The following is a 54,651-nucleotide window of genomic DNA, read 5'->3' on the forward strand; positions in this document are numbered from 1 at the left end:
AACACCCACGCCGCCAAGCAGTTCACCGGCCTGGACGGTTCGGACGTTCCGCTCGACGAGTCGATCGCCGCGTTCAACGCGATCTGCGACGGTGAGTACGACCACTTCCCGGAGCAGGCGTTCTTCATGTGCGGTGGCCTGGACGACCTCAAGGCCAAGGCCAAGGAGCTCGGCGTCTCCTGAGCCTCTGGCTCACCGAGGGGGGCGGGTGTGTCCCGCCCCCCTCCCCACGCCCCGTAGAATTGACCCAACACCCGGCATCGACCGCCGGGTGGTGACCCGAGGAGCCACCCTTGGCTGCTGAGCTGCATGTCGAGCTGGTCGCCGCGGACCGCAGTGTTTGGTCCGGCGAGGCCACCCTGGTCGTCGCGCGCACCACGTCCGGCGACATCGGCGTCATGCCCGGTCACCAGCCGCTTCTCGGTGTGCTGGAATCGGGCCCGGTGACGATCCGCACGAGCGAGGGCGGCACTGTCGTCGCCGCTGTGCACGGTGGATTCATCTCGTTCGCGGACGACAAGCTGTCGCTGCTGGCCGAGATCGCCGAGCTGGCGGACGAGATCGATGTCGAGCGCGCCGAGCGGGCGCTGGAGCTGGCGAAGTCGGAGGCGGACGCCGCTGCCCAGCGGCGTGCGGACGTACGACTGCGCGCGGTGGCGGTGCGCTAGCACCCCCACTGACAGATGTTTTTACTCAGCCGCGGCCCGAGCTGGAGCGATCCAGCCGTGTCGCGGCTGAGGCGATGCAGGTGCATGGCGGTTTTCGGTATCCGTTACTCGACGATGCGAGGAGGTCGGTGGAGATGGTCCTCGCGTTGTGGGTGGGGGGTCTGGTCGTCGTACTGGTCCTGTTGGGCCTGTTCGTCTTCGGTCTGCGACGGCGGCTGATCCAACGCTCCGGTGGCACCTTCGACTGCAGTCTGCGCTGGGACGTGTCCGAGGAGCCCGACCCCTCGGGCAAAGGCTGGGTGTACGGTGTCGCCCGCTACAGCGGAGACCGTCTCGACTGGTTCCGTGTCTTCTCCTACGCTCCTCGCCCCCGCCGGGGCCTGGAGCGTTCTGCGATCGAGGTGACCGCCCGCCGACTGCCGGAGGGCGAGGAGGAGCTGGCGCTCCTGTCCGACTCCGTCGTCCTCGGCTGCCTCCACCGCGGGACCCGCCTGGAGCTGGCGATGAGCGAGGACGCCCTGACCGGCTTCCTCGCCTGGCTGGAGGCCGCCCCGCCCGGCCAGCGGGTCAACGTGGCGTAGGGCCCGCGTCAGAGGCCCACGGAGTCCTGCGCGGACGCCTGCGATGCCCGCGCGCCCATGGCGCGCGGGCATCGTCGGTGCGGGGCGTCGAAGGCGCCGGCGCCTTGGCGCCGTGCCCTCCAGGGGCCCTGACCGCCCAGGGGCCCGGCCGCCCAGGGGCCCGGCCACCCGGAGGCCCGGCCGACCAGGGGCCTGACCGCCTCCGGGCCCTGCCGCCCTCGGGTCCGAGGGCCTCCGGGGACCGACCACTCCCGGGCGCCCGAGCACTCCGGGGCCCGCCGGCGCCCCGCGGCCCTGCCGCCCTCGGGCCCGACCGTGTCCGCGCGGTGCACAGCGAAAAGCCGGGGAGACAGGGGGCGGACCTGTCTCCCCGGCGCTTTTCCGGGGTGGTGCTGGTTTTACGGTTTGGGGATCAGCACCGGTACTACTGGAGACCGCTGTCGATCGCGCTCACCAGTTCACCGTTGGTGGTGTCACCGCTGAACTCCCAGAAGAACGCGCCACCCAGACCCTGGTTCTTCGCCCAGGTCATCTTCGAGCCGATGGTGGCCGGGGTGTCGTAGCTCCACCAGTCGGTGCCGCAGTGGGCGTACGCGGTGCCGGCGATGGTGCCGGTGGCGGGGCAGGAGTTCTTGAGGATCTTGTAGTCCTCGATGCCCGACTCGTACGTGCCGGAGGCCGCGCCGGTCGCCGTGCCGCCGGGGGCGGACTGGGTGACGCCGGTCCAGCCGCGGCCGTAGAAGCCGATGCCCAGGAGGAGCTTCTCGGCCGGGACGCCCTGCGCCTTCAGCTTGGCGATGGCGTCGGCGGAGGTGAAGCCCTGCTGCGGGATGCCGGCGTACGACGTGAGCGGGGAGTGCGGGGCCGTCGGGCCCTGCTTCGCCCACGCGCCGAAGAAGTCGTACGTCATCACGTTGTACCAGTCCATGGACTGGGCCGCGCCGGCGTAGTCGGTGGCGTCGATCTTGCCGCCGTCCGAGGCGTCCGCGGTGATGGCGGCGGTGACCAGGTTGTCCGAGCCGAACTTCGCCCGGGTGGCGTCGGAGAGCTTCTTCAGCGCGCCCGGACCACTGGTGTCACAGGTCAGACCACAGGCGTTGGGGTACTCCCAGTCGAGGTCGATGCCGTCGAAGACATCGGCCCAGCGGGGGTCCTCGACCAGGTCGTAGCAGGACTGGGCGAAGGCGGCGGGGTTCTGCGCGGCCTGGGGGAAGCCGCCGGACCAGGTCCAGCCGCCGAACGACCAGAGGACCTTGATGTGCGGGTACTTGGCCTTCAGCTTGCGCAGCTGGTTGAAGTTGCCGCGCAGCGGCTGGTCCCAGGTGTCGGCGACGCCGTCGACGGACTGCTCGGCGGTGTACGCCTTGTCGTAGTCGGCGTACGCGTCACCGATGGTGCACTTGCCGTTCTGCACGTTGCCGAAGGCGTAGTTGATGTGCGTGATCTTCGCCGCGGAGCCGGACGTCACCAGGTTCTTGACGTGGTAGTTGCGCCCGTAGACGCCCCAGTTGGTGAAGTAGCCCAGGTTGATCTTGTCGCCGGGGGGAGGCTCCTCGCCTCCGCCGCCGCCGGTGGTGCGGACGGAGACGGAGCCGGAGACCGGGCCGGTCTGGTCGGCGGTGTCCCGGGCCTGCACGGCGTAGGAGTAGTCGGTGCCCGCGGTCAGACCGGTGTCGGTGTACGTGGTGCCGGTGACCGTGGCGACCTTCGCTCCGCCGCGCAGCACGTCGTAGTTCTTGACGCCCTTGTCGTCCGTCGCGGCGGACCAGTTGAGCTTCACCGAGGTGTCGGTGACGCCGCTGGTGGTGGGGGTGCCGGGGGCCGAGGGGGCGGTGTCGCCGGGGACGCTGCCGCCGTCACAGGAGGCGCCGTTCAGCTTGCATCCGGAGGGGGAGCCGGAGCCGGTGCCGTTGAAGCCGAAGCTGATGCTGGAGCCGGGGGGCAAGGACCCGTTCCAGCTGAGGTTCTTCGCGGTCCAGTGCGTGCCCGAGCCGGTCACGGAGGCGTCCCAGGCGGAGCCGACCGAGGTTCCGGAGGGGAAGTCCCACTCGACCGTCCAGGACGAGAGCGCGGTGGTGCCGGTGTTCTTCACCGTCCACTGGCCCTCGAACCCGGTGCCCCAGTCCGACTTCTTGGTGTACGTGGCGGTGGCCGACGTGGCGGCCGAGGCTGGGGAGGCGAGCCCCACCATGGCCGCCAGCGGGACCGCGAGCGCGGTCAGGCCCGCGACGACCTTGGATCTGCCGGTCCGGGTGGGTGCCCATCTGAACCGGGAACGGCGTTGGGGGGATTCAGTACTCAACGGTGCTCCTCGGGTGAGGTCCAACAAACGGGGGTGATTCGTGGACTGCAACCCTGCGCCGCCCTGAGTACGCAATGCTCCGTACTCACCGCAGTGTGCGTTCGGTGACAGTAGGAAGGTCTGGACCAATCGTCAAGAGGTCTGGACCAAAGAGGGGGAGCTGAGGTCAGATCCCCAACTCCTGCGCCAACACCGCTGCCTGGACCCGGCTGCGCAGCTCCAGCTTCCCCAGCACCCTGCTGACGTGCGTCTTCACCGTGGCCTCTGCCATCGAAAGCCGCACCGCGATCTCCGCGTTCGACAGCCCCTCGCCCAGACAGGCCAGCACTTCCCGTTCGCGCCGGGTGAGCGATTCCAGCGCCGCCGGACCGGCCTTCGCCCCGCGGTGCGCCGACGTCGCGCCGGCGAACTCGGCGATCAGCCGGCGCGTCACGGCCGGGGCGATCAGCCCCTCGCCCCGCGCCACCGTGCGGACCGCCTCCAGCAGATCGCGGGCGTCGGTGTTCTTCAGCAGAAAGCCGGCGGCCCCCGCCCGCAGGGCCCCGAAGACGTACTCGTCCAGATCGAACGTGGTCAGCACCAGGACGTCCGCCAGCCCCTCCGCCACCACCTGCCGCGTCGCGGACACCCCGTCCAGCCGGGGCATCTGCACGTCCATCAGGACCAGGTCCGGGCGCAGCTCCCGGGCCATGCGCACCGCGGCCTCGCCGTCCGCCGCCTCCCCGACGACCTCGATGTCCGGGGCGCTGCCGAGAATCAGCACCAGCCCCGCGCGCACCGCCGACTGGTCCTCCGCGACCAGCACCCGGATCGTCATTCCCCTGCCGTCCTCTCCGCGACGGGCAGTTCGGCCCGCACCCGCCAGATCGTCGTGCCGTCTTTGCCGTCGCCGGGCTCTGCCCGGGCGCTGATCGTCCCGCCGAGCAGCGCCACCCGCTCCCTCATGCCCACGAGTCCAGCCCCAGAACCCGGCGCCGTGGGCCCCGGACGGCTTCCGAACACGCTGGTCACCTCCACCGTCAGCACCTCGTCCGCCAACGCCAGCCGCACGGTGACCGGGCCCGGTGCGGCGTGCTTGAGGGCGTTGGTCAAGGATTCCTGCACGATCCGGTAGGCGGCCAGCTCGACCGGCGTCGGCAGCGCCCCGGCCCCGGCCGGCCGGGTGTCCTCAAGCGTGCAGACCAACCCGCTGGACGCCCCGTTGACCTCTGTCTGCGCCACCAGCGCGTCCAGGGAGGCGAGCGTCGGCGCGGCCGCCGGGGCATCCTCCTCGCCGCCCTTCCGCAACAGCCCGATCAGCCGGCGCATCTCCGCGAGGCCCTCGACGCTGTTCTCCCGGATCACCTTCAGGGCGCGCCGCGAGGTCTCCGGGTCGTCGATGGACAGGGCCGCCGTGGAGTGGATCGCGACGGCGGAGAGGTGGTTGGCCACCATGTCGTGCAGCTCCCGGGCCATCCGGGCCCGCTCCGCCACCACCGCCTGCGTCCGGTCCATCTCGGCCAGCCGGGCGGTCTGCCGGGCGGCCAGCCGGGCGGCCTCCGCCGCGGTGCGGTGGTTGCGCACACTGACGCCGGTGAGCGCGGGGACGAAGGAGACCAGCCCGATGACGACGCCGATCAGCAGCGCCTCCGGCCTGCCGAGCCAGGCCGGCAGCCCGATCATGGCCGCCACCGTGATCAGGAGCGAGACCACCGGGATGCGGCGCGCAGAGGCCGGGGGCCCGTAGAGCACGGACGCGTACATGATGTCCGTGAACATGAGGACGGTCGCCAGGCTGCCCCGCGTGAACTGGTCGAGGACCAGCGCCAGCGTGCCGACGGCCAGAGCGGTCCGCGGGGCGCTGCGGCGCAGCAGCTCCATCGAGGCCATCACGGTCAGCGGGATCAGCGCGGCCCAGGGCGCACCGAAGGGGCGGCCCCCCTGGGTGGGCAGCCCGAGCCGCCACAGGAGCAGCCCCCCGAGCAGCCCGGAGGCGGCGAGGGCCGCGTCATGGCGGTGGGGGCGGAGCACGGCGGACATCCCTCCATCCAACACGCGGCGCGGGCGGCCGGCCTCCCTTCCCCGGCCGATACGCGGCTACATCGAAGGATGCAGTCCCGTTTCGTCACTGCCGACGACGCCGTCCTGGCCGACGGGCGGGAGGCTGGGGGAGAACGGGAGGAGAGAAGCTGTGATCGCCCTACTGATCGTGCTCTGCGAGGTCGCCTTCTGGGTGCTGCTGGCCGTGGGACTCGCCCTGCGCTACGTCGCGAGGAAGCCCCGGCTCGGTGCGGCCGTGCTGCTCTGCGAGCCACTGCTGGAGGTCGTGCTGCTGGTGGTGACGGCGATCGACCTGAAGAACGGCGCCGCACCCGACTGGAAGCACGGTCTGGCCGCCGTCTACATCGGCTTCACCGTGGGCCTGGGCCACTCCACCATCACGTGGGTGGACGCCCGTGTCGCCCACCGCTGGTTCGGCGGGCCGCCGCCGCAGAAGCCGCCGAAGTACGGCATGGCCCGCGCCCTCCACGAGTGGCGCACGGCCGCCCGCTGGATTCTCGCCGCCGTGATCGCGCTGGCGCTGCTCCAGGCGGCCGTCTGGTACGTCGGCACGGGCGGGGACACCGGCTCCCTGCGGATGTGGCAGCAGAAGATGGGCTGGGTGATCGGCGTCAACCTGGTCATCGCCGCGGGCTACACCGTCTTCCCGAAGCAGGCGCCGAGAGACGTGGGAGCGCGGGAGCCGGCCGACCGGCCCTGAGCCCCCGCGCGCCGGCCGCGCCCCGGTCGGCTCCGGAGTGCGGCCGGCGCCCCGTCAGCGTTCGCCGCCCGGTACCCACAGCACGTCGCCGAGCTCCTTGTTCGCGCTCCGCGCCAGGATGAACAGGAGGTCGGACAGCCGGTTGAGGTAGGTGGCGGTGAGGGCGTTCATCGACGCGCCGTGCACCTCCAGGGCCGCCCAGGTGGACCGCTCGGCCCGGCGGACCACGGTGCACGCCTGGTGGAGGAGGGCGGCGCCGGGCGTGCCGCCCGGGAGGATGAAGCTGCGGAGCTTCTCCAGCCCCTCCAGGAAGCTGTCGCAGTCCGCCTCCAGCTTGTCGACGTAGGACTGCTCCACCCGCAGCGGCGGATACTTCGGGCCCTCCACCACCGGGGTGCACAGATCGGCGCCCACGTCGAAGAGGTCGTTCTGGACGCGGACGAGCACCTTCACCACGTCCTCCGGCAGCTGCCCGAGCGCGATGGCGCTGCCGATCGCCGCGTTGGCCTCGTTGGCGTCCGCGTACGCCGAGATCCGCAGATCGGTCTTGGCGGTGCGGCTCATGTCGCCGAGGGCTGTGGTGCCCTGGTCGCCGGTCCGGGTGTAGATGCGCGTCAGATTGACCATGGGGTCAGCGTAGTTACGCCTCGGGGGCTCAACTGCGCGCGGCGCGGGACCGAATGACGCGCCTTGGTGTGATGTCCGTCATCCGAGACGTGACGCGCATCTCTTCACGGCCCCAGCGCGCCCGACGGGTACTAACCTCCGCCGGAGAGCATGTGAACCGCTGTGAACTGAAGCCGCACGGACGAACAGAAACCAAGGGGTGCGAACGTGGCCAGGAAGCTCGCCGTCATCGGGGCCGGACTCATGGGGGCCGGGATCGCGCAGGTCTCCGCCCAGGCGGGCTGGGACGTGGTGCTGCGGGACGTCACCGACGCCGCGCTGACCCGTGGCCGTGACGGCATCGCGGCCTCGTACGAGAAGTTCGTCTCCAAGGGCAAGCTGGAGGCGTCCGACGCCGAGGCGGCGCTCGCCCGCATCACCACGACCACCGACCTCGACGCCGTCGCCGACGCGGACGTCGTCGTGGAGGCCGTCTTCGAGAAGCTCGAAGTCAAGCACGAGATCTTCCGGACCCTGGACAAGCTCGTCGGCGAGCACACCGTCCTCGCCTCCAACACCTCCGCGATCCCGATCACCAAGATCGCGGCCGTGACGGAGCGTCCGGAGCGCGTCGTCGGCGTGCACTTCTTCTCGCCGGTGCCGATGATGCGGCTCGTCGAGCTGGTGCGCGGCTACAAGACGAGCGACGAAGCCCTCGCCACCGCGCGGGAGTTCGCCGAGTCCGTCGGCAAGACCTGCATCGTCGTCAACCGGGACGTCGCGGGCTTCGTCACCACCCGGCTGATCTCGGCGCTCGTCGTCGAGGCCGCCAAGCTGTACGAGTCGGGCGTCGCCTCTGCCGAGGACATCGACACCGCCTGCAAGCTGGGCTTCGGCCACGCCATGGGACCGCTCGCCACGGCCGACCTGACGGGCGTCGACATCCTGCTGCACGCCACCGGCAACATCTACACCGAATCCCAGGACGAGAAGTTCGCCGCCCCCGAGCTGATGCGCCGGATGGTCGACGCAGGTGACATCGGACGCAAGAGCGGGCAGGGCTTCTACACGTACTGACCGGGCTCGCGCCCGTATCGACCGGTCCCGCCTCCCCCGGCCCGCCGATCCCCCGCCGTCAGGGCCCGGGGGCGGGGGAGTTTACCCGGCGGGGGCCGGTCTCCGCCGAACCGGCGTCACTCCACCGAGTGAATTCGGTATCGATTCACTTACAGACGGCAACTTCCCTGTCGTCGCGGCAGTCAGTTGTGGCAGACAGAACAGACAGACGGATCTTGCTACGGAGTACCACCGGGGAGCGCATATGCACATCAGGGGCGACCACGCCGAGCTGGTCGTCGGGGGCCGCCTCGACGTCCGAAGCGCGGCGGACGCCCGTACGGTCCTCCACTCGGCCGTCGACGACGGAGCCGGCGACCTGGTGCTGGACCTGACCGAGCTGGACTCCTGGGACGCCACCGGACTCGGCGTCATCATGGGGGCCCACCGCCGCGCCGGGCGGGCGGGACGCCGCCTCGTGCTGCGCGGCGTGCCGCCGCAGATGCAGCGCCTCCTGGTGGCCACCCGGCTGCACCGCATCCTGGCCATCGAGGGCGGCATCGCCGCCGAATCGCTGCCGCGCGTCTGAGCGCACGGGAGCGAGCGGGCCGTGCCCGGCGGCAGAAGTCGCCCAATCCTCACCGGAACGTGATCTCCCGGACGGCACGGCACCCCGCCCGTTCGTAGATACTGGTCCAAGGCCTAGGGTTTCGGCCGTCCGCCGAATGACACCGACCCATGGCGGACACCGGACCGGAAGCGACAGCGGGGCGTGCGAGGCCGGCAGGGGCGACCGCGCACGACGCGTCTGGGGGACTTTGGCGATGGACCCGACACACCGGGGACCGGAAGAACACGAGCAGGGCCACGACGGCTCCGGCGGCGACCAGGGCCGGCGGCGCACCACCCGCGACTCCGGCGCCGCCGGCTTCGGCCAGCAGACGCCGCAGCAGGTCCGCGTCGTGCAACTGACCGTCGACGATCTGCTGCTGACGGTCAACCCCGTCGACGGGAGCGAGGTCGAGGCCTGCCCGCCGGGCTCGCAGCCCGCCGCCCCCGTCCGCCGCACCCCCGCGGAACGCGCCGACCACGAACGGGCGGGCACGCCCCCGGTCCCGGCCGGCCCGCCCGCACCGCGGCTCCCCCTGCTGGAACGCCAGGAGGAGCGCGAGCGGCTGACCCGTCTCCTGGCCCGCGGCCGCAGCGTACGGCTGACCGGGCAGCCCGGTTCCGGCCGGACCGCGCTGCTGGACGCCGTCGCCGCGGACTGCGCCGACCTGGCCCCCGACGGCGTCATACGCCTCAGCGGCCGCGGGCGCACCGCATCGGACCTGCTGCACGCCCTCTTCGGCACGGTCTACGAGGCCCCGCGACACCGTCCGGGCCGCGACGAACTGCTCGCCCTCGTCCGGGGCATCGGCGCCGTCGTCATCGTCGACGACCTGGAGCTCGGCGGAGCGGCCCTCGACGAGCTGCTCGACGCCGCCCCCGAGTGCGCCTTCCTGCTCGCCACCACCCCCGAGGCCGCCGCCCCCGGCGTGGACAGCCACCCGGAGGAGGTCCTCCTCGCCGGCCTCGGCCGCGGAGCCTCGCTCGAACTGCTGGAGAAAGTCGTCGAGCGCCCGCTCTCGGAGGAGGAGCGGAACTGGGCGGGGGACCTCTGGTTCGAGTCCGAGGGTCTGCCGCTCCGCTTCGTCCAGGCCGGATCGCTCCTCGGGCGGGGCGACCGGACGCCTGCGGACCCCGAAACCCCCGACGGATACGGCTACTTCGAGCCACCTGCGGACGACGCCTCCGAAGGGTCCCGGGCCGACGCCCCCGAGGCCCCGCTGCCGAGCCTCGGCGAGGGGGCGGCGCCCGCCGTGCTGCTCGCCTCACGGCTCAGCGAAGCCGCCCGCGACACCCTGCGCTTCGCCGTCGCCCTCGGCGGCGAAGTGCCCCACCAGGCCCACCTGCCGGCCCTCGTGGGAGACACCCACGCGGACGCCGCGCTCGGCGAGCTCGCCGGCTGCGGCCTGCTCTCCCCGGCCGGGTCGCGCTACCGCCTGGCCGCCGGCGTGCTCGCCCAGCTGGAGGCCGGCGGTTACGCGGACGACGCCGCCGCCCACGCCCGTACCGCCGCCCAGCACTACGCCTGGTGGACCGCGCACCCCTCGGTCACCCCGCAGCGGGCCGCCGCCGAGTCCGACGCCATCGTCGCGGCCCTGGGCCGGCTGGTCCCCGGCGACGAGGTGGGGCAGGCCAGCGCGGCCGTCCTGCTGGCCCGCAGTGCCGCTCCGGCCTTCGCCGCGGGCCTCGACTGGGGAGCCTGGGAGCGGACCCTGAGGATCGGCCAGGAGGCCGCCAGGATCGCCGGCGAGGTCGCGGAGGAGGCCTACTTCCACCACGAGTTGGGCGTCCTCGCGCTCTGCACCGGCCATCCGGACCGCGCCCGGGCCGAGCTGGAGACCTCGATCGGCATGCGCGGTGCGCTCGCCGACCGGTCCGGTGCGGTGGCCGGACGGCGCGCGCTCGCCCTGGTGGCGGACCGCTCGGGCGACTTCACCCTCCTCCGCGCCATGGCGCCGGACGACGAGGTCCCCGTCGTACGCCAGGAAGCCCCGGGCCCCGCCGCGCCGCCCGGCGGGAACCCGGCTTCGACGCCGTCCGTCTGGCGGGCCGTCGAGGAGAACCCGACTCTGGTCTCCGCCTCGCTGCCGCCGGGTTACCCGCCGCCGCACAAGAACGGCGGCCGCGCCCTCCTGGGCGGAGCGAGGCGCAACCTGGCCGCCGCGGGCGCGGGCGCGCTGCTGATCGCCGTGCTCGGGACCGTGGTCACGCTGGGCGTCACCGCGGACGGCGAGGAGCCGGGCAGCCGCAACGTCACCACGGAGCAGTCGGCCACCGAGGACGCCACGGACGAGGAGCTCCCCCCGCGGGAGACCGAGGACGGCCCCGCGCCCGGCGGCGGGACGACCGGCGGCGGAGCGCCCACCACGCCCACTCCCTCGGAAACGGCCGGCCCCAGCGAGTCGGGCACGCCCTCTCCGAGCGCCTCCACGAGCGATGACGCGTCGTCGGGCACGGACGAGCCGACGGACGACGAGAGCAGCACGTCGGGGGAGCCGTCCCCGACCGAGACCTCGCCCGACCCCTCGCCGACCGAGGACGAGAGCGAGAGCCCCAGCCCGACGCCGTCCGAGTCGCAGGGCGAGTCCCCGGACCCGGAGCCGACCCCGTCCCCCGACGACCCGTCCGCGCCGGACAACACGGCCTCCGCCGCCCGCCCGGTCGGGACCGACGCCGGGGAGAGCGACGAGGCCACCGTCCCGGCGGTCTGAGCAGGGGAGGCGGACCCGTCGGCGTTCCGGCGCGGGGGAGCCCGGGGAGGCCGCTTCCCGGATGCCGACGGCTTCCGCGCTCCGGGGCGCCGCCGCGCTCCGGCACCGCCGACCCGGGCGGGCGGAGCTTTCGGCCCTGTGGACCAGCTCCTTCAGGGCGTCGGCCCCTGGACGCGTGAGGCCGGGCGGTTCACGAGCCGCGCGAGCCGCCCGGCCGCTTCACGCCGCTGTTCAGAACAGCCGCAGCTTGTCGTCCTCGATCCCGCGCATCGCGTCGTAGTCCAGGACCACGCAGCCGATGCCGCGGTCGGTCGCCAGCACCCGGGCCTGCGGCTTGATCTCCTGCGCGGCGAAGACGCCACGGACCGGCGCGAGGTGCGGGTCGCGGTTCAGCAGCTCCAGATAGCGGGTCAGCTGCTCCACGCCGTCGATGTCGCCGCGCCGCTTCAGCTCCACGGCCACCGTCTGCCCGTCCGCGTCCCGGCACAGGATGTCCACCGGCCCGATCGCGGTCGGGTACTCCCGGCGGATGAGGGTGTGCCCGTCGCCGAGGATCTCGATCCGGTCGGCCAGCAGCTCCTGGAGGTGCGCCTCCACGCCGTCCTTGATGAGGCCCGGATCGACGCCCAGCTCGTACGACGAGTCATGGAGGACCTCCTCCATGGTGATGATCAGTTTTTCGCCCGCCTTGTTGACCACGGTCCAGACGTCCTGCTCACCGTCGACGCCCTCCTTCAGGGTGCACGGCGGGGACATCCAGTTGAGCGGTTTGTACGCCCGGTCGTCGGCGTGGATCGACACGCTGCCGTCCGCCTTCACCAGGATCAGACGGGGGGCGGAGGGCAGGTGGGCTGTGAGCCGGCCCGCGTAGTCCACGGAGCAACGGGCGATGACGAGACGCATGGTCGGCAACGCTACTCGACAACGGGGGGCGGACGCGATTTCCTCACCCGTGACCCCCTGTCACTCGCGGCTCACGACTCTCGGCCGAACGGGCTTGCCCCTCTTTGCGCCCCTTCGTTATTGGCCGGTTGTGTTCCCGAACTTCTGGTGCGGCTCCGACTGCGCGCTTACCGTGGATGCAGGAGGTCGCCGCCCGTGCACGCTGCGTCGTGGCCCTTCTTCCCTGCCCGTAAGGCCCCGGTCACTGTCCGGGGTCGCGAGAGGAGAACCCATGTCGCTCGACGTCTCACCGGCGCTGTTGGAACAGGCCGAGCGAGGCGAGGTCGACGAAGCCGACTTCGTCGACTGCGTCCGGACCTCCCTGCCCTACGCATGGGAGATGATCAGCTCGCTGGTGGCTCAGCTGAAGGTCGACGGTGGACAGTTCGCCGACAATCAGACGCCGCCGCCGGACGAGCAGGCACGTGGTCAGCTGCTGCGAGCGCTCGCGAGTGATGCGATTCGCGGCGCGCTGCAGCGGCACTTCGGAGTGCGCCTCGCATTCCAGAACTGCCACCGCGTCGCGGTGTTCCCCCTGGACGCCTCGGTCGACGACCGACTGGCCAAGTTCACTTCGGTGAGGGGCCAGTTGCTCAACCAGTCGCCCGAACTCCGGGACTGCTGAACGCTTCTGCTGCCGCCCCGGCGCCACGGGAGGTGCAACTGGCTCCGGGGCGGCAGCTCCCGCACCGCGGGCTCCCCGCGCGTGCCCGCGCCCGCGGGTCAGGCGAGCAGCGGCAGCACGTCCGCGCCCAGCCGCCGGACGTTCTCCTCGGTCGCCGCGAGATCGCCCGACCCCTCCACCAGAAGCGCGAAACGCGTGATGCCGGTCCGCTCGGAAGTGGCCGCGAGACGGTCGGCGGCCAGCCGCGGCGGGCCCACCGGGTGCATCGCGCACAGCAGCTCCGTGTACGCGACGGGGTCCCGCATCACGCGGCGCCGGTCGTCGACCGTCACATGGGCGTCCAGTCCCTGCCGCAGCCAGCCGGGCATGGTCTTCACCAGCGTCTCCAGCGCGTCCCCCGGGCTGTCCGCGAGCTGGGCCACCCCCGCGGACACGTGTGCGGCCCCCTCCACGGCTTCCGGCGGATGACCGGCCTCCCGTGCGGCCGCCCGCCACAGGGCGACCATCTCGGCCTTCTCCTCATCCCCGCAGTGCATGCCCAGCAGCATCGGGAGCCCCTGCCGGGCCGCGAGCCGCACGCTCTTCGGCGACGTGCAGGCGACGACGACCTCCGGCCCCGGGGACGGCGCCACCCCTCCTGCCGGCGGCTCGTCCGCCCGTGGCACCACCGCCACCTCGCGGAAGCCGAACCGCTCGCCGCGCCCCGCGACCCGCGGCTTGCGCAGCCAGTCGAGCAGCAGCCCCAGCGCCTCGGGGAAACCGTTCTCGTAGGCGTCGAGACCGCCGCCGAAGACCTCCAGGTCCACCCACGGCCCGCCCCGGCCCACGCCCAGCGAGAAGCGCCCGCCGCTGGTCAGATGCAGCAGGGCGGCCTGCTCGCCCAGGGCGACGGGGTGGTGGTTGGGCAGCACGCTGACCGCCGTGCCCACCCGAATCGTGCGGGTGCGGCCCAGCAGCAGCGCGGCCAGGGTGACGGCCGACGGACAGACCCCGTACGGCACGAAGTGGTGCTCGGCCAGCCAGACCGAGTCGAGCCCGGCCGCCTCCGCGGCCTCGGCGGACCGGACGGACCGGTGCAGTGCCTCGCCCGGTCCCTGTCCAGGGAACTGGGCTGCCAGAACGAACGTTCCGATGCGCATCGCCTATTGCCTCCTTGCGGCCGACGCGTTCTCCCCCCACCGGCAACAACGTCTGACACGTGCCAAAGGCACGGTCCAGGGTGAGGTTGTTGCGATTTTCCGCTAACCCTTCCCGCTGCCGGGCCGCCCCGGCCCGGCGGGCGCCCACGGGACAGCCTCTAGGCTGGAGCGCAGCCCCGCCCGATCCGCCCCAGTGAGGTGTCCCGTGTCCCCGCGCCGCAACCGCCCCCGTGGCGGCGAGACCCCCGACCACCGCCCCGGCACGGCGCCCGGACGGTACGGCGGGGGAGGGGCCACCGAGACCTGGCGCGGCGAGGAGTGGTCGGTGCGCCCGGTCAGCGGCGCGAGCGCCCAGGGCAAGCGGTACCGCTGCCCCGGCTGCGACCAGGAGATCCCCTCCGGCGTGCCGCACCTCGTCGCCTGGTCCGAGTTCGGCGGCATCGACGACCGCAGGCACTGGCACAAGGCCTGCTGGAACGCGAGGGACCGCCGCACCACACGGGTGCAGCGGTCCCGGAACGCGCCGCGCTACTGAACCGACGGCCGGGCGGCGCGCTCAGGGGGCGTCCGGCGGTTCAGGGCCGGAAGCCTCCTAGACGTCGCGTCGGTCCAGCGCCAGCCAGGCCCCGCCCAGCGCCACGGCGGCCAGACCCAGCATGAGACCCAGCGGCTCCCAGCCGGCCGGACCGCTCTCGGTCACCGTCGAGCCGTACAGCGCGCCGAGCTGGTTGGGGATCGAGTACTCGATCAGGAAGCGCTGGAGGTCGCGCAGGCTCTCGGCGAACATGAACAACGCGAGGACCAGCGGCAGCAGCACCAGAGCGATCATGGTCGTGATGGCGCCGGCCGAGTGCCGGACGATCGCCCCGAGCCCCAGGGACACCAGGCCCAGGGCCGCGACGTAGAGGCCGACCCCGGCGGTCGCTCGCACCCACACGCCGCCGGAGGCGGGGGCTCCGTCCAGGATCAGGGTCTGGAGCCCCGCGACGGCGGTGGCGGTAACCGTGGTGATCGCGAAGGACAGCAGGAAGAAGACGATCGCCTTGGCCGTGAGCACGCGGCCCCGGCTGGGGCAGGCCGTCAGCGTCGTGCGGACCATGCCGGTGCTGTACTCGGAGCCGATGGTCAGCACGCCGAGGGTGATCACACAGATCGAACCCAGCAGCACCCCGAAGAAGCCGAGGCCCACGACCGGCTCGCCGGCCAGGTCCGTGTCGGCGGCGGCGACCAGGAGCGCGGCCCCCACGCCGATCGTCAGCATCAGCACGATCATCACGCCGAGCGTCCAGATCGTGGAGCGTACGGAACGGATCTTCGTCCACTCCGCCGCGATCGCGTCCCCGAGCGTGGCGGGGCGGATGGGGATGGGCGACTCGTAGCGCACCACAGGGGCGCCGTCCGGCTCCCGCTGCTCGCGGGTCCGGGGGCCGGCGGGCGTCGTCATCGGGGGTCCTCGCTGGTCTGCTGTCCGCCCGGAGCGGCGGACGGAGGGGTCGGGGCCGGCACGGGACCGGAAGCGGCCGGAACGGGCGCCGAGGGTCCGGCGGCCGGGCCGGGGGCCGTGTGCGCGTCCCGTCCGGGCGGCGGCGGGGCGTACCAGCCCTCCTGAGGCGCCTCCACCGGCAGGGGCTGCCCGAGGCCGGGCTCCGCCCCGTAACCCCCCGCGACGTCCCCGTGGGGGCCCTGCGGCGCCTCCGCCAGGCCCGCCTTGGCGTCGTCCGTCGAGCGGTAGTCCACCACGCCCTGCGTCATCCGCATGTACGCCTCCTCCAGGGACGCCTGGTGCGGCGAGAGCTCCCAGAGCCGTACGCCGCATCCGTGGGCCAGGTCGCTGATCCTCGGCAGCGGCAGCCCGGTGACCCGCAGGGCCCCGCCCGGCTCCGACATCACCCGGCCGCCCGCCTCGATGAGGGAGGCCGTCAGCTTCTCGCGCTCCCCGGGGTCGTTCTCCGGGACCCGCACCCGGGCGAAGTCGGCGGAGTTCGCCGAGATGAAGTCCTTGACGCTCATGTCGGAGAGCAGCCGGCCGCGTCCGATCACGATCAGGTGGTCGGCGGTCAGCGCCATCTCGCTCATCAGGTGGCTGGAGACGAAGACCGTCCGCCCCTCTGCGGCCAGCATCTTCATCAGGTTGCGGACCCAGTGGATGCCCTCCGGGTCCAGGCCGTTGACCGGCTCGTCGAACAGCAGCACCTGCGGGTCGCCGAGCAGCGCCGCCGCGATCCCGAGCCGCTGCCCCATCCCGAGGGAGAAGCCGCTGGAGCGCCTCCGGGCGACGTCCTGGAGCCCCACGACGCCCAGCACCTCGTCGACCCGTGCCGCCGGGATGCCGGCGAGCTGGGCCAGGGACAGCAGGTGGTTACGGGCGGTGCGCCCGCCGTGCACGGCCTTGGCGTCCAGCAGCGCGCCCACCTGACGCGGCGCGTTGGGCAGACTGCGGTAGGGGTGGCCGCCGATCGTCACGTGGCCCGCGGTGGGCCGGTCCAGGCCGAGGATCATGCGCATGGTCGTCGACTTGCCCGACCCGTTGGGGCCGAGGAACCCGGTGACCGACCCCGGCCGCACCTGGAAGGAAAGGTCGTCCACGGCCGTCTTCGCGCCGTAGCGCTTGGTCAGGCCGACTGCCTCGATCATTCTCCAGCCCCATCGACTCACTCCGTGCCGTCGGGGCTCGGGCCGCCCGGCCGCGCACCCCCGTAAGAGTTAGGAGGATAACCACGCCATGACGGTTCCGGCCAAGTCCGGGACAGCCTGCGAGCGGCTGGTCACCGGACCGGCCGGAATGCGGCCGCCCTGCCCGGCGGGGCGTCACCCGCCGGGCAGGCGCCTCACGCGTCCCGCTTCTTCAGGACCAGGAAGCCGCCGAGCAGCGCCGCCAGCACCCAGAGCACCATGATCCCGAGCCCGGCCCAGGGCCCGTACGGCGCGGGGTCGGTGTTCATCGCGTCCGGGACCACCTGCATGATCTTCGACCCGGCCTGGTCGGGGAAGTAGCGGGCGACGTTCTTGGCCCCCGGCACCGACGCCAGGATCTGCGAGACCAGGAAGAAGAAGGGCATCAGGATGCCGAGCGACAGCATCGAGCTGCGCAGCATCGCCGCCACCCCCATGGAGAAGACCGCGATCAGCCCCATGTAGAGCCCGCCGCCGACGACCGCGCGCAGCACGTTGTCCGCGCCGAGGCCGGTGCCGTGATCGCCCAGCAGGGCCTGTCCGAGGAAGAACGAGACGAAGCTGGTGAGCAGACCGACGACGAGCGCCAGCGCCCCGGCCACCGTGATCTTGCTGAAGAGGAGCGTCCCGCGCTGCGGCACGGCCGCCAGCGAGGTGCGGATCATGCCGGAGCTGTACTCCGTGCCGACCACGAGCACGCCGAACACGACCATCGCGAGCTGGCCGAGGACCATTCCGGAGAAGCTGACGAAGGTCGGGTCGAACGTGGCGCGCTCGGTCTCGGAGAGGTCGTCGAACTGGGCGCTCAGCAGGGCGCTCAGCGCCGCGCCCATCGCGACCGTGACGAGGAACGCGCAGACGAGGGTCCAGGTGGTCGAGGAGACCGACCGGATCTTGGTCCACTCGGAGGTCAGAACCGCGGGTACCGATGCCATCGTCGTCACGCCCTCTTGCCGTCGGTGCCGTCGCCGCTGCCGCCCGGCTGATTCCAGCCCTCGCCCCAGCCCGCCCCCACGGGCGGCGGCTGTGCACCGTCCCGCTCGGAATGGGCGTGGTACTCCACGGAGCCGGCGGTCATCTGCATGAACGCCTCCTCCAGGGAGGCACGTTGGGAACTCAGCTCGTGCAGCACGAGCCGGTGCCGGGCCGCCAGCTCGCCGAGCTGCTCGGTGGTGGCCCCGTCGATCTCCAGCGTGCCCCCCGCCGCCTCGACGGCGGTGAAGCCCTCTTGGTGCAGCACGTCGAGCAGCTGCTCCCGCTGCGGGGAGCGCAGCCGCACATAGCTGCGGGAGTTCTCCTGAATGAAGTCCGCCATCGAGGTGTCGGCGAGCAGCTTCCCCTGGCCGATCACGATCAGGTGGTCCGCGGTCAGCGCCATCTCGCTCATCAGATGGGACGAGACGAAGATCGTCCGGCCCTCGGCGGCGAGTGCCTTCATGAGGTTGCGAATCCAGTGGATGCCCTCGGGGTCCAGGCCGTTGACGGGTTCGTCGAACATCAGGATCTCGGGATCGCCCAGCAGCGCGGAGGCGATGCCCAGCCGCTGGCCCATGCCGAGGGAGAAGCCCTTGGACTTCTTCTTCGCCACCGCGCTCAGACCGACCATGTCGAGCACCTCGTCGACCCGGCCGCGCGGGATGCGGTTGCTCTGCGCCAGACACAGCAGGTTGTTGTACGCGCTGCGGCCGCCGTGCATCGACTTGGCGTCGAGGAGCGCCCCGATGTACTTCAGCGGCTCCTGGAGGTCGCGGTAGTGCTTGCCGTCGATGCGCACCGTGCCGCTCGTGGGACTGTCGAGATCGAGCATCATCCGCATCGTGGTGGACTTGCCCGCGCCGTTGGGGCCCAGGAAGCCCGTCACGATGCCTGGTCTGACCTGACACGACAGATGATCGACGGCGACCTTGCTGCCGAAACGTTTGGTGAGTCCCTCGAGCTCGATCATGCGTTCACGCTAGATCGCGCGAGCGCCCGGCGCCACCACAAAAGCGGAACCGGGCGCACACGGGGTGCCGCGGGGTCAGCGGGTCTGCTGGGCCGGGACACCGCGGGGAGCGGGCTCCTCCTCCGCCGGCGAACCGGCGGCGGCCACGGCGGCGCCGGTCAGCGTCGCCAGCATCTCGCGGACGTTGGTCAGCTGCGCGTTGATCGAGTCACGGCGGTTGGTGAGCGCCGCGAGCTCGCGCTCCGATTCGCTGCGGATGCGATCGGCCTTGGCGTTGGCGTCGGCCACGATGTCCTCGGCCTGGCGCTGGGCGGTCTCCACCGTCTGGCGGGCCCGGCGCTCGGCGTCCGTGCGGAGCTTCTCGGCCTCCAGGCGGAGCTGCTCGGCGCGGTGCTCGATCTCGGCGAGACGCTTCTCGGCCTTGGCCTGACGGGAGGCGAGGTCGCGCTCCGACTGCTCGCGGCGCTTGGCGAGGTTCGTCTCGAAGTCGGCCGCTGCCTGGGCGGCCTTGGCGCGGGTCTCCTCGAAGAGTGCGTCGGCCTCCTCGCGCTTCTGCTGGGCGTCCTTCTGCGCGTCGGTGCGCAGCGTGGTCGCCTCGCCCTTCGCCTTCTCGACGATGCGGACGCCCTCGTCCTCGGCCTTCGCCTTGCGCTCCGCGGCGAACGACTCGGCGTCGTTGCGCACCTGCTGGGCGGCCGACTCGGCGAGCTCGCGGTGCTGCTCGGCCGCTCGACGAGCCTCCTCACGCAGGTCCTTCGCCTCCTCCTCTGCGAGGCGGAGAATCTTCTCGACACGGGCCCCGAGACCGGCGTACGACGGCTCGGCGTCGTTGACCTGGGCCTGGGCGTTCTGCGTTTCGAGGTGCAGCTCCTCGATGCGCTTTTCCAGAGAGGTGATGCGGGCCAGAGCACTGTCACGGTCGGCTACGAGCTTGGCGATGCGGTCGTCCACCTGACCGCGGTCGTAACCACGTCGCACGTGCTCGAAGCCGTAGGGGGAGGAAGGGTCACTCATGGGGTTCCTGTCGAATGAGACCGGTGAGGTGATAGGGGAATCCTAGGGGCCATGGCGGCGTGTCAGCGTGCAGATGCCACTTTGATCTGGAGAATGACACCCCTTTTGAGTGGCTGACCCCCCGGAGTGCTTGCCACTCGTAGGCTTGAATGTTCATGGCGAAGCGCGTCCCCCGTACGACGGCTATCTCTCGGCGGACTTGCCCCCCGACCGAGTGCCCGCCGCCGCCGGGGCCTTGGCGCCTCCGGCACCGCTGCCCGACGGCTTCCCGCCTCCGGTCGGGGCCTCGAAGGACTCCAGCGCTTCGAGCACGTCCTGGACCCGCGAGATCTCGCTGTTGATGTCCTCGCGCCTGCGCACCAGGACTTCGAGCTCGCGCCGCCCCTCCTCGACCGTCTTCTGGGCCTCCGCCTCGGCGTCGGCGCGCAGCTTCTCCGCCTCGCGGACCAGTCCGGCCTTCTTGGCCTCGGCCTCCTTCAGCAGCGACTCGGCCCGCTTCACCGCGGCGATCCGGACCTTGCTCGCCTCCGCGTTGGCGTCCGCCAGCAGCTGCTTGGCCTTCGCCTCCGCCTCGTCGCGCTGCTCTGTCGCCGCCTTCATCAGGTTGTCGACGCGCTCGCCCGCCGTCTTCATCTGCTCGGACGTCTCCCGGCGGGCCCGCTCGTGGAGCTCCTCGATCTCGCTCTCCAGCCGGGCCCGCAGCTCCTCGGACCGCTCCCGGATCGCGGTCGCGTCGCGCCGGGCGCCGACCAGCAGCTCGTCGGCGTCGGTGCGGGCGCGCTCCACCAGGGTGTTGCCCTCGACCGTCGCCTCCGAGGTGATGCGCACCGCCTCCTCGCGGGCCGCGCCGACCATCGTGTCGGCCTGCTCCTCGGCCTCTGTGGCCGTGCGGAGCGCCTCTTCCCGCGCCTTGCCGATGAGCTGGTCCGCCTGCTCGGCCGCGTCCGCCCGGCGCTTCGCCGCCGCCTCGCGCGCCTCGTCCAGCAGCCGGTCCGCCTCCTGACGGGCCTGGGCGCGCAGCTCCTCGGCCGCCGACTCCGCTTCCGCGTGGAGCCGTTCGGCCTCCTCCCGGACGCGGGCGGCGTGCTCCTCTGCGGAACCGAGCCGCTCGGCGGCCTCCGTGCGCAGCCGCTCGGACTCTGCGGTCGCCTCGGCCAGCATCCGGTCCGCCCGCTCGGTGGACTCGGCGCGGCGGCGGTTGGCCTCCGTGGTCGCCTCGACGACGAGCTGCTCGGAAGCCTGGGCCGCCTCGGTACGGACCCGCTCGCCCTCGGTCGTCGCCTCCCCGATGAGCCGGTCCGCCTGCGCCGCCGCCTCCGAACGGATGCGGTTGGCGTCCTGACGGGCCTCGGCACGCGCCTTAGACGCGTCCTGTTCCGCCGAAGCGAGGGCGTCGGACGCCTCCGTGCGCATCCGCTGGCTGTACTCGGCCGTGTCCGCGCGCAGCCGCTCCGACTCGCTGATCGCCTCGGTGACCGTGCGCTCGGCGAGCGCCTTGGCGGCCTCGGCCTCCGCCGTGGCCTCCTGCCGGATGCGGGTCGCGTCCTGACCGGCTCTCTCCCGCTCGGCGTGGGCGTCGCCGCGGACCCGGTCCGCCTCCTCCTGCGCCTCGCCGCGCATGCGCTCCGCGGCGTGCTCGGCGGTCGAGCGCAGCCCGGCGATCTCCTCCTCGGCCTGCTCCTGGAGGCCGGCGACGGAGTCCCGTACCTGCTGGGCGGTCTGCTCGGCGGCCGAGACCAGCTCGGTGGCCCGCGTCTCCGCCTCCTCGACCAGACGCTGGGCCTCGGCCTGCGCCTCCTCGACCCGCTTGCGGGCGGAGGCGAGCAGCTCCTCGCTCTGCTCGGCGGCCCGCTCGCGCTCCTGCTCCGCCTCGGTCCGGGCCGCGCCGAGGATCTCCTCGGCCTCCCGGCGGCGACGGGACGCCTCCTCCCGGGCGGCGTCCAGCGCCTCCGCGGCCTCGTTCCCGACCCGCTCCGCGGCGGCCGCCGCCTCCGCGCGCAGCCGGTCGGCGCTCTCCTGCGCCTCGGACTTGAGGCGCTCCGCCTCCGCGGCCGCCTCGCCGCGCAACCGCACGGCGACGTTCTCGCCCTCGGCACGGGCCCGGGCGGCGTCGGCGGCGGCCTCGTCGCGCAGCCGCTCGGCCTCCGTCTCGGTCTGCTCCGTGAGGGCGCGCAGCCGCTCGGCGGCCTCCGCGCGCCGGCGCTCGTTCTCCTCTTCCGTCTCACGGCGGACCCGCTCGGCCTCGGTCCTGGCCTCGCCCAGCGCCTCCTCCGCGGCGGCGAGCCTGGTCTCGGCCTCCGTGTGCAGCCGGGACAGTTCCTCCGCGGCCTCGGCCTGCCGGGCGGCGAGCGCGCGCTCGGTCTCCTCGCGCAGCTCGGCCGCGGCCCGCTCGGCCTCGGCCGTGGTCGCCGCCGCCTGCTCCTCGGCCTCGGCCCGCAGCTTCTCGGTCTCGGTCCGGGTACGCTCCAGCGTCTCCTCTGCCTGCTTGCGCAGGGCGGCGGCGCGCTCGGCGGCCTCGGCGCGGACACGCTCGCTCTCCCCGGTCGCCGAGGTGCGCAGCTCGTCCGCGTCGGAGCGGGCCTCGGTCAGCAGCTCCTCGGCCTTGCGGGCGCCCTCCTCCAGCTGCTGGACCGCCTCGCGGCGGGCCTCGCCCCGGATGCGCTCGCCCTCGGCGACCGCCTCGGAGCGCAACTGCTCGGCCTCGCCGCGCAGTCGGCGGGCCTCCTCCTGGAGCTCGACCGTCTTGGCCCGGTACTCCTTGGTGTCGTCCTTGGCCGCGCCCTTGAGCTGGTCGGCCTGCTCGGCGGCCTCACCGCGCAGCCGGTCCGCCTCTGCCTGGGCCTCGCGGCGAATCCGCTCGGCCTCCTCACTCGCCGCCTTCGTCGTGGAGGCGGCGTCCTGGGAGGCCTGGGTCAGCACCTCCTCGGCGCTGCGGGCCGCCTTGGCGAGCTGGGCCGCGGCGTCCTCCGCGGCCGCCGTACGGGCCTTCTCCGCCGCCTCGGCAACCAGCCGCTCCGCCTCGGCGCGGGCGTCGACGAGGGCCTGCTCGGCCTCTTCCTTCAGGGACTCCGCGCCCTTGGTCGCCTCGGCCACCAGCCGGGCGATCTCCGACCTGGCCGTGCGGGTGCGCTGCTCGTTCTGCGACTCGGCGGCGGCCACCTGCTTGGCGGCCGCGTCCTTCGCCTCTGTGAGGACCTTCTCGGCCTCCAGCCGGGACTCGCGCAGCCGGGTCTCCGCCTCCGCGAGGCGCTGCTCGGCGGACCGGTTCAGCTCGGCCGTCTGCTGGCGGGTCCGGTCGGTCTCCGCGGTCGTGCTGGAGCGCAACCGCTCCGCGTGGGCCGTGGCCTCCTGAGCCTGCGCGGAGGCGGCCCCCAGGAGCCGTTCGGCGTCCTTGCGGGCGCGCAGCAGGATCGCTTCGGCTTCCGACCTGGCCGCCTCGGCCTCCGAGCCGACCCGCCGGCGGGTCTCCTCCGCCAGCCGGGCGGCCTCGTTGCGGGCGGCGGTCAGCGCATGCTCCGCCTCTGCCCGGGACTCCTCCAGGAGCCGGCGGGCCTGCGCCTCGGTACGGGCCCGCAACTGCTCGGCCCAGGCGACGTTCTCGTTGACGTGCGACTCGACCGTCTGACGGCGTTCCGCCAGCTCCTGGTCGAGCCGCTGCCTGCGCTGGACGGCCTCGGTGTGCAACTCGGCCTGAAGACGCGCCTGGTGCTCGGCGTGCTCCTGCAGAATCCGCTGCGTCTGGGCACGGGCCTCGCGCAGTTCGCGCTCCGCGTCGCCCCGCATCTGCTCGGCCTGGGCCTGCGCGTTCCGCAACATCTGCTCGGCCTGGTAGCCGATGTCCGCACTGTCGTAGGCGGGACGGGTCGCGAGATTGCGCCGGGCCTCGTGCAGCTTGGCGCGCAAGACCTCGACCTGGTAACCGAGGTCCTCGGCGTGCTGGACGGCCTTCTCCCGGTCGGTCTTCAGCCGGTCCATCTCGGCTTCGAACCGCGAGAGATGGTCATCTTCAGCTCGGTGGCTCTCCTGGCGTTCGTAGCCCCGCACTGCGCGGTCCCATCCGTCCCCTGGTCGCAACTCTCCACACGAGTACCGCTCACCGACGAGCGGTCCCCCGGGGAATGGTGACAGACAAACGACGAGGACGCGGTACGGCCCCGACCCGGCCCCGGCCCGGAACCGCCCACTCTACCGGCCCCGGTATGCGCCAGGTCAGTGCTCCGCCCGGGACGTGACCAGTTCGGTGAGGACGCCGTGGCAGTCCTTGGGGTGCAGGAACGTGATCCGGGACCCCATGGACCCCGTCCGGGGCTCGTCGTACAGCACCCGTACGCCCTTCTCGCGGATGTCCGCGGCGTCCCCGTCCACGTCCGCGGTGCCGAAGGCGATGTGGTGCACGCCCTCTCCGTGCTTCGCCAGCCACTTGCCCACGGCCGAGTCCTCGCGGGTCGGCTCCAGCAGCTGGAGGTAGGAGGCCCCGCCGTCCGAGGTGTCGTTGATCTTGAGCATGGCCTCCCGGACGCCCTGCTCCTCGTTGGTCTCGGTGTGGAACACCTCGAACCCGTACGTGGCACGGTAGAAGTCGACCGTCCTGTCCAAGTCGAAACAGGCGATCCCGATGTGGTCGATGCGCGTCAGCATGGATTCAGTGGACCGCTCCCGCCCTGGTTACGCAACGTGCGCGCGATCACACCGGCTGCCGGATGACGGGCGCGGGAGCGCTCAGTACATTCAGGTAAACCCTCGTTCACATCCGATCCCAAGGGGCCGTGCCCATGCCAGCAACGACCGGTACCACCACCTCAGTGATCGTCGCGGGCGCCCGGACGCCCATGGGCCGTCTCCTCGGCTCGCTGAAGAGCTTCTCCGCCGCCGACCTCGGCGGCGTCGCGATCAAGGCCGCCCTGGACCGGGCCGGCATCGGCGGCGACCAGGTCCAGTACGTGATCATGGGCCAGGTGCTCCAGGCCGGCGCCGGCCAGATCCCCGCCCGGCAGGCCGCGGTGAAGGCCGGCATCCCGATGAACGTGCCCGCGCTCACCGTCAACAAGGTGTGCCTGTCCGGGCTCGACGCCATCGCCCTGGCCGACCAGCTCATCCGTGCCGGCGAGTTCGACGTCGTGGTCGCCGGCGGCCAGGAGTCCATGACCAACGCCCCGCACCTGCTGCCCAAGTCCCGGGAGGGCTACAAGTACGGCGCGATCGAGATGCTGGACTCGATGGCCCACGACGGTCTCACCGACGCCTACGAGGACATCCCCATGGGAGAGTCCACCGAGAAGCACAACGGCCGTCTCGGGCTGGACCGCGCCGCCCAGGACGAGATCGGCGCCCAGTCCCACCAGCGGGCCGCCGCCGCCCAGAAGAACGGCGTCTTCGAGGCGGAGATCACCCCGGTCGAGATCCCGCAGCGCAAGGGCGACGCCGTCCTGTTCGCCAAGGACGAGGGCATCCGCCCAGAGACGACCGTGGAGTCCCTCGGCAAGCTGCGCCCCGCCTTCGCCAAGGACGGCACCATCACCGCGGGAACCGCCTCGCAGATCTCCGACGGCGCCGCGGCGGTCGTCGTCATGAGCAAGGCCAAGGCCCAGGAGCTGGGCCTTGACTGGATCGCCGAGATCGGCGCCCACGGAAACGTCGCGGGCCCCGACAACTCCCTCCAGTCGCAGCCCTCGAACGCCATCCGGCACGCCCTGAAGAAGGAGGGCCTGACCGTCGGGGACCTCGACCTGATCGAGATCAACGAGGCGTTCGCCGCCGTCGCCGTCCAGTCCATGAAGGACCTCGGCGTCACCTCCGACAAGGTCAACGTCAACGGCGGCGCGATCGCGCTGGGCCACCCGATCGGTATGTCCGGCGCCCGGCTCGTCCTCCACCTGGCCCTGGAGCTGAAGCGGCGCGGCGGCGGCACCGGAGCGGCGGCGCTGTGCGGCGGCGGCGGTCAGGGCGACGCGTTGATCCTCCGCGTTCCGGGCAAGTAGACCCGTACGCGCGGTGGGCCCGCGGGCGGACGCCCGNGCGGGCCCGACTCCAGGCACGAGGCAAGGCGAACGGAGCGGTGAACGTGGACGTCCCCACGCTGGTCGAGCAGGCGCGAGCAGGCAGGCCGCGCGCGGTGGCCCGGCTGATCTCGCTGGTGGAGGGGGCCTCCCCGCAACTGCGCGAGGTGATGGCCGCGCTGGCGCCGCTGGCCGGTCACGCGTACGTCGTCGGCCTGACCGGCTCGCCCGGCGTCGGCAAGTCCACCTCCACCTCGGCGCTGGTCGCCGCCTACCGCCGGGCGGGCAAGCGGGTCGGCGTCCTCGCCGTCGACCCGTCCTCGCCGTTCTCCGGCGGGGCGCTGCTCGGCGACCGGGTCCGGATGTCCGACCACGCCTCCGACCCGGGCGTCTACATCCGCTCCATGGCCACCCGGGGTCACCTCGGCGGCCTCGCCTGGTCCGCGCCGCAGGCGATCCGGGTGCTGGACGCGGCGGGCTGCGACGTGATCCTCGTCGAGACGGTCGGGGTCGGCCAGTCGGAGGTGGAGATCGCCTCCCAGGCCGACACCTCCGTGGTGCTGCTCGCGCCGGGCATGGGCGACGGCATCCAGGCGGCCAAGGCCGGAATCCTGGAGATCGGTGACGTGTACGTGGTCAACAAGGCCGACCGGGACGGCGCGGACGCCACCGCCCGCGAGCTGAACCACATGCTGGGCCTGGGGGAGGCCCGGGGCCCCGGCGACTGGCGGCCGCCGATCGTGAAGACGGTCGCCGCGCGGGCCGAGGGCGTCGACGAGGTCGTCGAGGCCCTGGAGAAGCACCGGGCGTGGATGGAGGAGCACGGCGTCCTGGCCGAGCGCCGCACCGCCCGCGCGGCCCACGAGGTCGAGGCGATCGCCGTCACCGCGCTGCGCGAGAAGATCGCCGACCTGCGCGGCGACCGCCGTCTGCACGCCCTGGCCGAGCGCATCGTGGCGGGGGGCCTGGACCCGTACGCGGCGGCGGACGAGCTGGTGGCGGGGCTGACAGGGAGCGCCTGAGCAGGCGAGGAAGCCGTTGCCGAAGGCCTTCGGGGCGCGGCTTGATCGCGATGGTCGTCCGGCCGGGCTGGGCCGCGGGTGCGCCGGTGGTGTGACCAGGGGGTTCGTCACCGGTTCACGATGGGCGTGAACACGTTTTCGGGTGGGGAACACCGCGGGTGAACCCTCCGCGACGGGCCGGGAAATCGTGCACGACGGCCGGGCGCCGGCGGCACGCCCGTGAGCGGGTGGGGCGCCGTACCACTGCTGCGGTACGGCGCCCCCGCCCGCTCACGGGCGCTGGGCGGCGGGTCAGCCGTCGTCGCCGTTCCGGTCGTCGCGGTCGTCGTCCCGGTCGTCCCGGTCGTCGCCGTCGTCGTCGCGGTCCACGGTGACCTTGCCGGTCTTCGCGTCGACGCGCAGTTCGTGCTGCTTGCCGTCCTTGCCCGCGATGTCGACCTCCCAGCGAAGAACGGCGCCCCGGCGGCTGTCGTCGTCCTCGTCGTCGTCCAGGTCGATCGACGTGACGCGGCCCGGCGCGGTCTTCAGGGCCGCGTCCGCCGCCGCGTCCAGGGTGACGGCGGAGGAGCGGGGCGCGTAGCGGTCGCGGTCGTCGTTGTCGTCGTCGCGGGTCTTCAGGACCTTGCCGTCGCCGGCGTCGACGGTCACGTCGTGCCAGGTCCTGTCGGAGCCGTACACGTCGAGCTCCCAGACCGCGCGGCCGTGGTCGTCGTCGTCATCGTCCAGCTCGGCCTCGGTGACCGTGCCCGGGACGCTCTTCAGGGCGGCGGCGACGGCCCGGTCGAGGCCGGCGCGGGCGTTCTCGCCGACGGCCGTCCGCTGCGCCCCGCGGTCCTCGGCCCCGGTGTCCGCGGTGCTCACGCTCCTGGTGGGGGTGCGGTCGCGGTCGTCGTCCGCGAAGGCGACGGTGGCGGCGGTCGTGCCGCCGACGAGCACGGCCGCGGTGATCGCCGCGATGGTGACGTTGCGCTTCATGAGGGTTCCTCCCCGAGTGCTGCTGCTGTCCGACGTGAGCCACTCTGCCGGGGCGTTGCTGAACGCAGCCTGAAGCCGCCTGAAGCCGTCTTCAGGTGGAGTTTGCGAGGCTGTGCGCATGCGCCTGTTGATCGTGGAGGACGAGAAGCGCCTCGCGGTGTCCCTGGCCCGGGGGCTCACCGCCGAGGGCTTCGCCGTGGACGTCGTGCACGACGGGCTGGAGGGACTGCACCGGGCGGGCGACGGCGGCTACGATCTGGTGATCCTCGACATCATGCTGCCCGGCATGAACGGCTACCGGGTCTGCGCCGCCCTGCGCGCGGCCGGCCACGAGGTGCCGATCCTCATGCTGACCGCCAAGGACGGCGAGTACGACGAGGCGGAGGGCCTGGACACCGGCGCCGACGACTACCTGACCAAACCCTTCAGCTACGTCGTCCTCGTCGCCCGGGTCCGCGCCCTGCTGCGCCGCCGCGGCGCCAAAACCGCCGCGCCCGTCCTGACCGTCGGGTCCCTGCGCGTCGACACCGCCGCCCGGCGCGTCCACCGCGGCGAGGACGAGTACGCGCTCACCGCCAAGGAGTTCGCGGTGCTGGAGCAGCTCGCCCTGCGCGCCGGCCAGGTGGTCAGCAAGGCGGAGATCCTGGAGCACGTCTGGGACTTCGCCTACGACGGCGACCCGAACATCGTCGAGGTCTACATCTCCACCCTGCGCCGCAAGCTCGGCGCGAGCCTCATCCGTACGGTGCGCGGCGCGGGTTACCTGCTGGAGGCGGGGTGAGGTCCGTACGCGCCAGGGCCGCGCTCGGCGCCACCCTGGTCGTCGCCGTCGCCCTGGTCGCGGCCGGCCTCGCCGTGCTCCTCGTCCTGCGGGCCAACCTGATCGACCAGGCGGACCTCCAGGCCGAGGTGGCGGCCAGGGAGGCGGCCGGACAGCTCGCCGTGGGCACCCCCTACGGCGAGCTGGAACTGGACGACGAGGAGGACCACCCGGTCCAGGTCACCGACGAGGAGGGCCGGGTCGTCGTCGTCTCGGAGAAGCTCCGCGCGATCTCCGGCACGGAGTCGGCGGGCGTCACTCCGGCGCCCTCCGCCTCGGCGGGAGCCGCCCGGCCGCCCGGCGACGACGATGATGACGACGACGATGACGACGACAGCCGTCCTCGTCGCGGCGAGGTCTCCTCCGACGACCCGGCATTCTCCGACGGCACCGCCACGGTGGAGAGCACCACCGCCGACTACCGGTTCGCCGCCGTGGAGGCGACGACCCCCGACGGGGTCACCCTCACCGTGCACGCGGGCGCTCCGCTCGCCGCCGAGCAGGAGGCGGTGAACACGGTGCGCGGGGCCATGCTCACCGGGCTGCCGGTCCTCCTGGCGGTCGTCGCCGGGGTGACGTGGCTGGTGACCCGCCGGGCGCTGCGCCCGGTCGAGGGCATCCGCCGCGAGATGGCCGCGATCACCGCGTCCGAGGACCTGGCCCGCCGGGTGCCGGAGCCCGACTCGCGCGACGAGATCGCCCGCCTCGCCCGGACGACGAACGAGACGCTGACCGTTCTGGAAGCGTCCGTGGAGCGGCAGCGGCGGTTCGTCGCGGACGCCTCGCACGAGCTGCGCTCCCCGATCGCCTCGCTGCGCACCCAGCTGGAGGTGGCCGAGGCCCACCCGGGGCTGCTGGACCTCCCGGGGGCGGTCGCCGACACCGTACGGCTCCAGGCGCTGGCGGCGGACCTGCTGCTGCTGGCCCGGCTGGACGCGGGGGAGAAGCCCGGGAGCGCGACGGTGGAGCTGGGCGCGCTGGTCCGGGAGGAGGTGTCGCAGCGCACCGGGGACCGGGTCGCGGTGCGAGTGGAGGCGCCGGAGGGCGAGGCGTTCGAGGTGCGCGGGTCGCGCGGGCAGCTGGCCCGGGTGATCGGCAACCTGCTGGACAACGCCCAACGGCACGCGGAGGAGGCGGTCGGGGTGTCGGTGGCGGCCGACGGCACCGGGGTGCGCGTGGAGGTCCGGGACGACGGGGCGGGCGTCCCCGAGGACGAGCGGGAGCGGATCTTCGAACGGTTCGTCCGGCTCGACGACGCCCGCAGCCGGGACGACGGCGGCGCGGGACTGGGCCTCGCCATCGCCCGGGACGTCGCCGCCCGCCATGGCGGAACGCTGACAGCGCGCCGGGCCGCGGAGGGCGGCGCGGCCTTCCGGCTGCGGCTGCCCCGCGCCGGGTGACCGAAGGGGCGGCCATCCAGCGCGGGGCGCGCCGGTCCCTACGGCTTGCCGCGCTCGCCCCGCAGGTGCTCCGCGATCGGGGTCAGCGCCGCGTGCAGCTCGGCGAGGGCCTCGGGGGAGAGCAGGTCCATGAAGTGCCGCCGCACCGAGGCGACGTGGTGCGGGGCGACCTTCCGCATGGTCTGGGCGCCGTGTTCGGTGAGGACCGCGTACAGCCCGCGGCGGTCGGACTCGCAGTGGGTGCGGCGCACCAGCCCGGCGGTCTCCATGCGGGTGATCTGGTGGGAGAGCCGGCTCTTGGACTGGAGGGTCGCGGCGGCGAGGTCGCTCATCCGCAACCGCTGGTCCTCCGACTCGGAGAGGTTGACCAGGATCTCGTAGTCGTTCATGGTCAGGCCGAACGGCTGGAGGTCCTTCTCCAGCTGGTGCGTCAGCAGCCTGCTGACGTCCAGGTGGGTGCGCCAGGCGCACTGCTCCGTGTCGCTCAGCCAGGGGGTGGCCGTCTCGGTCTCCATATATGGATTCTACCTAAGAAGTTGAAATCCGGACGAAATGGGGGTGTGACGACCGGCACCCGGTCCGTGCGGGGTGCCGACGGACCCGTCGGCACGTGCCGACGGCTGGGCGCAGACGTTCGACGTCACACTCCGCAGACTACCGCTCACCAAGGGGAGCGACGCCGGGGGCCGCTCACCAGCCGATGCGGCGCTGGAGATCTCCGAGCTGGCCGGGCATGCGCGGGGCGCCCCCGTGGGGAGCCGCGCCGCCCGGAACGCCCGGCCCGTTCGGCGGCGCGCCCGTCGCCTGCTCCGGCATCAGGGCCTCGCTCGACTGGAGGAGGACCGTGCCCGCCCCGACGAACTCGAACTGGTGCTCCTCGCCCGAGGCCCCGCCGATCCCCGTCAGCGACCGCAGCCCGCCCATCACGCCCGTCATATAGCCGTGGTCGTAGTGGTGGCACGGCGAAGGGCAGTCGGCCCAGCCCACCAGCGCCTGCGGGTCGACCCGCAGCGGCGGCTCCATGAACACCACCGGGCCGTTCGACGCGGCCACGAACTTCCCCGTGCCGATCAGCGTCACGAACCCCGGCACGATCGACTGCTTCAGCGCCATCGTCGGCTGGTACGCCAGCAGGTTCCCGGACCGGATGGTGAGGTTGCCGTCCTCCAGGTCGAAGGAGTTCACGTCGAACGCGCGGTCCGCCAGCAGCATCTTCCCGCTGCCCTCGGCCACCACCCAGTCACTCGCGTGCAGCGGCGAATGGAAGCTGGAACGCACCAGCCGCTCGAACCGGCCGTGCCCGATGCCGTCGAACTGGATCTGCCCGTAGTAGGCGATCATCTTGCCCTTCTGGAGGAACCACCGGCTCCCCTCCAGCTCCACGCAGAAGGTGTAGGAGTCGACGTTGTCGTCCGACGGCAGCGTCATCGGGTCGAAGACCACGGGCGTGCTCACAGCTTCTCCTCCGACGCCTGGACGTACACCGCACCGCTGCCGCTCAGCTCCAGCTGGAACGCCTCACCGGAGCCCCGCCCCACCATGTCCCGCCAGCCGGCCGCGGTGGAGAGCCTGTTCCGGATCTCCCCGTGGTGGGCGACGTACGCCTGCGGGTCCACATGGACGTCCCGGCCCGGGGTGACCGGGAGCTCGATCACCCCGCCGTGCGCCATCACCGCGACCGCGCCGTGCCCCTGGAGCGTCGTGGTGAACAGCCCCTGGCCGGTCACCTGGCCGCGCACCATGCCCATCACCCCGCCCTGCGAGCCCATGAACATCGTGCCCTGCCGGAGCGTCCCGTCGAAGGCGAGCAGCCGGTCGGCCTCCACGTACAGCATGTCGCCGGCCAGGTTGATCACCTGGATGTGGTGACCGCCGTGGCCGAACAGCACCGTGCCCGAACCCTCGACCGTCATCAGCGGCGCCGCCTCGCCCGCCGCCCTGCGGCCGATCATCGAGGCGAAGCCGCCCTGGCCGCCCTGGACGTTCGGGGTGAAGGACACCTCGCCCCGGTAGGCCAGCATCGCGCCGCGCTGGCTGAACAGTCTCTGCCCCGGCGCCACCACGGCCTCGACCATCTTGGAGTTGATCTCCCGGAACGGCATCAGACATCGCCTCCGACGGTGTTGCGCTCGCTCGGCTGCACGTAGACCACGCCGTCGCCCTCGAAGCGGATCTGGAACGCCTCGCCCGAACCCTCGCCCATCAGCGTCCGGAAGTTCACCCCGGACCGGAAGTGCTGCCGGAGGTCGCCCTGGTGGGCGACGTACGCGCCGGGGTCGACCGTCAGCGGGTACTGCGGCGACACCCGCAGCAGCACCGCCGCGCCGTCCGACATGATCGCCGCCTGCCCGGTGCCCTCCACCGTGGTGGTGAACAGGCCGTTGCCGCTCGCCCCGCCGCGCAGCCCGGTGAACGCCGTCCCCGTGCGCAGCCCCGCTTCCGTGGCCAGCAGATTGCTCGCCTCGACGTGCAGCGTGTCGCCGCGCAGCGCGACCAGGCTGATCTCGCTCGCCCGGTCGGCGAAGTAGCAGGTGCCCTGCCCCGACACCTCCATCACGGTCATCTGTTCGCCGGTCAGCCGGCGGGTCACCATGCCGCGCAGCCCCTCACCGCCGCCGGTCGTCTTCTTGAAGGTCATCCGGCCGTCGTACGCGACCATCGAGCCGTTCTTCGCCTTGACGGCATCGCCCGTCAGATCGACGGCGAGCGTCTTGCTGCCTTGGAGCCGGAACATCGCCACGCTGAGACGGTAACCGCCCGCGCCGCCCCCCGGCCAGGGCTCCGGAACCGGTACGCCCCCGACGCTCCCCTGATGCGCGCCCCGGGCGGCCCTGCTATGCGGCGCTGCGCGCCCTGCTGCCCGGACGCGGCCCCGGGTCCCCGGGGCCCTCGGCGCGATGCCACAATGGGCGGTGCTTGTGCCCGCGTTCACAAGCCGTCGCGACCCTCCCATCGAAGGTGCCCTCGTGGACATCAAGACCGCTTCCGCCCTGCACCGGCTGCGCCTCATCTCGCTTCCCGAGGCGCTCTCCTTCCCGGCGCTCCTCATCTTCGGCTCGCTGCTCATGCGGGTCTCGGACATCGACTTCCTGATGCCGCCCCTCGGCGCGCTGCACGGCATCCTCTTCACGATCTACGTGCTGTTCCTGCTGGACGTCTGGGTCAAGGCCAAGTGGCCGCTCAAGCGCGTCGCCCTCTTCTTCGTCCTCGCCGTCATCCCCTTCGGCGGCCTCTACGGCGACAAACTCCTCAAGAAGTACGAGGCCGACGGCGTGATCGCCGCCCGCGCCCGCCGTGAAGGCACGGTCAGCGCATGATCGTCGCGTTCTCGGTCTCCCCGCTGGGCGTCGGAGAGGACGTCGGCAGCCACGTCGCCGACGCCGTGCGGGTGGTGCGGGAATCCGGCCTGCCCAACCGCACCGACGCCATGTTCACCTCCATCGAAGGCGAGTGGGACGAGGTCATGGACGTCGTCAAGCGCGCCGTCGCCGCCGTCGAGGCCCGCGCCGGCCGCGTCTCCCTGGTACTGAAGGCCGACATCCGGCCCGGTGTCACGGACGGCCTGACCTCCAAGGTCGAGACCGTGGAGCGCCACCTCGCCCCCTGACGCGCCGTTCGCGCGGGCCCGCCCCGCGTTCACCCGATGAGCCCCCGCCGCCACACGGCCGGGGGCTCTTCCGGCCCCCGGTCGAAAACCGCTCACTCGGACCCGTCAGGTCGACACGCCGAGGCCTGTCCCTTTCTGTGGGGATATCACCCCGTTCGACAGTGGGAGGCACGGTGCGGTCGGAGGGCTACGACTACGACACCTACAGCCGGCTCGCGGGCCCGCTCACGGAGCCGGACCCGACCGGGTACCGGGTGCGGTACAAGAGCCTGCTCTCGACGGAGAAGCACCGAATAAGGGCCGCCCTGCTCATGACGCTCGCCCCGGTGCTCACCGGCGTCCTGCTGCTCTACCTGGTCTGGCCCACCCACTGGACCGAGCGGGAGAACGGCGAGCTGTGGCTGGTCGTCGCCGACACCGTGATGCTGGTGTCGATCGGTCTGATCGAACTGTTCATGCTGGTCAACGTGGTCTCCATCGCGCACGCCACCCTGGTGGCCCGCGACCCCGTCCCCGTGACGCCCGAGCCCGGCACCCGCGTCGCCTTCCTCACCACCTACGTCCCCGGCAAGGAACCGCTCTCCATGGTCCGCGCCACCCTGAAGGGGGCCGCACGCCTCACGCACGCCGGCCCGCTGGACGTCTGGCTGCTCGACGAGGGCGACGACCCCGGGGCCCGGATGCTCTGCGCCGAACTGGGCGTGCACCACTTCACCCGGCGCGGAGTGCCGGAGTGGAACCGGACGAAGGGCGCCCACAAGGCGAAGACCAAGCACGGCAACTACAACGCCTGGATCGCCCTGCACGGCGGCGACTACGACTTCTTCGCCTCCGTCGACACCGACCACGTGCCGGCCCCCAACTTCCTGGAACGGATGATGGGCTACTTCCGGGACCCTGACGTCGCCTTCGTCGTCGGGCCGCAGGTGTACGGGAACTACGACACGGCCGTCACCAAGGCCGCCGAATCGCAGCAGTTCCTCTTCCACGCCCTCATCCAGCGCGCGGGCAACCGCTACGGCGCCCCGATGTTCGTCGGCACCAACAACGTCGTGCGCATCGCCGCGCTGCGACAGGTCGGCGGGCTGTACGACTCCATCACCGAGGACATGGCGACCGGCTTCGAGATCCACCGCCGCCGCAACCCCCTCACCGGACGCTACTGGCGCTCCGTCTACACCCCCGACGTGCTGGCCGTCGGCGAGGGGCCCGCCTCCTGGACGGACTTCTTCACCCAGCAGCTGCGCTGGTCGCGGGGAACGTACGAGACGCTGTTCAGGCAGTACGGCAAGGCGCTGCTCCGGGTGCCGCCCGGACGCCTCCTCAGCTACACGCTGATGCTCGTCTACTACCCGATGACGGCCGTCAACTGGCTGCTCGGCGTGTTGAGCTGTGCGCTGTTCCTCTGGCTCGGGGCGTCCGGCACCCAGGTCGCCGCCTCCATCTGGCTGATGCTGTACAGCGACGCCGCCGCCCTCCAGATCGGCCTCTACCTCTGGAACCGGCGGCACAACGTCTCCCCGCACGAGCCCGAGGGCTCCGGCGGGCTCGCGGGCATGGCCATGTCCGCGCTCTCGGCTCCGATCTACCTGAAGTCGCTGGGCTCCGCCGTGCTGCGCACCGACGGCCGGTTCGTCGTCACGCCCAAGGGCGGCCAGACCTCCCCGGACCGGCTGCTCACCTTCCGTATCCACCTCCTCTGGGCGGCCCTTCTGCTGTCCTCCCTCGCCGCGTCGGTGTACCTCGGCCACACCCACGTCGCGATGCGGACCTGGGCCACGCTGGGGCTGGCCATCGCGCTCTCCCCGGTCGCCGTCTGGGCCTGGACGACCTGGCAGGACCGGCGCGCCGCCGCCGCGAGCGAGGCAGCCGCCGCCCCCGTGTCCCCGCTGCCCGAACCCGCGTACGTCCCCACCGCCCCGACCCCGCCGGCGCCCACCGCCGCGGCGGCCAAAACCACCGCTACCACCACCGCTGGAGGAAGCTGAGTCATGGCCTACCGACCCTCGAAGAGGTTGAAGAAGACACTCCTGGGCAGCGGCGCGGTGGCGTTGCTCGCCGGGCTGAACGCTCCCGCGGCGCTCTCCTTCGCCGAGGACAGGTACCACGCCTACAAGATCGACCAGCCGGCCTACAAGGCGAAGTACGGCTCGTGGGACCTGGTCGACATCCCCGAGGACTACCGCACGAACGCGATCCACGCGGCGCTCCTGCACACCGGGAAGGTGCTGATCGTCGCCGGGTCGGGCAACGACCAGGCGCACTTCGACGAGGGCACGTTCGACACCGTGCTGTGGGACCCCGCCGAGAACACCTTCCAGAAGATCCCCACGCCCGAGGACTTCTTCTGCGGCGGGCACGCGCAACTGCCCGACGGACGGCTGCTGGTGGCGGGCGGCACCGCCCGCTACGAGGTGCTCGACGACAAGGTGGACCGGGCCGGCGGCGGCATGCGGGTCAAGAACGAGAACCCGGACAAGCCGCTGAAGCTGAAGAAGGGCACGGTCTTCCGTTCGCCCTCCGGCACCGAGTACGTCTCCCAGTTCGACGTCACCGTCCCCAAGGCCAAACGCGAGTTCGAGGTCTCGTACTTCGAGAGCGGCCAGATGAAGCCGTGGAAGACCAAGGTGACCGCCGCCGAGCAGCGGGTCTTCGTCGAGGCGGTGGAGGACGGCCCGGAGGCGGCGACCACCGAGGCCGCCCAGTACGAGATCGTGGGACTGAAGGGCAAGGACGCCGACAACTCCTACGGCCTCGCCGAGAAGATCACCATGGACAAGCAGGACTTCCAGGGGATTCGCGCCGCCTACGAGTTCGACCCGACGGCGGAGAAGTACATCAAGGTCGACCCGATGAAGGAGGCCCGCTGGTACCCCACCCTGGTCGGCCTGGAGGACGGCAGGGTGCTTTCGGTGTCCGGGCTCGACGACGTCGGGGAGATCCTCCCGGGCGACAACGAGATCTACGACCCGCAGACCAAGAAGTGGTCCGAAGGCCCCTTCCAGTACTTCCCGACCTATCCCGCGCTGTTCCTGACCAAGGGCGGAAAGCTCTTCTACCCGGGGGCCAACGCCGGTTACGGCCCGGCGGACAAGGGGCGCGACCCCGGGATCTGGGACATCGAGAAGAACACCTTCACCAAGGTCCCCGGCCTGACCGACACCGACACGCTGGAGACGGCGGCATCGCTGCTGCTGCCGCCCGTGCAGGACCAGAAGGTGATGGTCCTCGGCGGCGGCGGGGTCGGGGAGTCCGAGAAGTCGACCGCCCGCACCGCGATCGTGGACCTCAAGAAGGACAGCCCGGTCTTCACCGAGGGCCCCGACCTGCCGCAGGGCACGCGCTACCTGAACAGCGTGATCATGCCGGACGACACGGTGTTCACCACCGGCGGCTCCAAGGACTACCGGGGCCGCGGGGCCAGCAACATCCTCAAGGCGCAGTTCTACGACCCGAGGACCAACGCCTTCACAGAGGCGGCAGAGCCGACCGTCGGCCGCAACTACCACTCCGAGGCTCTGCTGCTGCCCGACGGCCGGGTGGCGACCTTCGGTTCCGACTCGCTCTACGGCGACAAGGACAACACCAAACTCGGGAAGTTCGAGCAGCGCATGGAGATCTACACCCCGCCCGCCCTGCACCGGGGCAAGGACCGGCGCCCGGAGATCGGCGAGGGCCCCGGGACCGCGGAGCGGGGCGCGACGCTCCGCTACGCGGTGCAGGACGCGGACCGCGTCGCGACGGCCCGGCTGATGCGGCCGAGCGCCGTCACCCACACCACCGACGTGGAGCAGCGCTCGATCGAGCTGGGCCTGAAGAAGGGCGACGGTGAGGTGAGCGTGACGGTGCCGGACGACGCCACCCTGGTGCCGCCCGGCTGGTACATGCTCTTCGTCACCGACACCGACGGCGTCCCGTCGGAGGCGAAGTGGGTCAAGGTCGCCTGAGCGCGAACGCGGCCCGGCGGACGGTGCACGGGCCGGGCGTCAGAGGGCGGCGCGCCGGGCGAGGCCGAGGGCGTACTCCGGCCACCAGTCGCCGGCCGGCGGGCCGCCCCGGCAGGTGCCGTCGGAGTCGCCCGGCCGCTTGATCCAGAGATAGGCGTCCAGCCGTTCGTCGCCGGTGTCGGTGGTCGGCGGGGTGCCGAGCCCCCGGCCCGGCGGGTTGCACCAGGCCTCCTCCCGGCCTCCGGAGAGGGGGCCTTCGCCGTTGCGGCTGGTGTCGATCACGTAGTGCGCGCCGCCGACGGCGTCGGAGAGCCGGTCCGCGTAGGCCCGCACGCTCTCGTTGGACTGGAAGTTGGAGACGTTCAGCGAGAACCCGTCGGCCCTCTCGATCCCCGCCCGCAGCAGCGGCTGGGCGATCTTGGCCGGTACGTCGATCCACTCCGGGTTGCCCGCGTCCAGATAGACCGTGGTGTTCGGCTTCGCCTTGAGCGTGTCCACCGCCTCGGAGAGCAGCCGGTAGCGCTCGGCGTGGTGCTCGGGCGGGGTGCACCCGTCCGCGATGTGGGGCAGGGCGTCCGGTTCCAGGATCACGGTCGCCGGGGCGCTGCCGATGGCGTTCGCGAACTCCGCGATCCAGGACCGGTAGGCGTCGGCGTCGACGGCTCCGCCCGCGGAGTAGAGACCGCAGTCGCGGTGCGGGATGTTGTACGCGACGAGCAGGATGGCCTTCTTCGTCCGGGCGGCGGCCTTCGCGGCGGCCCGGATCTCCGGGCCCGGGGCGTCCCACGCGGGCCAGTCGGCCACCGGCCGCTCCGAGATCCGCCGCAGGACCTTCGCGTCCGCCGCGCGCCCCTCCTTCTCCCAGGCGCGCACCTGGCGGGCCGCGTCGCTGTCCGGGTCGACCCAGTACGGCGACGCGGCGCTCGGGGCCGGCTCTCCCCGGGCGGGTTCGGCCGCTTCCCCGGTGCTCCGCCCGCCGCCCGGTGCGGAGCAGCCGGCCGTGAGGGCGACTGCCAGGGCGAGAGCGGTCACCGCGGTCAGGGCGCGGGGGAGGGCGCACGGAAGGGCGGGCGGACACGTGCGCGGGAAGGCACGGGGGACGATTCTGCGGCCGGACATCCAGACCCCTCGGACGGCGGTGGCTCACGGACTAGACGGGCGATGAAGCGAACGGCTTTCGGGAGCGGGCCTGCGCGCCGACGGCGGCGCGCGGCCGAGTGCCTGCGTGCTGGCGCAGGGAACGTGTGGTGAGCAAGCGTGTCACGACAGTCACGGAGAGTGGTGACATGACACCGTCTGTGACACGAATGGCCCGTGGCATGACACGGATGGCCTGCGCGGGCCCTGGGCGGGACCGGTGGGCGCCCGGCGAAACGCGGCCCACCCCCGCGTCCTGGTCCCGTCGGGCGACCGCACGGCTGCGGCGGACTCGTGCCGGCGCCGGGCCCCGGCGTCCGCCCGGGTGTCCCTGTGGCTGTCAGTCGGCGGCGGTCAGGGCGATCCCCAGCGGCGTGCGCTCGTACAGCACCTGGTGCCCGCGACGCCGCGACGTCAGGAGCCCCGCCCCGCGCAGCACGGACAGATGGGCCGACACGGAGGACGGGGCCAGGGCGAGCCGGTGCGCCAGGGCGCTGGTCCCGGCCGGCTCGTCCAGGGCGCACAGCACGGTGGCCCGGACCCGGCCCAGCAGCCGGCCCAGCGCGTCGGGAGGCCGGCCGCCCGGCTGGGACCACAGTCCGCCGATGCCCCGCGCCGGGTAGACGAGGGCGGGCTGCCACGGCTCCTCGTGGCCGCCCACCACCTCGGGCCAGACGAAGGCGCTCGGCATGAGCACCAGCCCCTGCCCGCCCAGCACCCGCTGGTGGTCGCCCCGCGTCCCGGCCAGGGTGAGCGTCGAGCCGTTCCAGCTCAGCCGCGGGCTCACCTCGCTCAACAGCCGCTCCAGACCGCTGTCCGCCAGCCGCCGGGAGTGGTGGGCGATGTCCGCCTCCAGCAGCGCCCGCAGCCGCGGCCAGTACGGCGCGACCAGGCTCCGCCAGGCCCGCTCCAGCAGATCGGCCAGCTCCCGCACGGCCCGCGCGGGGTCGTCCAGCAGGCGCCGGCCCGTCGCGGACCCGCTCGCTCCGGGGCGGGCCGCGAGGGCCGAGGCCATGTCCGCGCGCGCGACCCGCGGGTCGACCGCCCGGACACCCTCGATCTCCTCCTCGAACGTGGCGAGGGGGCCGAGCGGCGGTGGGCAGATGAAGTCAGGGTTGTGGCCGCCGTCCGGCATCAGCAGCCACAGCGGTTCCAGGTCCAGGGCCGCCGCCTTCTCGCGGACCAGCCGCAGCCAGGGCAGGTGGTAGCCGTGGCGGTAGGGGCGGGCCAGGGTGCGCACGGCCTCCTGGGTCTCGAAGAGCGGGGACAGCGCGAACCGGCAGCGCATCAGGTCGCTCTCGCCGAAGTGCAGCTGGAAGGGCATTGCGGACCTCTCCCCTCCTGTCGCCGACCGGGGACGGCCCCGGGCCCGTCGCGGCTCGGCGCTCGCCCGGGGGCCCGGGCGCGTCGGCCGTCTCGCACGGCGGGTGAACATTCGTCCTCAGCCGAAAGACTACGCCCCGCCGTGAGCGGGCGGCAGGCTCCTCCCATGCCGAACGACAGCCCTGCCCCGGCGGGCGCACCCCGCACCCCGCCCGCCTCCGCGGCGCAGGTCCCGGCCCCGCCCCCGGAGCGCGACGCCCGCCATGACCCGGGCTCCGGGCCCGCGCTCCGGGGGCCCGCAGACACGCCGCACGCGCCCTCGGCCCCCGTACCGCCTGCGGTTCCGGCGCCGGGACAGTCGCCGCCGCCGTCCGGAAGCGCCGCCCCGCGCGGCTACGGGGCGGTGTTCGCCGTCACCGAGTTCCGCGCCGTCTTCGCAGCGCACCTGCTCTCCCTCCTCGGGGTCGTCGTCAGCGAGCTCGCCCTCACCGTGCTCGTCTACGACCTCACCGGATCGCCGCTGCTCAGCGCGCTGACATTCGCGCTGGGGATGCTCCCCCACGTCATCGGCGGCACCCTGTTCGCGGGGGTCGCCGACCGCTACCCGGCCCGCCGGGTCCTGGTCGTCTGCGACCTGGTCTGCGCGGCCTGCGTCGCGGTGATGCTGCTGCCCGCCACTCCCGTCGCCGGACTCCTCGCCCTGCGCTGTCTGGTCGCCGCGGTGGCGCCGGTGTTCACCGGGACGCGGATGGCCGCGCTGACCGACATCCTCGGCGAGGGCGACCTCTACGTGCTGGGCCGTTCGCTGCTGCGGATCGTCTCGCAGAGCGCCCTGCTCGTCGGGTTCGGCGCGGGCGGCGTGCTGCTCACCGTGCTGTCGCCGCGCGGGGCGATCGGCGTCACCGTGGTGACGTTCCTCTGCTCGGCCGCGCTGCTCCGCCTCGGCACGCGTGACCGGCCCGCCCGCGCCGGCGCCGGCGGCGGCACCCTGCTCGGGGAGTCGCTGTCCGGGGCGCGCCTGGTGCTGGGCGACCGCCGTGTCCGGGCGCTGCTGCTGCTGTTCTGGCTGCCCGCCATGTTCGTGGTGGCCCCCGAGGCCCTCGCCGCCCCCTACGCCGACGCGATCGGGGCCTCGCCCGCCGCCCTGGGGCTGCTGCTCTGCGCGATGGCCGCCGGCCACATCGGGGCCGAGCTCTTCGTGGGCTCCGTCCTGTGTCCCCGTACCCGCTCCCGGATCGTTCTGCCCGTCGCCGCCGTCGGCCTGCTGCCCCTCCTCGTGTACCTCGTGCGGCCCGGCCTGCCGATCGTCCTCGCCGCGCTCGCCCTGGCGGGGGCGGGCGCGGCGTACGTCATCGGGCTGGACCAGTGGTTCGTCGACGCGGTCCCGCCGGAGCTGCGCGGCCGGGCCATGACGCTGCTCACCGCCGGGCTGATGACCGTCCAGGGCGTCGGCATGGCGCTGGCGGGGCTCGCGGCAGAGTTCTTCCCCGTCCACCACGTGGTCGCGGCCTCCGGGGCCATCGGCACCGCCTGCACGCTCCTGCTCGTCGCCGAGGTCCGCAGGACAGCCCCAGGACGGATGTCCGATACCGAAGGACGAGACGGAGCTGAACGGCATGTGACCAGTCGGTAAGGTCGATGCCGTGCCGAAGCCGCTCAGCCTTCCCTTCGATCCCATCGCCCGTGCCGAAGAGCTCTGGCGGCAGCGCTGGGGTCCCGTGCCCTCGATGGGCGCGATCACCTCGATCATGCGGGCCCAGCAGATCCTGCTCGCAGAGGTGGACGCCGTCGTCAAGCCGTACGGCCTGACCTTCGCCCGCTACGAGGCGCTGGTGCTGCTCACCTTCTCCAAGGCCGGTGAGCTGCCGATGTCCAAGATCGGTGAGCGGTTGATGGTGCACCCCACCTCGGTCACCAACACCGTGGACCGGCTGGTCAGATCGGGTCTGGTCGGCAAGCGGCCCAACCCGAACGACGGCCGCGGGACGCTGGCCGCCATCACCGACAAGGGGCGCGAGGTGGTCGAGGCGGCCACCCGGGACCTGATGGCGATCGACTTCGGACTCGGGGTGTACGACGCGGAGGAGTGCGACGAGATCTTCGCCCTGCTGCGGCCGCTGCGGGTGTCGGCCCAGGACTTCGACGAGGGGTGACACCGGCTCCCCGGGGAGGCCGGGCCCGCGCGAAGATCGCCCGTTGCGTCCCGCTACGCTCGTAGCCATGAAACAGAACGTGCTCACCCGCTACCGGGTGATGGCCTACGTCACGGCCGTGTGGCTGCTCGTGTTCACCGCGGCGATCATCGCGAAGTACGGCTTCGACGCCGGCGACACCATGGTGATCTCCCAGATCCACGGCGTGCTGTTCATCGTCTACGTCGTCTTCGCCTTCGATCTCGGCTCCAAGGCGAAGTGGCCGTTCGGCAAGCTCCTGTGGGTGCTGGCGGCGGGCTGCATCCCCTTCGCCTCGTTCTTCGTCGAGCCGAAGGTCAGCCGGGAGGCCCGTGCCATGGTCACGGACCCCGCGCCGGCCGCCGCGCAGGCCTGAGCCCGCCCCACCGCCCGGCGGAAAAGCGCCGGGCGGTTTGCCATCGACATTTACTAGGACGTCCTAGTAAATTTGAGGTATGGACGCTGACGCGATCGAGGAAGGCCGCCTCCGCTGGCAGGCCCGTTACGACAAGGCCCGCAAGCGCGACGCGGACTTCACCACGCTCTCCGGGGACCCGGTGGAGCCCGCGTACGGGCCACGCCCCGGTGACACGTACGAGGGATTCGAGCGGATCGGCTGGCCGGGGGAGTACCCCTTCACCCGCGGCCTGCACCCGACCGGCTACCGGGGCCGCACCTGGACCATCCGCCAGTTCGCCGGCTTCGGCAACGCCGAGCAGACCAACGAGCGCTACAAGATGATCCTGGCCGCGGGCGGCGGCGGGCTGAGCGTCGCCTTCGACATGCCGACGCTCATGGGCCGCGACTCCGACGACCCGCGCTCGCTCGGCGAGGTCGGCCACTGCGGGGTCGCCATCGACTCCGCCGCCGACATGGAGATCCTGTTCGGCGGCATCCCGCTCGGCGACGTCACCACCTCCATGACGATCAGCGGCCCGGCCGTGCCGGTCTTCTGCATGTACCTGGTCGCCGCCGAGCGCCAGGGCGTCGACCCGGGCGTGCTCAACGGCACCCTCCAGACCGACATCTTCAAGGAGTACATCGCGCAGAAGGAGTGGCTCTTCCAGCCCGAGCCCCACCTGCGCCTCATCGGCGACCTGATGGAGCACTGCGCCCGCGACATCCCCGCCTACAAGCCGCTCTCCGTCTCCGGCTACCACATCCGCGAAGCCGGGGCGACGGCCGCGCAGGAACTGGCGTACACGCTGGCCGACGGCTTCGGCTACGTCGAGCTGGGCCTCTCGCGCGGCCTGGACGTCGACGCCTTCGCCTCCGGGCTCTCCTTCTTCTTCGACGCGCACCTCGACTTCTTCGAGGAGATCGCCAAGTTCCGCGCCGCCCGCCGCATCTGGGCCCGCTGGATGAAGGAGACGTACGGCGCGCAGACCGACAAGGCCCAGTGGCTGCGCTTCCACACCCAGACCGCCGGGGTCTCGCTCACCGCCCAGCAGCCCTACAACAACGTCGTGCGCACGGCTGTCGAAGCTCTCTCCGCCGTTCTCGGCGGCACCAACTCGCTGCACACCAACGCCCTCGACGAGACCCTCGCGCTCCCCTCCGAGCAGGCCGCGGAGATCGCGCTGCGCACCCAGCAGGTGCTCATGGAGGAGACTGGCGTCGCCAACGTGGCCGACCCGCTGGGCGGCTCCTGGTACGTCGAGCAGCTCACCGACCGGATCGAGGCAGAGGCCGAGAAGATCTTCGACCAGATCAAGGAGCGCGGCACCCGCGCCCACCCGGACGGGCGCCACCCCATCGGCCCGATGACCTCCGGCATCCTGCGCGGCATCGAGGACGGCTGGTTCACCGGCGAGATCGCCGAGTCCGCCTTCCGCTACCAGCAGGCCCTGGAGAAGGGCGACAAGCGGGTCGTCGGCGTCAACGTCCACCACGGCTCGGTCACCGGTGACCTGGAGATCCTCCGGGTCAGCCACGAGGTCGAGCGCGACCAGGTGAGCCAGCTCGCCGACCGCAAGGCCCGCCGCGACGACGCCCGGGTGACCGCCGCCCTGGACGCGATGCTGTCCGCCGCCCGCGACGGTTCGAACATGATCGCGCCGATGCTGGACGCGGTACGGGCCGAGGCCACGCTCGGCGAGATCTGCGGGGTGCTGCGCGACGAGTGGGGCACCTACACCGAGCCGCCCGGCTTCTGAGCACACGCGTGCGGGGCCCGGCAGGCGCCGGGCCCCGCACGCGTGTGCCGGGTCGCTTCGACCCTCAGATCCTGCCGCGCGCCAGCCGGGTCAGCGGGCCCATCGGCGGCCTGGCCGTCGAACGGCCGATGGCGAAGGCCGCGCCGGCGACCCCGGCCACTCCCGCCGCCGCTCCTGCGGCGACCGCCTTCCGCTCCTTGACGACGGTCCAGGCCGTGGTGGCGGCCGTCGCCGCCTTGGCGGCGTTGGCGGTCACCGCCTCCTGCCCGCTCTGGAGGCTCGCGGCGGCGGCCCGCCCGACGCGCCGGGTGGTCTCACCGGCGGTACGGGCGCCCTCCGACGCCGCCCCCTTCGCTTCCTGGGCCGCCGACCGCGCTTCGGCGGCCTTCGCCTCGACCTGCTCGCCGACGGCGGTGCCGCCCTTACGGGCCGATGCGGCGGTCCCCCGGGCGGCGTCGGCCCCGCCCTTGCCCGAGGCGTCGTTCCTGGTGTCCTTCTTCTCAGCGGTCATGGCGTCCTCCTTGCCTGGTGCGGTCGGATGAAACCGGGGCGCCCGCTCAGGAGCCGTTCTGCGGGAGCAGGGAGCCGAGCGGCCCCAGGTCGAGATTCAGGTCGTCCATCGTCAGGTCGTAGCGGTCGCACAGCTCCGTCATGCGTTCGTGGAGGATCATCAGCGTCATACCGATGCGCTCCTCCTGGTCCTCACTCAGATCGCCCTCGTCGACACGGTGGAGCGCGGTCCGCTCCATCAGCTGCCGGAGCAGCTCGACGATGGTGAGCACCAGTTTGATGAGATCGCGCTCCACGGTGTCCGGATCGGTGTGCAGCCGCTGGGCGGCGGTGGAAGCGGGGCGGTCCTCGCTCCGGGCGGGGCCGAGGCCGAAGGCGTGGGCCGCGGCGCGCGCCACCTCCTCCATCGCCGGGCCGGGCGCGTTGCCGCCGGCCCGGGGCTGATCGCCCTCGGTCATCGTGCGTCCCTCCTCGCCTCGGTGTACGGGCGCTGTCCGGTGGGGCCCCGGGCTCACCACGGCGCCGGCTCCTCGCCGGTGACCGACCGGATGACCGCCCGGAGGTTGATGTGCACGAGATCCACGTCGGCGATGGACAGGACCAGGTCCCCGGTGAGGACGGCGCCGCCGTTCAGCAGGCGGTCCAGCAGGTCGATCAGGGCGATGGGCGGGCCCCCGGCGGTCTCGTCGCCGAGAACGCCCCCCACGACGTCGGTGCTCACGGCTCCTCGCCCCCCTCCGGCCCCAGGGCCGCCTCGGTGGCGAACGAGTACGGGGCCCATGGGCCGGTCACCTCGACCGTCACCCCGGGGGAGCCCTCGGCCAGGACGGGGAGCTGCTCGCGCAGCACGCCGACGTGGGCCCGCGAGACGAGATAGGCCTCGTTGGCCACGTTGACGCCCGGGTGCGAAGCGAGCTGCCCCTGCTGCGGCCGGTGCACGGCCCTCGACACGGCCACCCGGCTCGCCAGCTCCGCGGCGAGGGCGGCGGTGTCGGACGCGGCCCGGTAGGCGGCCCGGCCCCCGTGCTGCTGGGCGCGGCGCTGCCGCAGATAGGCCCGGCCCGCCCCGGCGCACGAGTCCGTCCCGGCCGCCGCGTCGGGCTGCTCGGCCGGCGCCTGCGCGGTGGCCGCGCGGGGGTCGGCGTAGACCTTCAGCCCCAGTTCGACGTGGCCCTCCAACCGGTTCAGCAGGTCCTCGAAGGCGTCGTGCCGCCGCGCCAGCATGTCCGCCGCCCGCGCGTCGTCGAGGTAGACGGTGGCCAGCCGCATGGGGAGGACCGTCGCCTCTGCGAACGCGGCGTCCACCACGGAGTGATGGGCGCGGGCGATGGCTTCCAGCTGGACCAGGTCCTCCATCTGGGCGGTGAGCCCGCGCTCGCTGAACGCCTCCGCCGGCACGGAGGACACGAGCGCGCACAGCCCGTCGGCGCTCACCAGGCGCAGGGGCCGGCCTCCCACGCCCGACAGGCGCGCGGCGGACCGGTCCAGGGCCGGGCCGTCGCTGCCCACGGCGTAGACGTAGGTCATCTCCTCGTCGGCGGGGGCCCCGCCGACGGGCGACCGGTGCGTGGGCGTGCTCACCGTGGCTCCTCCCGGTCCGCCGGGGCCGTGTCGTCCCCGGTGTGCGCGGCGCCGCCGGAAAGGCCGGCCGTCGCCCGCAGGCGGGCCAGTTCGGCGCGCAACTGCTCGTTCTCCTCCGCCAGGACGTCACGCCCGGCGGGCGGTGCGGCGGCCCGGGGTTCGGTGCGGGCCCGCGAGGAGAGCGAGGGGTCGTGCTCCCACCAGTCGATGCCCATCTCCTTGGCCTTGTCGACGGAGGCGACCAGGAGGCGGAGCTTGATGGTGAGCAGCTCGATGTCGAGCAGGTTGATCTGGATGTCGCCCGCGATGACGATGCCCTTGTCGAGCACCCTCTCCAGGATGTCGGCGAGGTTGGCGGACGAGCCCTGCTGCCCGGAGGGCGGGGCCGCGCCCCTGGGCGGGCCCGGCATCCGGCCGGCCAGTGAATCGGACACGGTGTCTCATCCCTCTCGGTGTGATGCCGGTGCGGGCCCGCTCGGGGCCGCGGTCACCGGTCGGCGTCGTCCCCGGCGGCACGGTCCCGGGAACGGCGGGCCGGCCGCGGCTCCTCTTCCGCCTCGTCTTCGACCTCGTCGGCGCCCTCGTCCTCGGCGGCGAGGTCGTCCTCCCCCTCGTCGTCGTCCGCTTCATCGTCCGCGGGCTCGTCGTCCGCGGGCTCCTCGTCGTCGTACTCGTCCTCCGGGGGCTCGTCCGCGTACGCCTCTTCCTCCTCGTCGTACGCTTCCTCCTCGCCGTCCCCGTCGTGCTCGGGCGGGGGGCCCTGCTCGTCGGTCTCCCGGGCCTCTTCGTCCTCCACGGCGTCCTCGTGGCTGACCACGACCTCGCCGTCGCGGATCTCACCGCGCCAGCTGTCGGTCGCCTCACCGCGCATCATGATGAACTTGCGGTAGAGCTTCAGGTCGAGCCGGGCGCGGCGGCCCTGGGCGCGCCACAGGTTCCCCGTCTTCTCGAACAACCCCTTGGGGAAGTACTCCAGGACCAGCAGCACCCGGGTGAGGTCCTCGGTGATCGCGTGGAAGGTGACCACGCCCTTGACGGTGCCCTTGGCGCCTTCGGTGGTCCAGGTGATGCGCTCGTCGGGAACCTGTTCGGTGACGTTCGCCTTCCAGCTGCGGGTGGACTTGGCGACCTTCACCTTCCAGTTGCTGGAGGTGTCGTCCGCCTTCTCCACGCTCACCACGCCCTTGGCGAAGGAGCTGAACTCCTGGAACTGGGACCACTGGTCGTACGCCTCGCGAACGGGCACGCCCACGTCGATGTCCTCGACGATCGTGACGCTCTTGGACGTGCCGCCGCCCGCCTTGCCTCCCTTGCCGAACACACCCTTGACCTTGTCCTTGACGGTGTCCTTGAGGTGGGACGCGCCCGCGCCCAGGGCCGCCTTGCCCGGCGTCACGCCCTTCCCGAGGGCCTGACCGCCCTTGGCGAGGCTCTTGAGGGCGCCGGTCCCGCCGCCCGGCTCCGCCAGCTTGGCGACTCCCTCTCCGAGCCGGTGTCCCAGGCGGGTGACCGTGTGCTCGGCGCGGGCGCGCACGTAGTTCTGCAGCTCTTCCTTGAGACGGTCGGTGGCCGGGCTCCCGGCCAGATCGTCCTTGAGGCCGCCGAGAGCGGAGTCAGCCATCGTCGCCTCCCCGGGCCTTGCGGGCGCCGGAGGCGCGCTTGCGGGCAGGCGGGGCGGACGTGCGGGAGCTCTCCGACCGCCTCTTCGAGGACGGCTCGGACGTGGACCCGGCGGACCTGCGGGGCGCGCGTTTGCGCTTCCCGCTCTCCCGCGCCTCGTCCGCGTCGTTCCCGTCCTCCGCGGCGTCCTCGGACCGCGCGTCCTTCTCCTCGGCGTCCTCCTCCGGTTCCCCGTCGGCGGCGCCCCCGTCGAGGGCCTCGGTACGCCGGCGCAGGGAGTCGGCCAGACCGCCGGCCCGCTGGGTGACGGCCTTGGTGGCCGCCGTCCTGGTGGCGTCCACCAGTTCCTTGCGCACCTGGTCGTTGAGCGAGCCCATGACCGGTGAGTCGGCCAGCATCCTGCCGATCCGCCGCGGGTCGAGGTCGAACCTCCTGCCCAGGAGGAACGTGCCGAACCCGATGGCGAGTTTGGCCTTCTTCGTGCGCCCTAGCAGGTAACCCCCTACCAGGGCCGTGCCTATCTTGACGTTCTGCGTCATCGGTGATGCACCTCGGATCTCCCCCTGTGACATGTGGTGACGGTGGGCGGTCAGGACGCGTTGCCCGTGCTCCGCCGGTACTCCTCGATCGCGTCGAGCCGGTCGAGCAGCTCGTCCTCGCGCCGGTCGAACTCCTCGTCGTCGATGACCCCGTTGTTCAGGTCCTGCTCCAGGAGGGCGAGCTGGGCCCGCACCGGCTCGGGGTCGTAGTACTCCTGCTCCGCGGCCGTGATGACCTGGTCGAGGACCCAGGCCGTCCCGCGCACGGGGGCCAGCGGCAGGGTGAGGATGCTGCTGATGAGACCCATGGCCGCGGACTGCCTCCCATTCCCGTACGACGGACGATCCCGGGGTTCAGACGAAGCTGTACGGAGGCAGGGGGCCGGTCAGGGTGAACGCGTACGCGTCGCCCCGCTGCTCGGCCTCCTGCCGGACGGCGGCCACGAAGGCGTCGGCGCCCTCCCTGGGCACGAGGAAGGAGAGGTTCAGGAACTGCTGCGGGCCCGGCTCCGCGTGGGACGCGCGGGTGGCGGCGGGGGCGAGCCGGGCCGCCACCTCCTCGGCCTCCCGTTCGTGGCGGGCCGTCACCTCGCGGGCCACGAGCTCTCCCAGCGCGATGCGCTCGTCGTGGCCGCCCGACTGCGTGCGGGTGCGCTCGTTGAGCCGGCGCACCTCATCGGAGTCCGCCATGACCTCCCGCAGCAGGTCGTCCTCGTCGCGACCGGCCTTGAGGTTGAACTCCACGTGCCCGTCCAGCTCCGCCAGCCGCTCCCCGTACACCTCCGCCTCCCGGTCCAGGGCCGCGGTGACGTCGTCGTCGCCCGGGGCCACCAGGCCGAAGCGCATGGGGAGGGTCGAGCCGTCGGCCATGAGGGTTTCGAGCACCCCCTGGTGGGCCATGACGTCGCGGCGTTTGGCGCGGAGCCCGGGCGGCGCGTCGCCGACCACGGCGGCCACGCCGCCGGTGCGCAGGACGCGCAGGGCCGAGGGCGGATCGCCCACTCCGCGCAGGCCGTCCACGGGCAGGGGGTGATCGGCCCGGGTGATGGCGTAGACGTAGGTGGACACCGCTTACTCCTCACGTCGCTGGGTCTGGCGGCTGGACGTGGACTTCCGCGCGGGACGCTTGCGCGGCTCCTCCTCGGACTCCTCGCGCTTGCCCTGGAGCGACTCACTGAACGCCTCGACGGCTCCGCTCAGCGCCCCTTTGGACTTGCCCTTGGCGCCGTTCTCCGTCATGTCGCCCACCAGGTCGGTGAGCTGGCTCGGAGCCTTGCGGCCGGACTCCAGGTCGAGCCGGTTGCACGCCTCGGCGAACCGCAGGTAGGTGTCGACACTGGCCACCACCACCCGGACATCGATTTTGAGTATCTCGATGCCGACGAGGGAGACGCGGACGAACGCGTCGATGACCAGGCCTCGGTCCAGAATGAGTTCGAGAACGTCGTAGAGATTTCCCGAGCCGCCCCCGGAGGACGTCGCATTGCTCTGCTGGACGAGTGTCATGAGGAACTCCTTTCGGTGGTCCTTGCGTCTGGCGACGGAATGTCAGCGCCGGTCGATCTGTCCCCGGGCGTATCGGTGCAGCCGCTCGTAGGCCATGAGCTGCCCTCCGGGGTCGAGTTGCACCCGATAGGAGGCCATCACGCTCATGGTGTCCGGGACCCGCTCCAGTTCGACCACTTCCACATCCGCCGACCAGCCGTCGTCGGTGGCCTTCAGGGCCGAGACGGAGCCGGGCTCGCACCGGAGCAACTCGGAGAGCTGCGCGGACGCGTTGCGCATGGCGGCGGCGACGCCGATGCGTTCTCCTTCTTCCTTCTTTTCGTGCTCATGCTCCGTGGAGTTCATTCCCTCCGCCTGTCGCCGGGGAAGACCGCCGTATGACGGTGCTTCCGTTCTCCATGGCTTCGCTTCGCCTGCCCGGGCCTTCCGGGCGTATGCCCAGGGCGTCAGAACACGCGATAGAAAGGCTGCTGACGGGTGTTCATTTTCTGGAGGCCTAGTGAAGAACGCGGTTTTTCGCCGTGCGGAGGAATTCCCCGGAGGCGCGCGGGTAACCGAATGCGGCCCCGGCCGTCAACGGTCCTGCGCGCCGGCCAGTCCGAGCATCAGCAGGGCGGTGAAGCTGCTCGCCCAGGCGGCGTCCACCGGTTCCGCGCTCACCAGCGTGCGGTGGACCACGGCGCCGGCGATCACGTCGAAGATCAGGTCCGCGTGGTGGGCCGCCGCAGAGGGGTCGTCCTCGTACCGCAGCTCGCCGCGGGCCTGGGCGCGTTCCCGGCCGAGGACGACCAGCCGCTTCTGCCGCTCCACGATGGCCGAGCGAATCCGGCGGCGGAGGGAGTCGTCCCGGGTGGACTCGGCGACCACCGCCATCAGCGCGGTCCTGGTCTCCGGCCGCTCCAGCAGAGCGGCGAACTGGAGCACCACCCCCTGCACATCGGCCGCCAGGCTGCCCCGGTCGGTCATCTCCAGCTCGTCGAAGAGCACCGCGACGGCGTCGACGACCAGCTCGTTCTTCCCCGCCCAGCGCCGGTAGAGAGTCGTCTTGGCGACACCGGCGCGCGTCGCCACGTCGCCCACGGTCAGCTTCGACCAGCCGAGCTCGACCAGCAGCGCCCGCGTGGCCTCCAGGATCGCGGCGTCGGCCGCGGTGCTGCGCGGGCGCCCCGTTCGGGTGGTCGCGGGGTCGCTGGGGCTCATGATGCGGCGACCATACCGGCCGGTAGAAAGAACCGTTCCGCCTCGGTCCCCGTGAGACAGATCACCGAGGCCACCTGTGCCGAGGGGGTCGGCGGCAGTTACGCTACGGGTCGTAGCGTAAGGAAGGGCCGTCAGGCCGCGCCGAACGCCACGAACGTGTGACAGCCACAGGCGCCGGGTGGGGACCCGGTGCCGCACGGACCGGCCGGATGGGGATTCGGTGGGTCCACCCGCTCTCTTCGGGCCCCCAGGGGCCCTTCAGGGAGCCCGGGGCCGTCCCGATCCGCCCGCCCCGCACACCGGCGGGGGCCGCGGATCGGACCGGTTCTCCGGTTGCTTTTCGGAACGGCGTGCTCAGGGGGGAGGATGTACGCATGCAGCCTAGGAACATGTCCATGAGCGGCGTCGTCGACCTCGCCGCTGTCAAGGCGGCCGGCGAGGCCAAGACCAAGGCGGAGCAGGCCCGCGCAGAGGCCGCCCGCACGGGAGGCGCCGGCGCCGTGTCGCCCGCCGCCCTGGTGATCGACGTCGACGAAGCCGGCTTCGAACGCGATGTCCTGCAGCGTTCCGCCGAGGTCCCCGTCGTCATCGACTTCTGGGCCGAGTGGTGCGAGCCGTGCAAGCAGCTGGGCCCTCTGCTGGAGCGCCTGGCCGTCGAGTACAACGGCCGCTTCCTGCTGGCCAAGGTCGACGTCGACGCCAACCAGATGCTGATGCAGCAGTTCGGAATTCAGGGCATCCCGGCCGTCTTCGCCGTCGTCGCGGGGCAGGCGCTGCCGCTCTTCCAGGGCGCGGCCCCCGAGTCCCAGATCCGGGAGACCCTGGACCAGCTGATCCAGGTCGGCGAGGAGCGCTTCGGGCTGACCGGCATCGTCGTCGACCCCGCCGCCCAGGCGGACGCCGCCCCGGCCGAGGCTCCGCCCGGCCCGTACGACGCCCTGCTGGAGGCGGCCGCCTCCGCGCTCGACGCCAACGACTTCGGCGGTGCGGTTCAGGCGTACAAGAACGTCCTCTCCGACGACCCGGTCAACCCGGAGGCCACCCTCGGGCTGGCCCAGGCCGAGCTGCTGGCCCGCGTCCACACGATGGACCCCCAGCAGGTCCGCAAGGACGCCGCGGAGCGCCCGGACGACGTGCCCGCGCAGCTCGCCGCCGCCGATCTGGACCTGGTCGGCGGCCATGTCGAGGACGCCTTCGGCCGACTGGTCGAGGTCGTCCGCCGCACCGCGGGCGACGACCGGAACACCGCCCGGCTGCGGCTGCTTGAGCTGTTCGAGGTGATCGGCCCCGAGGACCCCAGGGTCACCGCCGCGCGGACCGCGCTGGCCCGCGTCCTGTTCTGAGGCACCCCCTGGGCCCCGCTCCGCGCGGAGGCCGTTGTTCCGATGTGACAAGACGGCCGCGTCGCCTTCCGGGCGGCGCGGCCGTTTTTCCCGTCCGCACGCGAACCCGCACGACGGGAAGCCCTGCCTTTACCAAAACTTGACAAAGGCAGAGGCTGTTACTGGCAGTAAGTCAGGCCGGTGGCTCTGTCCCGTTTCCGTGAAGTTTCCTGCCGTTTTCCTGTCCCTTTCATGCCACCCTGCGTCGCCGCGCGACGCCGCCTCGTCACGTCGGTGCGGGCAAGGCATTACTAGCCAGTAACGAACCCTCTTGTGCCGGGGCCGTGAATGCACCACGATCGGCCACGCTCGGTCCACCACCTCCAGCCCGGCCTCCAGCCGGGGCCTGAGGGCCTGTTGGGTCCCCACCGAGTGGGTCGGCGGCACCGCCGCCGGCCGTGGACAGGGGGGTTCCCGCTCACAGGCGGGGCCTGTCCGGCCGGCCGTGCGGAACGCGCGGCCCGTGGTTGTCGCTCGGGGGTGAACGCCGGTGGATCGGATGCGGAACACGTCTCCGACACGGGCGCTCTCCTTCCCGAGGACGTAGCACTTCTCCCATCCCAGTACGGGCACGACGCCCGGCCGGAGATGTACGTCCGAGAAGAAGGAGCAAGGTATGAGTTCCCAGGTTCGCGGTGGGACGAGATGGAAGCGGTTCGCTCTGGTCATGGTGCCGAGCGTCGTCGCCACGGCCGCGGTGGGCGTCGGTCTCGCCCAGGGCGCGCTGGCGGCGTCGTTCAGCGTCTCCGGCCAGAGCTTCAAGGTCAGCACCGACAGGCTGGAGGGCGAGGACTTCGTCCAGTACGGCAGCGTGGCGGTCGGCAAGGACCTCAAGGGCGAGAAGGCGGCGCACGCCGTCGCGGTGTCGGGCTTCAGCAGCGCCACGATCACCAACATGTGCCAGTCGGTGGTCACGCCCAAGGTGCCCTTCATCGGCAAGAGCGTCAGCCTTCAGCTGAGGGCCGGCACCGACCCGGACAGGCCGGTCAGGGCCACCAACCTCTACCTGGACGTCGCGCAGCTCGACGCCGACGCCGACTTCGAGAACATCGACATCGGTGTCGCGGCCGGTTCCCTGAAGAAGGAGGACCGACCGAACGGCATAGGCATCCAGCCCGGCACCCAGGCGGCGGAGGAGGGCTTCGCGCAGCGGGCCGACAGGGCCGTCCTGACCAAGGTGGAGCAGACGGCGTGGGCGACCACCGCCGGCACCTTCAAGCTCAGCGACCTGAAGCTGAGGCTGCACACGGGCGTCAAGGAGTGCTTCTAAGCACTCGTCCCGGGTGGCCGGCACGCTCCGCGCGGGTGGTCCGGCCACCCACCCTCCCCTTCTGACGGCAGTACCGGTTCCAGGGAGCTGTTTTCCATGAGCCCCGAGTCCACAGGGCAGAACGAGCACTACCTCACCGTCTTCCGGCGGGAATTTGGCGCCTGGCGGGGTAACCGGCCGTTCTGGGCGGGTCTGTTCACCATCATCGGCGGTCTGCCGATCGCCTACTTCCCGTACGCCAACCTCCAGCTCGGCAATATGACGCTGGCCATGTCCACGACGGCCGGCGCCGGCTCCCTGATCATCGGGGTGCTGCTGGTCACCCTGGGGCTGACGATGTGGTTCCACCACATCGTCCGGGTCTTCGCGGGCGTCGCGGCCATCCTGCTCGCCCTGGTCTCCATACCCGTCGCCAACATCGGCGGCTTCGTGATCGGCTTCCTCTTCGCCCTCGTCGGCGGAGCCCTGTCGATCTCCTGGGTCCCCGGAGAGCCGGAGGCGGCCGACGACCCGCTCGGCGCCCCCGCCCCGCAGCCCGCGCCGCCGGAGAAGGACCTGTCGTACGGGGAGCACCCCGACGCGCTGCACGGCGCGGCCCTCCCCCCGCAGCACAGCGCCGCGTTCGACGCGGCGGCCGCGGACGAACGAGGGAGCCGGCGTGCGGGGTGACGACGGGCGGCGGACGGACGCGTACGTCGGCGACGACCTCCGCGAGCGCAGGGGCCCCCGGCACGCGGCTCCCAGGAAGTCGTTGCTGACCAAGCTCAACCTCCCCAGCGGCAAGAAGGCGTTGGCGCTCGCCGCGATGCCGACCGCGGTCTTCGTGGGCATGGGGCTGACACCCCGGCTCGCCCTGGCCGACGACCACACCGACATCC

The 54,651-nt window shown here is 72.4% G+C and carries 57 protein-coding genes (2 of these 57 running past the window's edge); 25 read left to right on the top strand and 32 right to left on the bottom strand.

Annotated features, from left to right (window positions below; translation table 11 throughout):
* The 3 genes from atpD to V9U70_RS28215 form a co-directional block, all read left to right on the top strand.
* Window positions 1-183: the end of a F0F1 ATP synthase subunit beta gene (atpD, locus tag V9U70_RS28205; protein WP_336679797.1), read on the top strand. The gene continues 1,269 nt to the left of window position 1, outside the view; only the last 183 of its 1,452 coding nucleotides appear in the window; its start codon lies off the left edge, out of view; its stop codon occupies window positions 181-183.
* A gap of 110 nt (window positions 184-293) precedes the next feature.
* Window positions 294-668: a F0F1 ATP synthase subunit epsilon gene (locus tag V9U70_RS28210; RefSeq protein WP_096626830.1), complete on the top strand. Its 375-nt coding sequence runs from the start codon at window positions 294-296 to the stop codon at window positions 666-668.
* Window positions 669-802: 134 nt separating this feature from the next.
* Complete coding sequence (locus V9U70_RS28215; RefSeq protein WP_336680126.1) at window positions 803-1,249, top strand: DUF2550 domain-containing protein; 447 nt, start codon at window positions 803-805, stop codon at window positions 1,247-1,249.
* A 424-nt stretch (window positions 1,250-1,673) separates the two neighbouring features.
* Here V9U70_RS28215 and V9U70_RS28220 read toward each other — a convergent pair whose 3' ends face one another.
* The 3 genes from V9U70_RS28220 to V9U70_RS28230 all read right to left on the bottom strand — a co-directional run bounded on the left by V9U70_RS28220 (window position 1,674) and on the right by V9U70_RS28230 (window position 5,570).
* Window positions 1,674-3,551: a glycoside hydrolase family 18 chitinase gene (locus tag V9U70_RS28220; RefSeq protein ID WP_336679799.1), complete on the bottom strand. Its 1,878-nt coding sequence runs from the start codon at window positions 3,549-3,551 to the stop codon at window positions 1,674-1,676.
* Window positions 3,552-3,717: 166 nt separating this feature from the next.
* Complete coding sequence (locus V9U70_RS28225; protein ID WP_336679801.1) at window positions 3,718-4,368, bottom strand: response regulator transcription factor; 651 nt, start codon at window positions 4,366-4,368, stop codon at window positions 3,718-3,720.
* Window positions 4,365-5,570 (bottom strand): sensor histidine kinase, encoded by a 1,206-nt coding sequence (locus V9U70_RS28230; protein ID WP_336679802.1) that lies wholly within the window; start codon window positions 5,568-5,570, stop codon window positions 4,365-4,367. The genes V9U70_RS28225 and V9U70_RS28230 overlap by 4 nt, the downstream gene beginning before the upstream one ends.
* Before the next feature lie 151 nt (window positions 5,571-5,721).
* Here V9U70_RS28230 and V9U70_RS28235 point away from each other — a divergent pair, with 151 nt between their 5' ends.
* Complete coding sequence (locus V9U70_RS28235; protein WP_336679804.1) at window positions 5,722-6,291, top strand: hypothetical protein; 570 nt, start codon at window positions 5,722-5,724, stop codon at window positions 6,289-6,291.
* 54 nt (window positions 6,292-6,345) lie between these two features.
* Here the strand turns inward: V9U70_RS28235 and V9U70_RS28240 are convergent, their stop codons facing one another.
* Entirely contained in the window at window positions 6,346-6,918 is a 573-nt protein-coding gene (locus V9U70_RS28240; RefSeq protein ID WP_336679806.1) for a cob(I)yrinic acid a,c-diamide adenosyltransferase, read from the bottom strand.
* Window positions 6,919-7,125: 207 nt separating this feature from the next.
* On the opposite strand from V9U70_RS28240, the gene V9U70_RS28245 reads away from it, so the two are divergent.
* The 3 genes from V9U70_RS28245 (at window position 7,126) to V9U70_RS28255 (ending at window position 11,273) form a co-directional block, all read left to right on the top strand.
* Entirely contained in the window at window positions 7,126-7,974 is an 849-nt protein-coding gene (locus tag V9U70_RS28245) for a 3-hydroxyacyl-CoA dehydrogenase family protein (protein ID WP_336679808.1), read from the top strand.
* A gap of 244 nt (window positions 7,975-8,218) precedes the next feature.
* Window positions 8,219-8,542: an STAS domain-containing protein gene (locus V9U70_RS28250; RefSeq protein ID WP_028438726.1), complete on the top strand. Its 324-nt coding sequence runs from the start codon at window positions 8,219-8,221 to the stop codon at window positions 8,540-8,542.
* A gap of 235 nt (window positions 8,543-8,777) precedes the next feature.
* Window positions 8,778-11,273, top strand: coding sequence for an ATP-binding protein (locus tag V9U70_RS28255; protein ID WP_336679812.1), 2,496 nt, complete (start codon window positions 8,778-8,780; stop codon window positions 11,271-11,273).
* 231 nt (window positions 11,274-11,504) lie between these two features.
* On the opposite strand, the gene nucS is transcribed toward V9U70_RS28255, so the two are convergent.
* Complete coding sequence (gene nucS, locus V9U70_RS28260) at window positions 11,505-12,176, bottom strand: endonuclease NucS (RefSeq protein ID WP_336679813.1); 672 nt, start codon at window positions 12,174-12,176, stop codon at window positions 11,505-11,507.
* Window positions 12,177-12,447: 271 nt separating this feature from the next.
* Here nucS and V9U70_RS28265 point away from each other — a divergent pair, with 271 nt between their 5' ends.
* On the top strand, window positions 12,448-12,840 hold the full coding sequence (locus V9U70_RS28265) for an SCO5389 family protein (RefSeq protein ID WP_111338219.1): 393 nt from the start codon (window positions 12,448-12,450) through the stop codon (window positions 12,838-12,840).
* 98 nt (window positions 12,841-12,938) lie between these two features.
* Here the strand turns inward: V9U70_RS28265 and V9U70_RS28270 are convergent, their stop codons facing one another.
* Complete coding sequence (locus V9U70_RS28270; RefSeq protein ID WP_336679818.1) at window positions 12,939-13,979, bottom strand: LLM class flavin-dependent oxidoreductase; 1,041 nt, start codon at window positions 13,977-13,979, stop codon at window positions 12,939-12,941.
* 205 nt (window positions 13,980-14,184) lie between these two features.
* Between V9U70_RS28270 and V9U70_RS28275 the strand changes: the two genes are divergently transcribed.
* Complete coding sequence (locus V9U70_RS28275) at window positions 14,185-14,514, top strand: ATP/GTP-binding protein (RefSeq protein WP_336679820.1); 330 nt, start codon at window positions 14,185-14,187, stop codon at window positions 14,512-14,514.
* A gap of 57 nt (window positions 14,515-14,571) precedes the next feature.
* Here V9U70_RS28275 and V9U70_RS28280 read toward each other — a convergent pair whose 3' ends face one another.
* The 7 genes from V9U70_RS28280 to mce all read right to left on the bottom strand — a co-directional run bounded on the left by V9U70_RS28280 (window position 14,572) and on the right by mce (window position 24,249).
* Window positions 14,572-15,423: an ABC-2 transporter permease gene (locus V9U70_RS28280; RefSeq protein ID WP_336679822.1), complete on the bottom strand. Its 852-nt coding sequence runs from the start codon at window positions 15,421-15,423 to the stop codon at window positions 14,572-14,574.
* Complete coding sequence (locus V9U70_RS28285) at window positions 15,420-16,613, bottom strand: ABC transporter ATP-binding protein (protein WP_336679824.1); 1,194 nt, start codon at window positions 16,611-16,613, stop codon at window positions 15,420-15,422. The genes V9U70_RS28280 and V9U70_RS28285 overlap by 4 nt, the downstream gene beginning before the upstream one ends.
* 194 nt (window positions 16,614-16,807) lie before the next feature.
* Window positions 16,808-17,587 carry an ABC transporter permease gene (locus V9U70_RS28290; protein WP_336679826.1) on the bottom strand — a complete coding sequence of 260 codons (780 nt, stop codon included), beginning with the start codon at window positions 17,585-17,587 and terminating at the stop codon, window positions 16,808-16,810.
* 5 nt (window positions 17,588-17,592) lie between these two features.
* Window positions 17,593-18,597 carry an ABC transporter ATP-binding protein gene (locus tag V9U70_RS28295; RefSeq protein WP_336679827.1) on the bottom strand — a complete coding sequence of 335 codons (1,005 nt, stop codon included), beginning with the start codon at window positions 18,595-18,597 and terminating at the stop codon, window positions 17,593-17,595.
* A gap of 75 nt (window positions 18,598-18,672) precedes the next feature.
* Window positions 18,673-19,611, bottom strand: coding sequence for a coiled-coil domain-containing protein (locus V9U70_RS28300; RefSeq protein ID WP_336679828.1), 939 nt, complete (start codon window positions 19,609-19,611; stop codon window positions 18,673-18,675).
* A gap of 183 nt (window positions 19,612-19,794) precedes the next feature.
* Window positions 19,795-23,655 carry a polarized growth protein Scy gene (scy, locus tag V9U70_RS28305; protein ID WP_336679830.1) on the bottom strand — a complete coding sequence of 1,287 codons (3,861 nt, stop codon included), beginning with the start codon at window positions 23,653-23,655 and terminating at the stop codon, window positions 19,795-19,797.
* A 165-nt stretch (window positions 23,656-23,820) separates the two neighbouring features.
* On the bottom strand, window positions 23,821-24,249 hold the full coding sequence (mce, locus tag V9U70_RS28310; RefSeq protein WP_336679832.1) for a methylmalonyl-CoA epimerase: 429 nt from the start codon (window positions 24,247-24,249) through the stop codon (window positions 23,821-23,823).
* A 134-nt stretch (window positions 24,250-24,383) separates the two neighbouring features.
* Between mce and V9U70_RS28315 the strand changes: the two genes are divergently transcribed.
* Complete coding sequence (locus V9U70_RS28315; RefSeq protein ID WP_336679834.1) at window positions 24,384-25,589, top strand: acetyl-CoA C-acetyltransferase; 1,206 nt, start codon at window positions 24,384-24,386, stop codon at window positions 25,587-25,589.
* 77 nt (window positions 25,590-25,666) lie between these two features.
* On the top strand, window positions 25,667-26,629 hold the full coding sequence (meaB, locus tag V9U70_RS28320; RefSeq protein WP_336679836.1) for a methylmalonyl Co-A mutase-associated GTPase MeaB: 963 nt from the start codon (window positions 25,667-25,669) through the stop codon (window positions 26,627-26,629).
* 291 nt (window positions 26,630-26,920) lie between these two features.
* Here meaB and V9U70_RS28325 read toward each other — a convergent pair whose 3' ends face one another.
* On the bottom strand, window positions 26,921-27,604 hold the full coding sequence (locus V9U70_RS28325) for a PepSY domain-containing protein (protein WP_336679838.1): 684 nt from the start codon (window positions 27,602-27,604) through the stop codon (window positions 26,921-26,923).
* Window positions 27,605-27,722: 118 nt separating this feature from the next.
* Between V9U70_RS28325 and V9U70_RS28330 the strand changes: the two genes are divergently transcribed.
* The gene (locus V9U70_RS28330; protein WP_336679840.1) at window positions 27,723-28,385 is read left to right on the top strand and encodes a response regulator transcription factor; all 663 of its coding nucleotides are present in this window, start codon (window positions 27,723-27,725) and stop codon (window positions 28,383-28,385) included.
* The gene (locus tag V9U70_RS28335) at window positions 28,382-29,824 is read left to right on the top strand and encodes a sensor histidine kinase (protein WP_336679842.1); all 1,443 of its coding nucleotides are present in this window, start codon (window positions 28,382-28,384) and stop codon (window positions 29,822-29,824) included. The genes V9U70_RS28330 and V9U70_RS28335 overlap by 4 nt, the downstream gene beginning before the upstream one ends.
* A gap of 38 nt (window positions 29,825-29,862) precedes the next feature.
* Here V9U70_RS28335 and V9U70_RS28340 read toward each other — a convergent pair whose 3' ends face one another.
* The 4 genes from V9U70_RS28340 to V9U70_RS28355 form a co-directional block, all read right to left on the bottom strand.
* Entirely contained in the window at window positions 29,863-30,339 is a 477-nt protein-coding gene (locus tag V9U70_RS28340; RefSeq protein ID WP_336679844.1) for a MarR family winged helix-turn-helix transcriptional regulator, read from the bottom strand.
* A 175-nt stretch (window positions 30,340-30,514) separates the two neighbouring features.
* Window positions 30,515-31,279, bottom strand: a complete 765-nt coding sequence (locus tag V9U70_RS28345; RefSeq protein WP_336679846.1) for an AIM24 family protein — start codon at window positions 31,277-31,279, stop codon at window positions 30,515-30,517.
* Complete coding sequence (locus V9U70_RS28350; RefSeq protein ID WP_336679849.1) at window positions 31,276-31,926, bottom strand: AIM24 family protein; 651 nt, start codon at window positions 31,924-31,926, stop codon at window positions 31,276-31,278. The genes V9U70_RS28345 and V9U70_RS28350 overlap by 4 nt, the downstream gene beginning before the upstream one ends.
* Entirely contained in the window at window positions 31,926-32,558 is a 633-nt protein-coding gene (locus V9U70_RS28355) for an AIM24 family protein (RefSeq protein WP_336680128.1), read from the bottom strand. Before V9U70_RS28355 ends, V9U70_RS28350 begins: the two co-directional genes overlap by 1 nt.
* A gap of 232 nt (window positions 32,559-32,790) precedes the next feature.
* On the opposite strand from V9U70_RS28355, the gene V9U70_RS28360 reads away from it, so the two are divergent.
* The 4 genes from V9U70_RS28360 to glxA all read left to right on the top strand — a co-directional run bounded on the left by V9U70_RS28360 (window position 32,791) and on the right by glxA (window position 37,378).
* Entirely contained in the window at window positions 32,791-33,141 is a 351-nt protein-coding gene (locus tag V9U70_RS28360) for a DUF3817 domain-containing protein (RefSeq protein ID WP_336679851.1), read from the top strand.
* The gene (locus tag V9U70_RS28365) at window positions 33,138-33,431 is read left to right on the top strand and encodes an MTH1187 family thiamine-binding protein (protein WP_336679853.1); all 294 of its coding nucleotides are present in this window, start codon (window positions 33,138-33,140) and stop codon (window positions 33,429-33,431) included. The genes V9U70_RS28360 and V9U70_RS28365 overlap by 4 nt, the downstream gene beginning before the upstream one ends.
* Window positions 33,432-33,604: 173 nt before the next feature.
* Window positions 33,605-35,419: a glycosyltransferase family 2 protein gene (locus V9U70_RS28370; RefSeq protein WP_336679855.1), complete on the top strand. Its 1,815-nt coding sequence runs from the start codon at window positions 33,605-33,607 to the stop codon at window positions 35,417-35,419.
* A 3-nt stretch (window positions 35,420-35,422) separates the two neighbouring features.
* On the top strand, window positions 35,423-37,378 hold the full coding sequence (gene glxA / locus V9U70_RS28375) for a radical copper oxidase GlxA (RefSeq protein WP_336679857.1): 1,956 nt from the start codon (window positions 35,423-35,425) through the stop codon (window positions 37,376-37,378).
* Window positions 37,379-37,417: 39 nt separating this feature from the next.
* Here glxA and V9U70_RS28380 read toward each other — a convergent pair whose 3' ends face one another.
* Together V9U70_RS28380 and V9U70_RS28385 are read right to left on the bottom strand one after the other, a co-directional pair.
* Complete coding sequence (locus tag V9U70_RS28380; protein WP_336679859.1) at window positions 37,418-38,497, bottom strand: glycoside hydrolase family 6 protein; 1,080 nt, start codon at window positions 38,495-38,497, stop codon at window positions 37,418-37,420.
* Between the two features lie 358 nt (window positions 38,498-38,855).
* Window positions 38,856-39,839, bottom strand: a complete 984-nt coding sequence (locus V9U70_RS28385; RefSeq protein ID WP_336679862.1) for an ArsR/SmtB family transcription factor — start codon at window positions 39,837-39,839, stop codon at window positions 38,856-38,858.
* A gap of 165 nt (window positions 39,840-40,004) precedes the next feature.
* On the opposite strand from V9U70_RS28385, the gene V9U70_RS28390 reads away from it, so the two are divergent.
* From V9U70_RS28390 to V9U70_RS28405, 4 genes are all read left to right on the top strand, one after another.
* A complete protein-coding gene (locus tag V9U70_RS28390) occupies window positions 40,005-41,471 on the top strand; it encodes an MFS transporter (RefSeq protein WP_336679864.1) in 1,467 nt (488 codons plus the stop codon).
* 10 nt (window positions 41,472-41,481) lie between these two features.
* Window positions 41,482-41,991, top strand: a complete 510-nt coding sequence (locus V9U70_RS28395; RefSeq protein WP_336679866.1) for a MarR family winged helix-turn-helix transcriptional regulator — start codon at window positions 41,482-41,484, stop codon at window positions 41,989-41,991.
* A gap of 67 nt (window positions 41,992-42,058) precedes the next feature.
* A complete protein-coding gene (locus V9U70_RS28400) occupies window positions 42,059-42,385 on the top strand; it encodes a DUF3817 domain-containing protein (protein ID WP_336679868.1) in 327 nt (108 codons plus the stop codon).
* A gap of 79 nt (window positions 42,386-42,464) precedes the next feature.
* Window positions 42,465-44,165, top strand: coding sequence for a coenzyme B12-dependent isobutyryl-CoA mutase large subunit (locus V9U70_RS28405; RefSeq protein WP_336679869.1), 1,701 nt, complete (start codon window positions 42,465-42,467; stop codon window positions 44,163-44,165).
* 64 nt (window positions 44,166-44,229) lie between these two features.
* Here V9U70_RS28405 and V9U70_RS28410 read toward each other — a convergent pair whose 3' ends face one another.
* From V9U70_RS28410 to V9U70_RS28465, 12 genes are all read right to left on the bottom strand, one after another.
* On the bottom strand, window positions 44,230-44,676 hold the full coding sequence (locus V9U70_RS28410; RefSeq protein ID WP_336679870.1) for a hypothetical protein: 447 nt from the start codon (window positions 44,674-44,676) through the stop codon (window positions 44,230-44,232).
* A 46-nt stretch (window positions 44,677-44,722) separates the two neighbouring features.
* The gene (locus V9U70_RS28415; protein ID WP_336679872.1) at window positions 44,723-45,133 is read right to left on the bottom strand and encodes a gas vesicle protein K; all 411 of its coding nucleotides are present in this window, start codon (window positions 45,131-45,133) and stop codon (window positions 44,723-44,725) included.
* 53 nt (window positions 45,134-45,186) lie between these two features.
* Window positions 45,187-45,396: a gas vesicle protein gene (locus V9U70_RS28420; RefSeq protein WP_336679874.1), complete on the bottom strand. Its 210-nt coding sequence runs from the start codon at window positions 45,394-45,396 to the stop codon at window positions 45,187-45,189.
* Window positions 45,393-46,256: a GvpL/GvpF family gas vesicle protein gene (locus V9U70_RS28425; protein ID WP_336679875.1), complete on the bottom strand. Its 864-nt coding sequence runs from the start codon at window positions 46,254-46,256 to the stop codon at window positions 45,393-45,395. Before V9U70_RS28425 ends, V9U70_RS28420 begins: the two co-directional genes overlap by 4 nt.
* On the bottom strand, window positions 46,253-46,690 hold the full coding sequence (locus V9U70_RS28430; protein ID WP_419724043.1) for a gas vesicle protein: 438 nt from the start codon (window positions 46,688-46,690) through the stop codon (window positions 46,253-46,255). Before V9U70_RS28430 ends, V9U70_RS28425 begins: the two co-directional genes overlap by 4 nt.
* Window positions 46,691-46,743: 53 nt before the next feature.
* A complete protein-coding gene (locus V9U70_RS28435) occupies window positions 46,744-47,877 on the bottom strand; it encodes an SRPBCC family protein (RefSeq protein WP_336679876.1) in 1,134 nt (377 codons plus the stop codon).
* On the bottom strand, window positions 47,870-48,415 hold the full coding sequence (locus V9U70_RS28440; RefSeq protein ID WP_336679878.1) for a hypothetical protein: 546 nt from the start codon (window positions 48,413-48,415) through the stop codon (window positions 47,870-47,872). Before V9U70_RS28440 ends, V9U70_RS28435 begins: the two co-directional genes overlap by 8 nt.
* A gap of 50 nt (window positions 48,416-48,465) precedes the next feature.
* Window positions 48,466-48,723 (bottom strand): gas vesicle protein GvpG, encoded by a 258-nt coding sequence (locus V9U70_RS28445; RefSeq protein WP_336679880.1) that lies wholly within the window; start codon window positions 48,721-48,723, stop codon window positions 48,466-48,468.
* 46 nt (window positions 48,724-48,769) lie between these two features.
* On the bottom strand, window positions 48,770-49,483 hold the full coding sequence (locus V9U70_RS28450) for a GvpL/GvpF family gas vesicle protein (protein WP_336679882.1): 714 nt from the start codon (window positions 49,481-49,483) through the stop codon (window positions 48,770-48,772).
* 3 nt (window positions 49,484-49,486) lie between these two features.
* Window positions 49,487-49,921 carry a gas vesicle structural protein GvpA gene (locus V9U70_RS28455; protein ID WP_336679885.1) on the bottom strand — a complete coding sequence of 145 codons (435 nt, stop codon included), beginning with the start codon at window positions 49,919-49,921 and terminating at the stop codon, window positions 49,487-49,489.
* A gap of 42 nt (window positions 49,922-49,963) precedes the next feature.
* Window positions 49,964-50,266, bottom strand: a complete 303-nt coding sequence (locus tag V9U70_RS28460; protein WP_336679887.1) for a gas vesicle protein GvpO — start codon at window positions 50,264-50,266, stop codon at window positions 49,964-49,966.
* A 228-nt stretch (window positions 50,267-50,494) separates the two neighbouring features.
* Entirely contained in the window at window positions 50,495-51,121 is a 627-nt protein-coding gene (locus V9U70_RS28465) for a TetR/AcrR family transcriptional regulator (protein WP_336679889.1), read from the bottom strand.
* Between the two features lie 374 nt (window positions 51,122-51,495).
* Between V9U70_RS28465 and V9U70_RS28470 the strand changes: the two genes are divergently transcribed.
* From V9U70_RS28470 to V9U70_RS28485, 4 genes are all read left to right on the top strand, one after another.
* A complete protein-coding gene (locus V9U70_RS28470; RefSeq protein ID WP_336679890.1) occupies window positions 51,496-52,464 on the top strand; it encodes a tetratricopeptide repeat protein in 969 nt (322 codons plus the stop codon).
* A gap of 655 nt (window positions 52,465-53,119) precedes the next feature.
* Window positions 53,120-53,773 (top strand): DUF6230 family protein, encoded by a 654-nt coding sequence (locus V9U70_RS28475; protein ID WP_336679892.1) that lies wholly within the window; start codon window positions 53,120-53,122, stop codon window positions 53,771-53,773.
* Between the two features lie 96 nt (window positions 53,774-53,869).
* Window positions 53,870-54,442, top strand: coding sequence for a DUF6114 domain-containing protein (locus V9U70_RS28480; protein ID WP_336679894.1), 573 nt, complete (start codon window positions 53,870-53,872; stop codon window positions 54,440-54,442).
* Window positions 54,432-54,651: the 5' portion of a hypothetical protein gene (locus V9U70_RS28485; RefSeq protein ID WP_336679896.1), read on the top strand. Its footprint extends 1,181 nt past the window's final position; the window shows 220 of its 1,401 coding nt (coding positions 1-220); the start codon lies at window positions 54,432-54,434; the stop codon falls past the right edge of the window. The genes V9U70_RS28480 and V9U70_RS28485 overlap by 11 nt, the downstream gene beginning before the upstream one ends.

Source organism: Streptomyces pratensis, assembly GCF_037137275.1.
Lineage (GTDB): Bacteria > Actinomycetota > Actinomycetes > Streptomycetales > Streptomycetaceae > Streptomyces > Streptomyces pratensis_B.

Bases quoted from the DNA above. Each gene is read 5' to 3' on its own strand.
- V9U70_RS28255 (WP_336679812.1), top strand. From the start codon at position 8,778: ATGGACCCGACACACCGGGGACCGGAAGAACACGAGCAGGGCCACGAC.
- V9U70_RS28445 (WP_336679880.1), bottom strand. From the start codon at position 48,723: ATGGGTCTCATCAGCAGCATCCTCACCCTGCCGCTGGCCCCCGTGCGC.
- V9U70_RS28380 (WP_336679859.1), bottom strand. From the start codon at position 38,497: ATGTCCGGCCGCAGAATCGTCCCCCGTGCCTTCCCGCGCACGTGTCCG.
- V9U70_RS28215 (WP_336680126.1), top strand. From the start codon at position 803: ATGGTCCTCGCGTTGTGGGTGGGGGGTCTGGTCGTCGTACTGGTCCTG.
- V9U70_RS28340 (WP_336679844.1), bottom strand. From the start codon at position 30,339: ATGGAGACCGAGACGGCCACCCCCTGGCTGAGCGACACGGAGCAGTGC.
- V9U70_RS28475 (WP_336679892.1), top strand. From the start codon at position 53,120: ATGAGTTCCCAGGTTCGCGGTGGGACGAGATGGAAGCGGTTCGCTCTG.
- glxA (WP_336679857.1), top strand. From the start codon at position 35,423: ATGGCCTACCGACCCTCGAAGAGGTTGAAGAAGACACTCCTGGGCAGC.
- V9U70_RS28390 (WP_336679864.1), top strand. From the start codon at position 40,005: ATGCCGAACGACAGCCCTGCCCCGGCGGGCGCACCCCGCACCCCGCCC.
- V9U70_RS28470 (WP_336679890.1), top strand. From the start codon at position 51,496: ATGCAGCCTAGGAACATGTCCATGAGCGGCGTCGTCGACCTCGCCGCT.
- V9U70_RS28295 (WP_336679827.1), bottom strand. From the start codon at position 18,597: ATGATCGAGCTCGAGGGACTCACCAAACGTTTCGGCAGCAAGGTCGCC.
- V9U70_RS28270 (WP_336679818.1), bottom strand. From the start codon at position 13,979: ATGCGCATCGGAACGTTCGTTCTGGCAGCCCAGTTCCCTGGACAGGGA.
- V9U70_RS28405 (WP_336679869.1), top strand. From the start codon at position 42,465: ATGGACGCTGACGCGATCGAGGAAGGCCGCCTCCGCTGGCAGGCCCGT.
- V9U70_RS28440 (WP_336679878.1), bottom strand. From the start codon at position 48,415: ATGACGCAGAACGTCAAGATAGGCACGGCCCTGGTAGGGGGTTACCTG.
- V9U70_RS28240 (WP_336679806.1), bottom strand. From the start codon at position 6,918: ATGGTCAATCTGACGCGCATCTACACCCGGACCGGCGACCAGGGCACC.
- V9U70_RS28285 (WP_336679824.1), bottom strand. From the start codon at position 16,613: ATGATCGAGGCAGTCGGCCTGACCAAGCGCTACGGCGCGAAGACGGCC.
- V9U70_RS28455 (WP_336679885.1), bottom strand. From the start codon at position 49,921: ATGACACTCGTCCAGCAGAGCAATGCGACGTCCTCCGGGGGCGGCTCG.
- V9U70_RS28415 (WP_336679872.1), bottom strand. From the start codon at position 45,133: ATGACCGAGGGCGATCAGCCCCGGGCCGGCGGCAACGCGCCCGGCCCG.
- V9U70_RS28365 (WP_336679853.1), top strand. From the start codon at position 33,138: ATGATCGTCGCGTTCTCGGTCTCCCCGCTGGGCGTCGGAGAGGACGTC.
- V9U70_RS28300 (WP_336679828.1), bottom strand. From the start codon at position 19,611: ATGAGTGACCCTTCCTCCCCCTACGGCTTCGAGCACGTGCGACGTGGT.
- V9U70_RS28350 (WP_336679849.1), bottom strand. From the start codon at position 31,926: ATGCCGTTCCGGGAGATCAACTCCAAGATGGTCGAGGCCGTGGTGGCG.
- V9U70_RS28460 (WP_336679887.1), bottom strand. From the start codon at position 50,266: ATGAACTCCACGGAGCATGAGCACGAAAAGAAGGAAGAAGGAGAACGC.
- V9U70_RS28315 (WP_336679834.1), top strand. From the start codon at position 24,384: ATGCCAGCAACGACCGGTACCACCACCTCAGTGATCGTCGCGGGCGCC.
- V9U70_RS28385 (WP_336679862.1), bottom strand. From the start codon at position 39,839: ATGCCCTTCCAGCTGCACTTCGGCGAGAGCGACCTGATGCGCTGCCGG.
- V9U70_RS28225 (WP_336679801.1), bottom strand. From the start codon at position 4,368: ATGACGATCCGGGTGCTGGTCGCGGAGGACCAGTCGGCGGTGCGCGCG.
- V9U70_RS28480 (WP_336679894.1), top strand. From the start codon at position 53,870: ATGAGCCCCGAGTCCACAGGGCAGAACGAGCACTACCTCACCGTCTTC.
- V9U70_RS28280 (WP_336679822.1), bottom strand. From the start codon at position 15,423: ATGACGACGCCCGCCGGCCCCCGGACCCGCGAGCAGCGGGAGCCGGAC.
- V9U70_RS28290 (WP_336679826.1), bottom strand. From the start codon at position 17,587: ATGGCATCGGTACCCGCGGTTCTGACCTCCGAGTGGACCAAGATCCGG.
- V9U70_RS28400 (WP_336679868.1), top strand. From the start codon at position 42,059: ATGAAACAGAACGTGCTCACCCGCTACCGGGTGATGGCCTACGTCACG.
- V9U70_RS28465 (WP_336679889.1), bottom strand. From the start codon at position 51,121: ATGAGCCCCAGCGACCCCGCGACCACCCGAACGGGGCGCCCGCGCAGC.
- V9U70_RS28265 (WP_111338219.1), top strand. From the start codon at position 12,448: ATGTCGCTCGACGTCTCACCGGCGCTGTTGGAACAGGCCGAGCGAGGC.
- V9U70_RS28435 (WP_336679876.1), bottom strand. From the start codon at position 47,877: ATGGCTGACTCCGCTCTCGGCGGCCTCAAGGACGATCTGGCCGGGAGC.
- V9U70_RS28410 (WP_336679870.1), bottom strand. From the start codon at position 44,676: ATGACCGCTGAGAAGAAGGACACCAGGAACGACGCCTCGGGCAAGGGC.
- V9U70_RS28330 (WP_336679840.1), top strand. From the start codon at position 27,723: ATGCGCCTGTTGATCGTGGAGGACGAGAAGCGCCTCGCGGTGTCCCTG.
- V9U70_RS28355 (WP_336680128.1), bottom strand. From the start codon at position 32,558: ATGTTCCGGCTCCAAGGCAGCAAGACGCTCGCCGTCGATCTGACGGGC.
- V9U70_RS28250 (WP_028438726.1), top strand. From the start codon at position 8,219: ATGCACATCAGGGGCGACCACGCCGAGCTGGTCGTCGGGGGCCGCCTC.
- V9U70_RS28230 (WP_336679802.1), bottom strand. From the start codon at position 5,570: ATGTCCGCCGTGCTCCGCCCCCACCGCCATGACGCGGCCCTCGCCGCC.
- V9U70_RS28325 (WP_336679838.1), bottom strand. From the start codon at position 27,604: ATGAAGCGCAACGTCACCATCGCGGCGATCACCGCGGCCGTGCTCGTC.
- nucS (WP_336679813.1), bottom strand. From the start codon at position 12,176: ATGCGTCTCGTCATCGCCCGTTGCTCCGTGGACTACGCGGGCCGGCTC.
- mce (WP_336679832.1), bottom strand. From the start codon at position 24,249: ATGCTGACGCGCATCGACCACATCGGGATCGCCTGTTTCGACTTGGAC.